This is a genomic window from Bacteroidota bacterium, assembly GCA_017303905.1.
GTDB lineage: Bacteria > Bacteroidota > Bacteroidia > B-17B0 > Aurantibacillaceae > JAHEYG01.
In genome coordinates this window covers 171339-229009 of sequence record JAFLBH010000004.1, presented here as the reverse complement: position 1 = coordinate 229009, position 57671 = coordinate 171339, and the positions used below count along the sequence as shown (strand labels likewise).

Here is a 57671-nt window from a genome sequence, read left to right as displayed (position 1 = left end):
GATTAGTAAGAAAGTTGCAGTTGTTATCCTTAATTATAATGGTAGGAAGTTTCTTGAGACGTTTCTCCCGTCTGTAACTACATTTTCTAAAGGCTTTCATGTTGTTTTAGCAGATAATAATTCTTCTGATGATTCAATAGACTTTGTAAAAAAATCGTATCCTGAAATTGAAATTGTCAAGAATGCAATTAACACCGGATTTGCTCAAGGCTACAACGATGCATTAAAGCATGTAAAGGCAGAGTATTATGTATTGTTGAATTCAGATGTAGAAGTAAGTGCAGGTTGGATCGAAAATATTATTTCACTGATGGATGCACGTCCTGAAATTGCAGCCTGCCAGCCCAAAATTTTAGATTATAACAATAAGCATAAGTTTGAATATGCCGGTGCTGCCGGAGGATTTATAGATAAATATGGTTATCCGTTTTGTCGCGGACGTGTGTTTAATCATCTGGAAGAAGATAAAGGCCAGTATAATGATGTAACAGAAGTGTTTTGGGCTACCGGCGCTTGTATGTTTGTTCGTGCCGATGCCTATTGGGAAGTTGGTGGTTTTGACGGTGATTATTTCGCACATATGGAGGAAATTGATTTATGCTGGCGATTAAAAAACATTGGTTATAAAATCTATGTTCATCCATTAAGCACAGTTTATCATGTTGGAGGAGGTACGCTGGAGGTTAGTCCGCATAAAACCTATTTAAATTTCCGTAATAACCTTACCACCTTAACTAAAAATTATCCGGGACCATTTTTGTTTTTCAAAGTTTTATTTCGATTAAAATTGGACGGAATAGCGGCGATAAAATTTTTAAGTGACGGACAGCCCGGACATTTATTAGCGGTATTAAAAGCGCATTTTTCGTATTATGCCTGGTTACCTAAAACATTATCCAAGCGTAAGAAAATGAAAACACATCCTAAGTTTCATTTTAACTTAAATCACATTTATACGCGTAATGTGGTGATGGAGTTCTTTGTAAGAAAAAAGAAAAACTATTCTGATTTAAGCCAGTCTTCGTTTTTGAACGAGCAGTAATAATGCAATTGTCACAAAAGCATTAATTAAAATCAACTCATTTCCTATTTGATAATCGCCTAACATTGATTTGTAGGTATTGCTTAATAAATAAGTGAGTATAGGAGCGAGAATACAAACAAAAGGCACAAAAACATCATTCAGTTTTACTTTACTGAATAATCCCAAAGCAAACAATCCTAATAATGGACCGTATGTATATCCTGCCACCATTAAAACAGTATCAATAATCGCTTTTTGATTGAGCGCGTCGAATAATAAAATAACAGCCCATAAAGTAACTGCAAATAAAATATGAATAATAGTGCGGTGTTTCGTTTTTTGTTTTTCACTCAGCTTTTCGTTTTTATCGTATTCTAAAATATCGATATAGAAAGAAGTGGTTAAGGTGGTTAAAACACTATCGGCACTCGAAAAAGTGGCTGCTGTTAATCCGATGATGAAAACCAATCCTGCAAAAATGCCTAAATGATTTAAAGCCAGATTAGGGAACACTTTATCACTTAATACTTTTCCTGTTTCAGCATTTATTGGAAGAGCTGTTCCTGTACTTTTGTAATAAATGTAAAGGAGCGCACCTAATGAAAGGAATATTACGGTAACAATCACCATAATAATACTAAACCAGAAAATATTTTTTTGAGCTTCTTTTAGAGACTTGCAGCTTAAGTTTTTCTGCATCATATTTTGATCAAGTCCCGTCATGGCCACCGCAATGAAAACACCGCCAAAAAATTCTTTAAAGAAGAAATTTGATTTTTTCCAATCCCAGAAGAAAGTTTCTGTGTATTCGGATGAAACAACTCTGCTAATAGCTTCTCCAAATGAAATATCTAAAGTGTTTACAATGGCCACTATTGAAAGAACAACTCCCAATACCAAAAAGAAAGACTGAAAGGAATCGGTCCAAACCAGCGTTTTAATTCCACCTTTATAAGTATACAAAAGCATTAAAGCTAAGATCACAGAAACACTCACCCAAAAAGGAATATGAACCGTTTCAAACCGATCGAAAACAAAGAGCTGAATAACACCGGCAGCTAAATAAAGTCGACCTGCCGCACCTAAGATTCTCGATAAAATGAAAAACAAAGCGCCGGTTTTTTGTGTGTATCTCCCGAAACGTTCTTTCAAATACTCATAGATGGAAGTGAGATTGAGTTTGTAATAAATCGGTAACAGAACGTGCGAAATAATAAAGTAACCTACAAAATAACCAATCACTAATTGCAAATAGGAGAAATGAGCGGTGCCAACTTTACCGGGTACAGAAATATAAGTAACTCCGCTAAGCGAATCGCCAATCATTCCAAATGCAACCACATACCAAGGGGAAGCTTTGTTGCCTAAAAAATAAGCATCGGCGGTACTTTTACGTGAGGTGTACCAGGCAATACCCATTAAAAACAGAAAGTAAAAAACAATAAAGGATATGATAAGGATTGGTGACATTCAAGTAATGAAGTTTTGAATTATAAAAATCCAAAAAATCCCTTATGAATTTCAGTGGTAAATAACAAGTTCTTCACAATTAAATTCTAATAATTCGCTTTTATTCCTTTATGAATTTGGTTCTGTAAACAGTGGTCTTGTTTTTTTCAATAGTAAGAAAATAAACAGCTTGGGGTAATGTCTTAATATTTATGATTTTATTAGAAAGTTCTATATTTTGTTCAGAAACTAATACCCCTGTGGTGTTATATACTTTTATAACCATGTCGGGTGTTAGGTTTTCAGATTCAATAGTTATTGTTTCCTTCGCCGGGTTAGGATATAACAAAATTGGCAAATTGTTAGATGACATCGACTCTATGCCGGTTGATACATTACCTGTTCCATTAGCTAACCACACGATGGCATTTCGTACTACTTGTCCAAATCGGGTGTTTAACATGAAATTCTCACGCCTTTCACCGGTTTGAAAAAAGGCAACACGACCTACCGATGCATCAGCTGTTGGATTAAATAATTTTACAAACCCTGAAGTATGGCATTGTGAGGCCGGTACTGCATCATTTGAAAAAATGGGATTAATTTGATTCACGCCACGTCCAAATGTTTGTCCACTTACAAAACTCATATTATTATAAATTTCATCATAAACACCAAAACGCTGTAAGTATGAAAATGTATTATTGGCAACCGGAAACAAGGTGTTAGTAGTCCATGCACTTGGCGCTAAAAGGGGCGTGTTGTAATCAATGCCGTAAGTCGAAATAAAATGTCCGTAATTGGTAGAAAATAAATTGTAATTCGCTAATGCACCCGACCATGTTGCCATAGCAGACTCAACTCCAAAAATCTGATTAACCAAAATGTTTTTGTTATTAGCGCCATTAATATGATTATATAATCCGTGATGTAATGCAAGTATTCCTCCACCATTATCAGCATATGTACGTAGTGCATTTTGCAATTCATTACTTATACCTGTGGACCAATGTTTATAAAAAACTACTACATCATATTGATTTAAGTAATTATAGATAGATACACTACTGGTTGGAGTGTATGGTAGTGTTCCAGTTAAATTAAGCTGATTCACTGTTAAAGAGTAATTATCGTAAGCTGAATTACCGTTAAATAAATTCTGAATAAAGGTATAATCAGCAGGAAAATTAGGTGTACTCCCGTAATTACATGGAATGTCATTAGCGAGATTACCAGGTGAGCAGTTTAATGAGTCTAATGCGCCACCATGCAGAATTAATACATTCAAATTCTGTTCGCGTTGCGTTTTGTTGGGATAGCTTTGTAATATATTTAGTAAGGTACGAGCTGCATGAGCAACTGTTTGAGGATACCAATCGCGGGAAGTGATGATTTTAAAATCACCATTACCATTATGTGGTAAAGATGTATGAGGGGTGGCAACCGTTACCTTGTCGTCGGGTCTGAGTATAACGCTTAAGGTGGCATAGGCAGGAGCGGTTGCTGCATCGGGATAACCCGCAGCTAGTGTGTTCTTTAAAATACTGAAACCTAAACTTTCGGCACCCGGTCCGGAAGTAGCCGGGACTCTCCAGAATACTGGTAAACTCGCGCCATGACATTGTCCTAATACAGGTTTTCCATTGATGAGTGCATTAACCGCTAAATCATTAAGTTTTTGAGCTGCCGCCTGCACAGTCGCGGAAGAAATTAATCTCGGACCCGCACCTTGCGAGTTATAAGTGCCATCTAATCTGTATTCAAGTATACCGGTTCCGCCGGCTACCACCAAAGCATCATAATTACTCATGTCAACAACATCTTGAATACGACCATTTGTACCAATGTAATTAGTTGGTGTTGGATCCCAGGAGGTATTCCACACGCTTCCGAATAAATTTTGAAACTGTGAGGTGAATTGCGAGTAACTGCTTCCGGGTAGTGTGTTGGCTGTAGCAACAATATCAGTTCCGCTAGGTAACATGTATGTTGAGAACGACATCGTAGATGCACTTCTCACATCAACCGTATAACCGGCGGCTTGTAAAGCTCTTAACATGACAATGTATTCAGAATAATAAGTGTCTTCATGAGAAACAAACATGAGGATATTGTTTGTTTGCCCATTAAGTATAAATGAGATGTTTATGAGTATTATTGTGCACCATTTCTTTAAACCAGATATTTTTGATATACGTTTCATAAAATCGTTTTTACTAATTTAAAAAAGCAGACCTACTTAGCCTAATCCTTCACTCAATCATTCTGCTATTTAACAAATTGAAAGCTTGTAATAAACAAAGGTTCTTCACATTAGAAGTCTCAAAATTGTTAATAGTTTCACGAAATCGGTTGGGCTTTAAATGTAAATTTGTAAGGTGCAATACAGCTCAAAAATTATAGAACAGGCCGTTGATGCTTTTACACAATTACCGGGTGTCGGAAAAAAGACCGCCCTTCGTTATGTGTTGCATTTGATTAAGCAAAATTCGGATGACGCCTCGCAGTTATCCAATATTATTCAATTATTAAAAACCGATTTGAAATTTTGTGTAAGTTGTCACAATATTTGTGAGGACGAAACCTGTGAAGTTTGTTCAAATAGCAGTCGCGACAAAAGTATCATTTGCGTGGTACAGGATTATCGTGATGTGATGGCGATTGAAAGTACAGGTTTATTTCGCGGACAATATCACGTATTAGGCGGATTAATTTCACCGATGGAGGGAATTGGTCCCGGACAGTTAAACATTGAAACGTTGGTAAACAGAGCAGGAGCAGGCGAGGTAAAAGAGGTTATTTTAGCTTTGAATGCCACCATGGAAGGCGAAACCACATCATTTTACATTTATAGAAAACTGGCACCATTAAACGTTGACTTATCCGCTATTGCCAGAGGTATTGCCGTGGGTGACGAACTCGAATATGCGGATGAAGCCACACTCGGAAAATCCATCACCAACCGAATGCCGTTTAGCACATTCTTTACAGTAAAATAGTATAATCATGAAAGTAACGAGACATAGCATCATCATAAATTTAGAAGGTGCTAATACGCTCGGTGATTTATGTATTCCGGATAACGCGAAAGGATTAGTTATATTCTCACACGGAAGTGGAAGCAGTCGCAAAAGTCCGCGTAACCAATTTGTGGCTGAAATACTCAATAAGAACGGATATGCAACTTTGTTGTTTGATTTGCTTACGCCGGAAGAGGATGAGGTATATGAAAATCGTTTCAATATTGAGTTATTAAGCGGACGATTAACGCATGTTGCAATCTGGGCGCTGAATGATGATGGTTTAAAACATTTACCTATTGGTTTTTTTGGTGCGAGCACAGGGGCCGCTTCCGCTTTATTTGCCTGTGCCGTTTTACAAAATAAAATTAAGGCAGTTGTTTCGAGGGGAGGAAGACCTGATTTAGCTTTACAGGTATTAGAAAAAATAAATACACCGGTATTGTTAATTGTTGGAGCTTACGATGACGAGGTTATTGAATTGAATAAATCGGCCTATAATAAATTGGGCGGTGTTAAAGAAATCAAGCTTATAGAAGGTGCGACACATCTTTTTGAGGAACCCGGAACATTAGAGAAAGCAGCACAGAGCGCAGTTCATTGGTTTAAATTACATTTAAAATAAGTATGGTGTTTGCTAATAGAAATGAAGCAGGCATGTTACTTGCCGATAAGTTGGCAAAGTACAATAATGCTGTAAATACAATTGTGTTAGGAGTTCCGCGCGGAGGTGTGCCGGTGGCTGACTGCGTTGCTCAGCAATTAAATCTGCCCCTGGATGTTATTCTTTCGAAAAAAATAGGGCATCCGTTTAATAAAGAATTCGCCATAGGTGCTGTTACCGAGAATTTGATTTTTGTGGAAAAGGGGGCAGATGTTGATGAAGATTATATCCAATCGGAAACACAGCGTATTCGAAAGCAATTAGCGGTTAGAAATCAATTATTCAGAAAACATAAACCACCTTTAATTTTTAAAAATAAAACCATCATCCTGGTTGATGATGGAATTGCTACCGGAAATACACTTTTGATTTTAGTACAAATGATGCGTCAAGCAGGTGTATCAAAAATTGTAATTGCCAGTCCGGTTGTTCCTTCGGATAGAGTAAATGTAATTGAGCGTTCATGTGATGAGTTCGTTTATTTGCACGCGCCAGAGTATTTTGAGGGAGTTGGCGCGTTTTATGATGATTTTACTCAGGTGGAGGACGAAGACGTGGTTCGTATTTTAGAAAAGGCGAAATAATTGCTTAACTTAGGATAAATAAATCATCATGTGTTTTTCGGCCACAGCCAGTTTTGCAGCTGGTACACTTTTGGGCGCTGTTGGTGTAGCCTCCATGAAAGAGGCAAAAGAGCATTCACAGCGCTTATTTGCTTCCATACCCCTTTGGTTTTCTATTCAACAATTTGTAGAGGGTTTTGTGTGGTTGGCATTATCTACTGCCGAACCACCAGGATGGAAGGACGGAATGATAGCTGGCTTTCTCTTATTTGCATTGGTTATTTGGCCAGTATGGGTGAGTGTTGCAATGCTTCCATTGGAGAAAGAGAAAACAAGAAAATACTTACTTTATTTTTGCTTATTATGCGGAATTGTATTCGCGTCTTTCGCCGGTTATTATATGACAGAATATCCAATGACAGCGCAAATAAGCAATTATCATATTTTGTATAAATTGGATTTTCCTTTCAGAGATAATTTTTTCGTTCCGATCCTATACATTATCGCTACAGTTTTACCACTATTAATTTCGAGCGTTAAGCGAGTTCCGGTTTTGGGTGGCATAATTTTTTTGTCGTACGTGTTGGCAAAGTTGTTTTTTTATAACTATGTTATTTCTGTCTGGTGTTTTTTTGCAGCAATCATCAGCGTAGTTATTTATATGATGGTGAGTAATAGAATTAAAGTGTTTGAAAATAAAGCCTCAGTTAAAACGAACACAAATGAAGAAACATGGGGATAAAATATAGAATTAAAATTTAAATTATTTGATTATGAAGAAAATTGTATTAGTTATTGGAGCAATTGTTTGTGCAAACATTATTATAGTTTCTTCGTGTAAGAAAAGTAAGAATATAAAATGTGACGGCACTAACTCAACATATAATGGGAATATTAAGCCTATTATCAGTGCCAATTGTACAGGTTCCGGATGTCATGGCACAGGTTCAGGGAATGGTGATTTTACAACTTATGCCGGATTAAAACCTTTTTTGGATAATGGTAAATTCAAAAGTGAAGTTTTAGATAAGCAATCCATGCCTAAAGGAGCAGCCAAGTTAAGTGATGATGAGTTAAGTAAAATTACTTGCTGGGCTGAAAATTCCTATCCGGAAAATTAAAGCTTACATATAACCACCCATTTGGGTCATTATTTTTTTCTTACGGCGACCGCCGCAATCTTTACGGGTTTTGCATTCGGTACATAAAATGGCCGAAAGAATAATCAAAACCACCGATAATTTAAAATAGCGTTTCATTTCTTAGTTAAAAATAATGAAATTAATGGAGCTTAGTTACAAAACTGCACTAAGTTTCTTAAATTTAGTACGTGATTAAACGAGTAGCAATTATATTAATACTTACAGCGTTGTTCGGAGGCAGATTGTTTGCGTCTTATATTCTCATTCCAATGGATGAGACACAAAAGAACCATTTGAAAGCGTATGGCATTGCTTATTGGGCGTTGAAAGGTGAGTTGGAGATTCAGTGGCTGCTCAATTACCGGGGAGGAAGTTTCATGATTCCGAATGCTAAACCGGTAAGTAACGAATGTTTAATCCGCGGTGTAAATTATGAAGTCATTTCCGACGCGCAATCGAATGCAATACTTGCCGAAATTGCGAATCCGGAAGTGAATATGGATGCCGTTAAGTTAGAAAAGGCACCACGTATTGCGGTGTATTCGCCAAAAACCAAACAGCCCTGGGATGATGCAGTTACTTTGGTGTTGACTTACGCCGAAATTCCTTATGATGTAGTCTATGACGAGGAATTGCTCAATGGCAAACTCAGCGAATACGATTGGCTGCATTTGCATCATGAAGATTTTACAGGACAATACGGACGTTTTTACGCGCAGTTTCATAATGCGGCCTGGTATCAGGCGGAAGTGAAGGAAAACGAAACCATAGCCCGTAAATATGGATTTACAAAAGTATCTCAGTTGAAGTTAGCAGTGGCTAAAAAAATTAATGAGTATGTTTTTGGCGGTGGGTTTTTATTTGCCATGTGTAGCGCTACCGACAGTTATGATATTGCACTTGCGGCGGAAGGTGTGGATATATGCGCCAGTATTTATGATTATGATTCGGCGGATCCGCTAATGAATGAAAAATTGGATTACAGTAAAGGGTATGCCTTCGAAAATTATAAGTTGAAACTCGATCCAAAAGAGTATGAATTTTCTACCATCGACACCTATTTCACGCGAAGTAATTATGGTATGACAAAAGCGACGGATCAATTTACCTTATTTGATTTCTCCGCTAAATGGGATCCGGTTCCAACAATGTTGTGTCAGAATCATACACAAACTATTCAGGGTTTTTGGGGACAAACAGTAGCTTACAATAAAAATTACGTAAAGAAAAATGTGTTGGTGATGGGCGAATCAAAAGCATTTAATGAAGTACGTTACATACATGGTGAGCATGGTAAAGGAACCTGGACATTCTACGGCGGACATGATCCGGAGGATTATCAGCATAGAGTAGAGGAGCCTCCAACCGATTTAAGTTTGCATCCGAATTCACCGGGATACCGCTTAATTCTGAATAATATTTTATTCCCCGCAGCGAAAAAGAAAAAGCAGAAGACCTAAAGGCTTCTGCTTTTTTTAAATCATCCAACTCTAAGGATTAACAACCCTGAGGCACTCCGAAAGTAAATTCAAAGTTTTGTTTTACGTGATTACCATTGGCATCTTTTGCCGGTATCCATTTAGGCATTTTGCTGATAGCGTTTAAAATCAAATCATCAATGCTTTTATTGCCACAACTTTTATAAACCTTTGTTGATGTTACTACACCTTCCTCATTTACAGTAAATCGAATTAAAGTTTCTTTGATTTCTTTTTTAGCCGCTTCAGGTATTTTATTAATGATGTTCTCTTTTACGTATTGCGCTGTTCTTCCATCACTCTCGTCATGTTTAGCATTTGTTTTCGTTTCGAACTGAGCTTCTACGTCAGGTGTAATTTGTGTTTCATAGTGCATGGTACTTATTTCGTTTTTACCATTCACGGCGTTTTTGGTTTTATATTTAATATTAATCGCAATATCATCGCCAATGGTCGCAGTTTTCAAAACACTTTTTTGTTCAGGCGTTAAAGTTTCATTCTTTCCAGTAAAAGTTTTAGAAACGCCATCTTTAATATAAACCAATTCAACTGATACATAATCGGACACCCAATCGGAAGGATAAAATGGAATTACGTCACTCATTTTATTGGCAGCATTCACTGTTTCTTTTTTAATAGAGTGCGATTTGGTTTTATGAATATTGAAGTGAAGATTTTGAGAAAATGCATTTAAAGTAAATGCTAAAACCGCCGCAGTAATAATTCCTTTTTTCATGAGATTGATTTTTAACGAAGGTAAATGAATACAGATTTGAAAAATGTTAATTAACACTTTGTAAAATGGCTTTTAACTTTTTTTGGAATCCTTCTGAATTAATTCGCGGCACTCGTTTCGGAAGCAGGTTGCTTCTTTTCTTTTTTAACGTAAGTGCCGAGGTTAGTGGTTACGCTGAAGATACTGGAGTTGCCTATTAAGTTATACTTCGTAAAAGCATAATTAATTTTAAATCGATACACCTGAAATCCAAAGCCTAAACTTAAGCCACTGGCAGTACGTTTGTCAGGCAACATCATTTCTTTATGCATGCGGTAATTGTAACCCACGCGTAAATTAAAGTTTTTAGTAATCAATACTTCCGTAGCAAAGATCATATGACGCCCGAGCTTATCACCAAAGCTTCGTGTTTTCTCAGAAAAGTTTTGCCATTTCGTTTTCTCTTTTACTTCCTCTTCGCCAAATAAATTGGTGTTTTCGGGTTCCGCAATCGGACTGGTATAAGTCAAATCCCAGGTACGCAAATTGTCATAAACAAGTATTAACCGGAATGGAGCTTTCTTTACTTTGTAACTAATACCAATTTGTGAGCCTACCGGTAATTGTAAGGTGTCGTTAAATTTGTCATACGGTTTCCAGATATACCCCACATTTTTTAAAAGCGCAGAAGCTGTAAAGCCGCTTTTATGCGCCCAGGTTACGCCAATATCCGCAGCGGAGCCTACAGAATAGTAAGTGTCGTAATGCGAATACAAGGTTTTTAAGGTAATCCCAAAGCTAAATGTAGTGTCTTTTAATCGTCGTGCCCAGCTTAGATTTAGAGAATAATCAGAGGCATTAAAGTTGCCATCCTTCACGTCAAACTCATCGCGGCGTTCAAACTTTCCGTAATCAAAAAACTGAATCCCTGCAGCAAAGGTTCCAATATTCTTTACATGATAAGCATAGGCCACATTCCCAAAATTCATATCGGCCACATAATTACAATAGTTAAGTGCCAATTGCTTTACACATCCCGCATTTAAAAGAGCAGGATTGCTATAATATAAATTAATATCATCTCCCCATATACTCATACTGGTTCCCCCTAAAGCGGCAGCACGTGCCGGCATCGGAATATCCAGGAAACGATAAGTGGTGGGTCCACCTACTTGTGCCGTAGCACCAATGGAAATAATAAGAGAAAATATGAGAAAAATGCGTTTCAACTGAGTAACTAACGAATAAAAAGCAAATATAGTATGTTATTGCTTAATTATTTTTTTAGTAAAGCTTCCCGATTTAACAATGTAAATCCCCTGACTTAATCCGGCCAAGCTAATACTTTCGTTGAGTTGATTTAATTCCTTGCTAATCACTAATTCACCTAAAGAATTATAGATGCCGATCGTTTCCGGTGTTGCAGTAGAACGATTAATATAAAGTGTTTCATTCGCCGGATTTGGGTACACTTTTAATACAGTGTTGGAAATAGCGTTGATACCCGTAGCTAATTTTTCAGCCGTTAAAATAACATTATCCACTAACCAAGAATCGGTTGAAGAGCTGGAACGCCCTGTCATTCGAATACTCACACTGGTAACGCTTCCCGGAAAAACGATTTCGCAATAGCTATAGCCTTCTGTAGTTTGTAATCCGCTATTTGTTGGAGCAAAAACTGCTTCAGTCTGTGGTTGATAGTATACATTTGCCTTACCTGTGGCGCTGAATGGCCAATAACTATTATTCGCTACAGCTCCACGAATTCTTAAACGGCTGTAATAAGTTCCTCCGTTTACACTTACTTCTGTTAAAACGTAATCTAAATTATCAGGCCCACCACCTGTAGAAATTAAATTCATGGCCGCTAAGCTAAAACGTGCACGGATGCTATCATAGCCCGCCGGAATGGCTACGGTACTAAAAGTTAAAACTAATCCGCCACTTTGTGTGGTTGATTCCCATGAGCGAGAATTACCAATACCGGTAGGACTATTAGCCGGAGCAGCACTAGCTCCAGATACACCCATTGTATTGTAAACCACAGGCCCCGTAAATGGCCAGTTAGGCGTATACGCAATGGAATCAAAGTTTTGCATGGCTAAGGTATCTATGATAATTTGTGAGAACCCCAGCTGTGTTAATAGTATTGAAAATACAAGTAAAATTTTTTTCATGTGATTTTAATTTAGTGAATTAAAGATACTAAACCTTCTTCAGAATAAAAAACCTATTTTAAAGCAGACCTTTTTCTTGGAGTAATTTTTTATAAAGATTTTCAACATCGCTGACAAGGCGCGTGTAAGAGAAACGCTTCAAAACTTCTGCACGATTATTCGCCACTTTGCTCTGTAACTTTTCAAAATCATTCACAGCCTCTAATAATTTTTCTTTGTATTCTTGAGGATTAGCTGGATTGGTTAAAAAACCACTGTCGGCACCAACCACATCGGCTGTTCCGCCCACTTTAGTAGCCACAATTAATTTTCCGGCTGCTTGCGCTTCAATTAAACTTACAGGGGTACCTTCATTTTTAGAAGTCAGCGCAACGATATCCAATCCTGATAAGGCCCAATCAACATTCTTAATCCACGAGGTAAAGCAGAATAGAGAAGGCGATTCTGCGAGTTTAGTAAATGGTAATTTTTTTGATTGTAAATAATTTTCCAATTGTTGCTGGGTTTCGCCACCACCAATAATGAAAGCGCGGATTTTTTTATTTGTTTTATTCTTGACAAACTCAATCGCGTCAATAAACAACTCGTGATTTTTGATTGGAGCGAGACGACCAATAATGCCTATGGCCAATTCATCGTCTACAAGTTTATATTTTTCTCTGAACTCTTTTCGTTTTTGTTCCGTGTTTTTCGTGAATCGCTCTAAATCGAAACCCAATGGTACGACATGTGTTTTTTTGGGATCAGTGATGTTAAATACTTCGGTAAGTTCCTTCTTTTGTATGTCGCTAATTGTAATAATAGCACTGGAACGCTGTGCTAAATATCGCTCCACACTCTTGAAAAAAAACGTTTTCCCTTTTCCAAAATAAGAATGAAAAACATGTCCGTGAAATGTATGCACTATAACAGGTACTTTGCAGTGAATAGCTGCTAATCGACCAACCGCACCGGCTTTAGAAGCATGCGTATGTACAATATCGGGCTTAAATTCGCGAATGATTTCTTTGATTCTCTTGTAGGCAGCCACATCACTTTTAAAACTAACAGCACGCTGCAATTCAGGAATGATTTGAGGTTTTAATCCCAGCTGTTCTGTAATGTGTAATGAACTTTCTTCACCTTTTTCTTCTGCACCACCAATCAAAAGCGTTTCAAAATCGGCAGACATATACCGACTCAAATACGAAACGTTATAGGTTATTCCACCTAAATTAAAACGATTGATAATACGGAGTACTTTTATCATTGATACGAATATACAAACGATTAAGGATTATGATTAATAAACCCCTTATAATTATCCAACCAACTGTTAAAAACAATAAGAGCCCAGATTTGTGCAGGCGCATCGCCGGGATTATTTGTTTGAAGTTTGTTTTTTAGTTGCTGAACGATTTCGTAATTGAATACACCCTGTTCTTTAATCTTTTGTTCGCTCAGCCAATTGTTATTCATTTCTGAGTTCAATTCTTTTTTTAACCATTTCCATAATGGTAATTCGAAGCCCTTTTTACTGCGTGTAAAAATTGTTTCCGGTAAAAGATGCTTAAAATTATTTCTTAAAATGACTTTCTGATGATTGCCATTTATCTTTTGATGCATAGGTAAATTCATTGCCATTTCAACGATTCGGTAATCCAAAAACGGATTTCGGATTTCAAGTCCGTGTTGCATACTCATCCGATCAGCCTTTACTAACATGTCATCGGCTAATACAATTTTTAAATCGGCATAATTCACCGGATTAAATCCTTGCTGCGAAAATGATTCATGGAATATCGAATCAAATTCTGATTTCCCTGATAGTTTTAAAAGCGCATCCACTTCACTTTGACTGCTGATGCAAGCCCAACTCATGAAACGTTCTTGCGGATTTAATTTAACAGCTTCTGCAAAACGTTTAAGCTGACGAATTTTATTTCCGAATTTAGAATTACGAGATCCCTGAACTAAATCATACACCGGAGAAAATGCGGGCACCAGATTTTTGTAAACGAATTTATTACTTAAATATTCGGCGCGGTGTTTATTGTACCCCATGAATAACTCATCGGCACCATCACCCGATAAAGCCACTTTCACATGTTGTTTGGTGTATTTACTGAGAATATAAACATTCAAGGCAGATGAATCAGCAAACGGTTCGTCAATACTGTTTAAAAATGGATGAATGTTATTTAGAAAATCAGTATTCTGTAATTTAAAGACGTGGTGATTACTGTTAATGTGTTTTGCCACCATTTCGGCATAGCGTGTTTCATCGAAATAAGGTTCATCGGCAAATCCAATACTAAAAGTATGAATGTTGGTATGATGCTGTTTAGCTATGGCTGAGATGATAGACGAATCAATGCCGCCACTTAAAAAACTACCAACCGGAACATCGGCATTCAAACGAATTTTAACCGCATCTGACAAAACATCCTGAATGGAACTTTCGGTTTTCTGTTGCGGAATGTTATACCAGCGACGAATGTTTATTTGTTTGTTTTTTACTTCAATGAGTTCGCCGGGAAGTAAACGAAAAACATTCTGGAAAATGGTTTCTTTTCCGCTAATATAATTTAATCGTAAATAAGTATTAAGCGCGTTATGGTTTAAGGCTTGCTTTCCGATTAAATGCAATAAAGGTTTTAGTTCGGAAGCAAAAGCAATTTTTTCCTCGTCTTTATAATAGTATAAAGGTTTTACGCCAAAGCGATCACGTACTACATGCAATTCGTCATTTATGGAATTGAAAAACGCGAAAGAAAAAAAACCATTTAAACGATTTAAACAATTTGTGTTTTCCTTATCAAACAAATTAAACAGTACTTCTGCATCTCCTGAAGTCTTTAATTCGTTTAAATTTTGTTTCAGGTCGCGGTAATTGAAAATTTCACCATTAAAAACTAAACCTTTTTGCTTTTGTTCGTTTAAAAAAGGTTGATTGCTCGCCGATGAAAGGTCGAGAATGCTTAATCGTGCATGAAACAAGGTGCATTTATCAAAGGAAAAGTGACTTTGGTAATCGGGCCCGCGGTGTTGCAGTGCAGATAAAGTTTTTTGAACTGTATCAGCTTTAACCGATTGGTTATCTTTTAAAAAATAGATGCCTGCTATGCCACACATGTTGGTGTAAAAATATACTATTTACTCATAAAAAATTAATTATCTTTAAAGTCTGTTTGATGCTCAAAAGGTTAGTTATATTCTTGTTGTTAGTATGCTGCGTAAAATTAAGCGCGCAATCCATCCGATTTAAACATATCACAAGCGAAGAGGGTCTTTCTACCAATTACGTTACTGCTATTATTCAAGATGATAAAGGCTTCATGTGGTTTGGAACTCAGGAAGGTTTGTGTCGTTATGACGGTTATCAAATCACAGTTTATAAAAGTGATGTGGGTCGGCCAAGTACACTTTCATCTTCTGATATTTCGACTATTTATCAGCACACCGACAAAAAAATATACATCGGTACGCTCGATGAGGGCTTGAGCATTTTCAATCCGTTTCTTAACACATTCGAAAGGGTTCCTGTAAAAGGCGCTGCTGATAAAATTCTATCCGATTCAAAGGTTAATGCCATTGTTGGCGCAGGTCAGGATAAATTATGGATCGGAACGGCTACCGGTTTGAATTTGTATGATATAAAAACAAAATCTATCAAACATGTGGCAATAGAAGAGGGAAAAGAGGTTGAAGTAAATTGTTTGTATTCGTATGATAAAGGTGTTTTGGTTGGAACCAAAGATGAAGGCTTGTGGTTAATCAATCAAAATGGACAGTTAAATCGCATTAATCCCGAAAACATTTCCAATGCAAAAATAAACAGTAAGCAGTTTAAAACCATTAAAGCCATTGCTGAGTATGCCGGAAATTTTTATGTGGCTACCTATGGAAACGGAGTAGCGGTTTTAGATGTTGAGACGTTTGAAATTGTAAAAGTAGTTAAGCCTTTTGATGAAGATCGTAATGCAAACTATATTGAAGATGTAGAGGTAAGAGATAATGTTTTATATGCAGTTACACGCGATGGTTTTGTTGTTTTTAATTTAATTAAGGATGTTACTCCTACTTTATTGAAAAAGGATGATAAAGATGATTACAGTATAAACGACAATTATATTAAAACCATTTTTATCGACGGACAAAAAAACATTTGGTTAGGAACATTTACAGGTGGGGTGAATGTGGCATTTTCGCAAACACAAAAATTCCCTAATTTAAAAGAAAGCATTTCCTCGCAATTAAAGAATGCGTTTTCCATTCATGAAGATACAGATGGTTCATTATGGGTAGGAGGAGAAGGCTATTTGCGCTTGTATAACCGTAACTCAGGACAAATTACCGATTACAGTTATCTTATTGAATCTTTGAATTATGTTTTGTCGCTAAAGGGTGATAATGAAAATATTTGGATTGGTACATGGGGAATGGGTTTGTTTAAATACAATAAAGCAACCCGCAAAAAAAGTCATTTATTAGATTCTGATTTGGGTGGAACCATCATGACGATGAATTTTGATAAGAAGGGACGATTATTTGCCGGATCGTATGGAGATGGTTTATTTGTAGTTGATAGAAACGAACAGATTAAACATTATACTTCTGAAAATGGATTAAGCAATGACAACATTACCTCCGTTTTATTCGATTCCAAAAATAACATGTGGTTGGGTACTGATGGAGGAGGCGTGTGTTTTATCAAAGGAGGAAATCTTGATGATCCTAAATCCATTAAAGTGTTTTTACATTATGATACTGCAAATAGCATTAGTTCTAACAGTGTTTTTTCATTGCTGGAAGACAAAGAAGGGATGATTTGGATGGCAACCAATTCCGGCTTATGCAGATATAATCAGCGCAGCGGTACATTCACCTCATACACAGAAAAAGATGGTTTATCCAATAATTTTATTTTTTCAGTTTTAACCGATAGTCTGGATAATTTATGGATGAGTACCAACAAAGGGATTTCTAAATTCAATCCGCAAGCAGCAAACATTAACGGTTCGGCTATTCGAAATTACGATCAGAAAGATGGATTATTGAATATTGAATTTACACAGGGAGCGTATGCCAAATTATCGAGTCGTGAAATGGTATTCGGTGGTGTAAATGGCATTAATATTTTCAATCCAAAAAAAATCACCGATAACTTTCACGTGCCACCGGTTTACATTGTAAGTTACAAGCGTTCAGGTGAGGATGTGACAACAGATACCTCGTTGGTTTACAAAAAATATTTAAAGTTGAGTTGGCGTGAAAATTATTTTCAGTTTGAGTTGGCGGCATTAGATTACAACTCACCTCTTAAAAACAAATACATGTACAAGTTGGAAGGTTACGATAAAGAATGGTCGGCACCTACCAATATTCGTTACATTTCTTATACCGAATTACCGGGTGGCGATTATGTTTTTAAGGTGAAGGCAGCAAACAATGATGGTGTTTGGAATGAAGAACCGTATTCAATTTACATCACAGTCGTTCCGCCATTCTGGAAGACAACCTGGTTCTACATATTAGTTTCGGTATTGGGATTAGCGGGTGTTATAGTCTTTACGCAATTAAGAACAAGAGCCATTAAAAAAGAGAATAAAATTCTCGAATCCAAGGTGGCGGAGCGTACCAAAGAGTTAGCAGAAAAAAATGCCGACATCACCGCGAGCATAGAGTATGCCAATCGAATTCAGGAAGCTATTCTTCCTTCTAAGAGTGATATTTTCGCGAAGTTTCCTGAAGCCTTTATTTTGTATAAACCAAAGGATATTGTGAGTGGAGATTTTTACTGGTTCGGTTATAAGAACAATTGTAAAATATTTGCAGTAGTGGATTGCACAGGGCATGGCGTGCCGGGTGCATTCATGAGTATGATAGGTCATAATATCTTGAATCAGGTGGTGATGGAAAAGGCCATTACAGATCCGGGCCAAATTCTAAATAAATTACATACGGGTGTTCAGGATGCTTTAAAGCAAGGACAGAATGAAATAGATACGGCTGACGGAATGGATTTATCTATACTTTCCGTAAATGAAACTAATGGCGAAATATTATGGGCATCCGCATTCAGGCCGGCAATAATTATTAGGAATAATGGTGAATTAGAGAAGTTAAGCGGAAATCGTTATTCGGTTGGTGGCGCGCAATTAGATGAAAACAGAGTATTCACTACACATACGGTTTCGATGGCCAAAGGAGATACAATTTATTTGTTTTCAGACGGTTATGCGGATCAGTTTGGCGGTGATCATGGAAAGAAGTTAATGTTAAAACGCTTCCAGGATGAGTTATGTTTGATTCATAAATTACCAATGAACGAACAAATGAGTGAATTGGATAGGATTTTTGAAACATGGAAGGGTAACAGAGAACAGATTGACGATGTTTTAGTGGCTGGTATTCGTTTTTAATTAATTATTTTATAAATTTGCTATACATGAAAATCAATACAACTACAAAGTTTTTATCGATTGCAAGTTTATGTCTGTCGTTATTTTTTTTAAACTCATGTAAGAAAAAGGATAATGAAGTAGATACGGAAACTCAATCGGTAGTGGATAATTCAATTTGCGAGCAGGAGTTCATGCAAATTCAACCTACCACAAACAATCTTTCAATTAATACAAAGGGTACAGGCGCAAAAAAAGTAACGGCTAATTCATCTTTATTAGCGTCATGCGATACCTTGGTTTATTTAAGTGGTGATACTACTTACACCAACTTGAGCAATCCTCCAAAATGGCAGTTCAGTTTTACTAGTTGTTCTGCGGCTAATCATGATGGTGTTGTTCGTACAGGTACCATTTTGGTTACCTTTTTAGGAAAACCTAAGAACACAGGTTCAAAATCCATCATCAAAATGCTCAACTATAAGGTAAATAACAATATTACTTATACATGTGATAGTATTGTTGTAACTACACAACCTGCAACTGCAAATACAAAAGGTTTCCAAGTGGAAATCATTAATGGTGTTTGTACAGGTAGCGGTGGTTGGACTATTAAATACAGCTCCAACAAAACCATTACCATGAATAATAATGGTACACCTCTTGTTTTTGCGGATGACTTTACGACAGTTGCCGGAACTTCTAATGGAACGAATCGCGAAGGCCGTAATTTCTCGGTAGCGATTAATGATATTGTTAAGCCTTTAAATTGTAAATACATTACATCCGGTTCATTGGATTTAACACCTGAAGGATTAAGTAAGAGAACTGTAAATTATGGTGAAGGTAATTGTGATGACGACGCAATTTATACAGTAAACGGACAAACAATCGCATTTAAATTGAAGTAAAGAATGTCAGTGGTTTCATCAGGCATAATGGTAGACGCGTTTAATATCTACGATAAGATGGAGAAGAATAATATTCTTCTGTCATTCAAAGGAGATATTACATCTGAACTACTTACCTCAATTCTCCTGATAATGGAGAATAAGATGGATAATATGCAGGAAGAGCCCAAAATGAAGAAAAAGGTGTATAATGTTTTGGTTGAATGCTTACAGAATCTATATCATCATATGGATGATGTGGCTGATACTGTTGGTGATATCAATCGTTCCGCCATTTTCATGATAGGTAAAACCAATAATTCTTACACCATCACCACCGGAAATTATATTCTAAACGAAAATATTCACGGACTAAAAAACCGTTTAGACGAGGTAAATGCCTTAAACAAAGAAGAATTAAAGGAATATTACAAAAAAGTACTCAATAATGGCGAAATGTCGCTTAAAGGCGGAGGGGGTCTGGGGATGATAGATATAGCCAGAAAAACAGGTGAAAAATTAGATTATAATTTTTTGGAAATTGACAATAAAGTTTCTTTCTTTACGCTAAATATTAAAGTCAGCCAAATTCAATTACAACAATAAGAATAACAAACAATAAATACTATGGAAAAATACTCAATTGACGGCACACCAAAAACCCCAACCATCAGCTTCGATTTAGGATCAGGTGTATTGGAAATTAAAGGACGTTCTATTCCTGAAAACTCAATCGAGTTTTATAAGCCTTTGGTAGATGCTTTAGATAAGTATGCAGGTTCTCCAAAACCGGCCACTAATGTGAATATTCAGTTAGAATATTTCAATACAAGTTCTTCTAAATGTATCTTAGACGTTTTCAAAAAATTAGAAAACATTAATAAAGGTGGAAGCGCTGTTACTATTAACTGGCATTATGAAGAAGATGATGAGGATATGTTGGAAGCAGGTGAAGATTACCAAGCCATCATCAATGTACCTTTCAAAATGGTACAGGTTAGCGAATAATTTTAATTCCCTTTAAATATTACCCCGAAAATCCAATTTTTCGGGGTTTTTTATTCATAAAACAACCTTATTAAGGGCAATTTTAGTAAATTTGCCCACTTAAAAAATTAAGCTATGTCAGTTAATATTAAAGAACTTTTAGGCGCACAAGCCGATACTTTATTAAACCATACCTGCAAAACTATCAGTAAAGAAGATATTCACCTTCCAGGTGCCGATTTTGTTGATCGTATCTTTCAACAAAGCAATCGTAATCCTCAGGTTTTAAGAAGCTTACAGCAGCTTTACGGAACCGGACGTTTAGGTAATACAGGTTACATGAGTATCCTGCCTGTTGACCAAGGAATTGAACATAGTGCCGGTGCTTCTTTTGCGCCAAATCCTATTTATTTCGATAGCGAAAACATTGTGAAATTAGCCATTGAAGGTGGTTGCAACGCTGTTGCTTCTACATATGGTGTTCTGGGTTCCGTTGCACGTAAGTATGCGCATAAAATCCCGTTTATAGTAAAAATTAATCATAACGAATTCATCTCTTACCCTAACAAATTTGACCAAATTATGTTTGGTACGGTAGAAGATGCCTGGAATATGGGAGCTGTAGCAGTTGGTGCTACTATTTACTTTGGTTCTGCTGAATCAGGACGCCAAATTATCGAAGTCGCTCAGGCTTTTGAACGCGCGCATCAATTAGGTATGGCTACCATTTTATGGTGCTATACACGTAACTCTGCATTTAAAAAAGATGGTGTAGATTATCATACCGCAGCTGATTTATCGTCTCAAGCTAATCACTTAGGCGTAACTATTCAGGCCGACATCATTAAACAAAAATTATCGGATAAAAACGGTGGTTACTTAGCAACCGGTCACGGTAAAACACATCCTAAAGTATATTCAGAATTAACAACCGATAACCCAATTGATTTATGCCGTTACCAAGTAGCTAATTGTTACATGGGACGTATGGGCTTAATCAATAGTGGTGGAGAAAGTAAAGGTGCTTCCGATTTAGCTGAAGCAGTAACAACAGCGGTTATTAATAAGCGCGCGGGTGGACAAGGCTTAATTTCAGGACGTAAAGCATTCCAAAAGCCAATGAAGGAAGGAGTAGCTTTATTGAACGCTATTCAGGATGTTTATTTAGATAAGACAATTACAATCGCTTAATAATTAAGATGAATAATTCTTTAATGAATTTGATTCTTAAATTAAAAAATTAAAACATGGGTTGGTTTAAACGATTAAAAGAAGGTATTACAACAAGCACCACGGATAAGAAAGAAACTCCGGAAGGCTTATGGTATAAATGTCCTTCTTGTAAAAAAATACATACGGCGCAAGATCACCATGCAAATAAACATGTGTGTTTAGATTGCAATTATCACGAGCGAATCGGAAGTAAAGAGTATTTCGAAATTATTTTTGATAATAACCAGTTTACTGAATTACACGAGAATTTGGTGAGTGGCGACCCTTTAGAATTTGAGGATACCAAAAAGTACACCTCACGTTTAACGGAGTCAATTAAAAAATCGGGATTGAAAGATGCTTTACGCAGCGCGTATGGTAAAGTGAACGATCAGGATTTAGTAGTGTGTTGTATGGATTTCGGATTCATCGGCGGATCCATGGGGTCTGTGGTTGGAGAAAAAATCGCACGTTCCATTGATTTTTGTATTAAAACAAAAACACCTTTATTGATTATTTCTAAGTCGGGTGGGGCACGTATGATGGAAGCAGCATTTTCATTAATGCAAATGGCGAAAACGTCGGCTAAGCTTTCTCAGTTGGCTCAAAATAAAATTCCTTATATCTCTTTATTAACCGATCCAACTACCGGTGGTGTAACCGCAAGTTATGCGATGCTTGGTGATATGAACATTGCTGAGCCGGGTTCATTAATCGGATTTGCCGGACCACGCGTTGTAAAAGAAACCATTGGTAAAGATTTACCAAAAGGATTTCAAACAGCAGAGTTCGTGTTGGAACATGGTTTCCTCGACAAAATTGTTCCGCGTACCGAATTAAAAGAAAAGTTAGGTACACTTTTAAAAATGCTAAAGAATTAATTTAGTTTATAAAAATAAAAAAGCCCGGTTAAACTAACGGGGCTTTTTGTTTTAGTTCATTTGATTATTCAATCACTAATTTCTTGGTACAGGTTTTCTCATTTTGTGTAATCTTCACTAAGTACACACCTGCTTTTAATGAAGTGGTATTAAAGGTGTAACTCTCTTTTTCCAACACAACTGGTAATTCAATATTTCTTCCTAACATATCTGTGATTTGTACTTTGCTTTCCTGTGTACTCAACATGCTTAACACAAATTGATTTCTCGCCGGATTCGGATATAATCTAACATTGTAATTCAAATCATTTTCTTTGATGCCAACATACGCGAATGGTTTTGTGCTGAAGCTATATTCAAATCCTTTTCCAAAATCAGTTTGGAAGGTTTTGATAATTGTTCCTTGCGCGTTTTTGAATCGTACATATCCTGCACCTTGTGCTGTGCTCGCCCACCATTGTAATCCGTCTTCGCCTGAATCTTCTACGACTAAACGGTAGCAACCATTTAATATATAGTTATCCGTAAACGTTGTATTTGGTGTATTTAAAGTGCTTGCACCCGGAACAACATTTCCGGCCGCGTCAATTAATTTATACGAATTCTCAAATGGATTATTGTTGGTTTTAAATTCAACGGTTAATGTATCTGTAATAACATCCGGTAAATTAAAATCAATGGCCATTTTATTGTTGTAAGAATAATTATCAGCGGCATTATTCGCTTTCTTTAATTCTACATTAAAATAATTTTTACCGCTGTTCATTTGCGCGTTTTGCCATAAAGCTCCAATCGGTAATGTAATGCTTGCAGTGTCCATGAAAGCTAAATTGCCATTCCAGGTAAATGTTTCTTTTGTTGGTGTATTATTAATCCAATATTCAATATCTAAAGAGGATATATTTACGGAGCCTGTATTTCTTACAATGATGACCGGATTCGCGCACATTGGATTCTCTCTTGAATACTCTACATAATTTCCGGGTTTACGTACATTAATCATGGCCGCATCTAAATTATGGTTCGGTCCGCTGTAGCTTATTAACTGATGCGCGGCAATATAACGGTAATCACCCCCCGACACCGGTGGATTAGAAGTATTATAATCTAAAGTAACTGTTGAGCCCGGCGTTACATAAGGAGTAATGTAATACTCTTTTAATAATGAATATTCACCCGGACACCAGCCTTGTCGGTCGTACACCCAAGTTCCTCCCTGAGGATAAACAGGATTACCCGCACACGGACGCGTAATTTGCCAGTTAAATTCATTGGCGCCACCATTAATGTTGAAGTAATGATTAATCAAACCGCCATTCTGATGAAATTCTCCCTCAGCACCATGACCTGTAATTGTAGAACGCATTTTAAATGAAGAAGCCGAATTATTCATGGTGAGCGTTTGTGTTTCAAAACGTGTATCGTTGGTGATGCTGCCAATCCCAACACCGCCTAAACGCGCACCGCCTTGCCATAATTGATGACAATCTAAAACAGTGCGAGGCGGAGTTCCGACAATAAAATAAAAATCGATATCCATTTGTTCTTGCCATTCACCACCCATAGTCATTAACAAGCGTTTTCTTCCTTTTAATAATGGTGCGTAATCACTCATGTCGAAGTACCAGGTTTTGCCCTGCATACCAAAATCGAGACCAATTCCGTAAGGTGTAACAAACGACATTAACTCAATGTAATAAGGATGACGAGTGAAATAATTTAAATTCGTAATGTTGATAGTTCCGGTAGGTGTAACCGCTATAGTTCCGGTTAAAGTCCCACTGTCGCCATCGTATACGTTTAATGGCGAAGCATTATACATATTATTATTTGTTGATACTAAAGTAACGCTGTCATGCTTCATAGGTGTAACTGAAGCATTAGAAGTAATGGAGTAGGACTGCACTACGTTAGGGTCACGGGCAATAGAATCTTTTACAGTAACGGTTGTTGTGCTAATCGAATAAGAACCGCGTAAGAATGTAATGTTAGGTTTAACATTCAATTCATTAAACATGCGGTTTAATTTATTACCACGATCAAAAGCCCAATTCACATTGGTGCCTGTTGAGGTGGCTAATGATTTAATATCATTAATCGTTAAGCCGCTTCCTTCCATCATAGGGTAATAGGCTTTTAAGTTAGAGTAGGATGGATGAGTCGCGGTGATGCTGGAATTCATAATAGCTTGAATTTCTGTTTGCGGTAATTCCTTATCCCAGAAAGAAAGTTGATTAATTTTTCCTTTGTAGTTATTGTTAAGTGTATTGTCTTTCCCTAAAATCATATTCATGATAGAGATTGGTTTTGATTTACCATTTCCTACTGCCCAAATAGCACCGTTTAAATAGATGCGCATCCAACCTGTAGCGGTGTTTTTTGTAAACGCCCAGTGATTCCATTGTCCGCCATTATTAGCCGCTGTAGAAATTTTGCTGATGCGATCATAACCTCCGGCACTGTAACCGCAATCAAAATAAATGTTGCTGTTGCTCCAAGGTAAGTGAATGTTAAGCTGACGCTCATTTGGATTGGCACTAGTTGCGTAAAGAATAGAAGTATTGGTTGGCATCATGCTGCTGTTACCATAAGCCCAAAAAGAAACTGTCATTTGATTATTGATAGAGCTTAAAGAAGTTGTATTCATGTTCACATGGCCTTGCGCGCTTAAGTTGAGCGCGTAATTGTTGTTAGCATAAATCGCTTCAACAGAGGAAGTATTTTTCCCTAAAAGCACAATAGGAGTAGAAGGGGATGCATTAGTAAAAGAGAAGTCGATTAAAAGATTATCTGTACCATTCCACACAAATGGTGTGTGAAATTGTATTCTGTTCGGTCCACCTATAAAAGTGAAATTAGAATTAAATACATTAGTGAATCCGCTTAAGTTTGGAGTAGCGGCACTTAATGAATTGGCTGTAGTGTGTTTAATATTCATATTAAAGAAATTGGCAGTACCTCCTGAACCAATTACATTCAATAATAATGCATCTATATTACCTGCTGTCATACCAATGCCGGAAAGTTCTGCGGCTGTATAAAGAATTTGCGTACGTCCTGATTTTTCATTTGTTTTTAAAACTTCAGGAATAGAAATCATTCCAGTAGGAATAACAAATGAAGTTTCTGAACTGATACTATTAAGTGTTACATTAATCTGATTGTATAAATAATAATCATACAAAGGAAAGTTAGTGTAGTAATAAGTGCTTCCCGAAAAATTAGAAATAATATGACTCGGATGTGTTTGCGCCGCGTTTTCGGTACGCGAAGAATCGGCAATGAAAGTATTACAAGAATAATCCCACTCACCACACCCCAAATTACGATTTGAAGAAGTCGACACCAATCCGTTTTTGCAACGCATATTGTACTTCATGATGATTTTTTCGTAAGTGAGACTGTTGTTCGGGAAATTAATCGCGGTGTCACGCGTTGCACTTCCGTATTTGAAAGCTTTCACCACAATTGTATCGCCAACAGATTGCGGGAAGGTTGCAAGTTCAGTTAAAAGCAAAAGAGTAATCAATAATTTTTTCATTCTTTTTTTATGATAATTATAGTTTATAAAATTGGGGATATTCAAATATAACTAAAACGTTTTAACAGAGGGGGTCTAAAAAGCCAAATTAGTGCACATTTCTTCAACATTTTGATATTAAAACAGGAATGCTAAGTATAGCTTTGTTCATACTCTTGTAACTTTTTCGTGTCGTAGAAATTATAAATTGAAATGCGAAACCTAACTTTCATATTCTTTCTTTTTACGATTATTGTTAATGCTCAGGGCCTTTTTAATGACGGAGATTATGAAAATGCAGATCCATGCGGTAACGAAAACAGTTCTCTATTAATCAATAAACGTGCCGTACCGCGACAATACCTTCGTGAGAGTGATGTTGCCTGGGAAAAACGTGTGTGGCGTGATTTGGATTTAAAAGAAAGACAAAATTTCTCTTTGTATTATCCAACCGAGTATTTGCCTTGTCGACTTTCTTTAATACAAATTGTGAGTAAACATGTGTTGAACGGTGAACTCATCGCTTTTGAAGATGAGAGTTTTTATAAACCACTCGAAATTTCTTCGGTGAGAAATAAAATTCGTGAGACGGGAGAAATAAGTGAAATCACCTACGATGAAGAAGGGAATCAACACGAAACAGCGCGCGCGGTGACGGATTCCGTTTCTTTTCTCAATCGTGTTACCAAAGTAAGAATATTGGAAGATTGGTACATGAATAAACAAAATTCAAATCTGGAAGTGCGCATTGTGGCCATGGGCTTTTATGAATTCCTTCCGGATAAAGACGCGTATAAGGAATTATTCTGGGTGTATTTTCCTGCCTTACGGAAGCAATTAAGTAAATATCGCGTGTTTAACGGCAAGAACAATGGCGATTATTCCTCTTTCGATGATTTATTCTTGCGCCGTGAATTTTCCAGCTTAATTGTGAAAGAAAATAATGTGTACGACCGTTCCATCAGCGAATACTGTAATGGCATTGACGCCTTATTGGAATCCGACCGCATCAAATATGAAATTTTTAAAATGGAACAGGATTGGTGGCAGTATTGATGGATGTTTGATGTTTAATGCCGCGAGGCTTTGCTCGCGGTGGCGAGTTTACCTCGCCATTTTGTGTTTGTTATTTAAATTGTTTTTGTCCTTGGTTTATTGTTTGTTACTACCAAATTCATAATCCATCACTTATAACTCATCACTTATAACTCATCACTCATAATTCATCACTCATAACTATTAAAACCTATTCCTTCACCAATTTAAAATAACTTCTTCTACCTTCAGCTTCTAATTCAACGAAGTAAATACCCGCGTTCATTTCCTGTAAGTTTATTTCAACTGTATTCGCGTCTGCATAAATTTTTTCGACAATCAATTTACCATAGGCATCGTATAATTTTAAATTGAAATTATTGATGGCTGTTTCAATGAAAAAGCTGGAATGCGCAGGATTCGGATAAATTCTAATCATTACTGGAATGGCTGTTTCATTAATAGACGTACATGCAGAAACACTTTGTGTAATTGTACTTACATTATTACAACCTGCAGAACTTGTTCCGCTAATTGTATATGTTGTTGTAAGGCTAGGTGAAACAGCAATGCTCGTACCTACGCCTCCAGGATTCCAGGTATAAGTGAAAGCGCCACTTGCGGTGAGGGTTGCTGTTTGTCCCGCACAGATTAAGGTATTACTTGTTGATGCATTAATTGCAGGTAAAGGATTCACTGTAACCGATGAACTTGCAGGGGCTGAAGAAATGCATCCGGATGCACTCGTACCAATAACCGAATAAGTGCTGCTTGATGTTGGAGACACTACAGCATTACCTCCTTGAATAGTATATGTTGCAGCACCGCTTGGAGATATGGTGAAGGACTGACCTATACAAATGGAACCACTGTTTACGCTAACTGTTGGTAAAGGATTAACAGTAACGGCTAATGTTTGTTGCGGACTTGCTCCACAGGCATTATTAGCAGTTACAGAAAAAACACCTGATGTTCCGGGAGTAGCGGAAATTGTATTGGTAGAACTTGTGCCGCTCCATCCGCCGGGTAAATTCCAGGAATATGATGTAGCACTTGATACGGTTGCTATGCTATAACTAGTTGCACCCGAACCTGCACACATTGAGTTTAAACCAGAAATAGAGCCTGGTTGAGAAGGAGCTGATGCGCAGGGAGCTAGTTTGTGTACAAAAATATCGAAGCCACCAGAAGATGCTAAATTGAATACACCTGCGCTAGAGTCAAAATCAACATTTCCTTGAAAGCTACCGGTTGTATAAACAAGCCCAGAACTAGTTGAAGCTAAGGAAAGGCCGTAATCATATCCGGAGTTCCCCATTGCTACTCCCCAAGCAAAATTACCAGTGGCATCAAGCTTTTGAATGAAAATTTCCGAAAAACCTAATGATGTTTGATTAGTAACCCCCGCACCCGGATCTAAGTCAACAGTATTATTAAAATATCCGGTGGTGTAAACATTTCCTGAACCATCAGTAGTAATACCCTGACCAACGTCTTGACCGGATCCTCCGATTGATTGAGACCATAAATAATTACCATTTGCGTCAAGCTTTAAAACGTAGATGTCGGTTGAACCGGAAGAGGAAAAATTAGATACTCCCGGACCTGGATTAAAATCAACGGTTCCTTGGAAATATCCAGTTGAATAAATGTTCCCTAATCCGTCTATTGTTATTGCATAACCTATATCATTAGAAGTATTGCCTACTGATTTTGCCCATATAAAATTACCATTTGCGTCAAGTTTCTGAATAAAAATATCAGAACCTCCGCCTGTAGCAGTTAAATTAAAAACACCTACACTCGGATCAAAATCAACAGTTCCAACATAATACCCGGTTGTGTAAACGTTTCCTAAACCATCTAATGTAGTACCATAGCCAACATCACTAGACGTACTCCCCATTGATTTTGCCCAAACAAAATTACCAGATGCGTCTAGTTTCTGTACGAAAATATCGCTACTTCCTGATGATGATGTTAGGTTTAAAACACCTGCGCCCGGGTCAAAATCAACAGTTCCCTGAAAGGAACCAGTCGAATAAACATTTCCTGAAATATCGGTTTTGATTGAAAAACCAAAATCGGTTGAGCCGCTTCCCATTAATTTAGCCCAAACAAAATTACCTGAAGCATCTAGTTTGTGTACAAAAATATCGAAACCTCCTCCTGATATAAGATTAAAAAATCCTGCACCAGGATCAAAATCTACAGTACCGCTAAAAGAACCTACTGTAACAATATTGCCGGAGGCATCTATTGTGATGCCACGACCTTCATCTCCGCCTGTGCCTCCCATCTTCTTCGCCCAAACAAAATTACCGGCAGCGTCCAATTTTTGAATAAAAATATCAGATAATCCTGAGGAGACTAAATTAAAAACGCCAGCGCCTGGATCAAAATCCACAGTTCCTTCAAAATAGCCTGTGGTATAAACATTTCCTGATGCGTCAAGAGCAATAGCATAACCGGATTCATTAGATAAGCCTCCCATCTTTTTTGCCCAATTAAAGGTTGGAGTTTGAGCCTTAATAAATGTAAGTAAACATAACGCGATTATGGTAAATAGTTTTTTCATGATTTTAATTTTAATATTGATATGCAGGACATGGTTCATGGGGTTTGTTTTTATTCCTTAATTATTTTTTTAATCTCTATTCCTATTTTTATAAAATAAATTCCGGAATTTTCTTTCCCTAAATCTATTTCAATCTTATCACTTTCTATTTCGGTTTTGTAAATCAAAGAACCGAGCGAGTTGAAAATTTGCACCGCTTGTTTTGTTCCATTTGTAACTATGATTATTTTATCGATGAATGGATTAGGGTAAACATTTATTTCAGTAACTGAATTTGAAAGTTGATTTATACCCGCACAAGTTGAAACGGATTGCGTAAATACTGATGAGTTATTGCAGCCTTGTGCGCTTGTACCTGTTATTGTGTAGTTGGAAGTTATAGTTGGTGAAACTACAATACTTGCGCCTGCACCTCCCGGATTCCAGGTATAAGTGAAAGCGCCACTTGCGGTGAGGGTTGCTGTTTGTCCCGTACAGATTAACGTATTACTTGTTAAAGCATTAATAATTGGTAAAGGATTTACTGTAACAGATGAATTTGCAGGGGACGAAGAAATACATCCGGCTGCACTTGTTCCAATAACTGAATAAGTGGTGCTTGATGTTGGAGACACAACAGCATTACCTCCTTGAATAGTATATGTTGCAGCACCACTTGGAGATAAGGTAAAGGACTGACCTATACAAATGGAACCACTGTTTATGCTAACTGTTGGTAATGGATTAACTGTAACGGCTAATGTTTGTTGCGGACTTGCACCACAGGCATTATTAGCAGTTACAGAAAAAATACCTGGTGTTCCGGGAGTAGCAGAAATTGTATTGGTTGAACTTGTGCCGCTCCATCCGCCGGGTAAATTCCAGGAATATGATGTAGCGCTTGACACGGTTGCTATGCTATAACTAGTAGCACCCGAGCCTGCACACATTGTACTTAAACCTGCTATTGCGCCCGGAAGTGCAGGAGCTGAAGAACAGTTGTTGTACTTAGAAATAAAGCCTCCGGTACTAATGTTATTAGTGGACGGAGAAAAGTTCATATCAAGGCTGCCCACATTGAAGCCGGTAAGAAATAAATTATCAAGCTTGGATGTGTAAATTTCCCATATGGTTGTAGCATTGGGCATTGTAGTTGACCAAATATGATTTCTGTTTACATCGTATTTTACTAAGTTTGTAATAACAGCGCTTGCAGTTAAGGTAGCAACACTTGCATTGAAATCGACATCAATAGAACCTGTAAAATCTCCGGTTAAGTAAATATTTCCGCTACCTTTAAAAATATCCATCGATTTTGGCGTTTCAGGTTGGTTACTGCCGAAAGTCCCCACCCACATGTAATTGCCGCTATTAGAATATTCCAGAAGAAACGCATCATAGGAATTAGTGTTAGAAGTAACTAATGTATTACTGGCTGACGCATCGAAATCCATAGTTCCACTGAAGCGGCCGTAAACATAAACATTGTTGCTAGGGTCGAGAGCAATATCTGCGGGTTGAATATTATTTGATGATCCGTTTGAAATGCTACGCGACCATACAACGGTTCCTGTAGGAGATGTTTTAATGATTTGTAAGGTCTGTGGCGTAGAACTGTACCATCCTGCCGTATAGTAATTGCCCAAATTATCAATATCAAGGTAAGGAGGCTGATTGCCATAATTAAGCGAAGATTCATTACCCGGTGCAATTCCCGCGCCATTGCTGGCACTGTATGTTAATACTGCTCCATAAGTAATAAATGATAGATTTCCGGGCACACTAAAAAAACATGGCGCATCGGTAGCGTATCGGATAGTATTACCACCGGAGGTTGTGGTGGTTTGCGATGAAACACGAACTTTATTATTTGTCTCATCAATTACTATATCGATCGCAATTTCAGTTGTGTTTGCTGCCGATGTGTTATAGATGGTTTGCGCCCATTGATAATTTCCATTCGCGTCGTATTTGGCAACAAAGGCATCCGAATTGGATAAGCCGGCGGTTGGACATGGTAAGTTGGCAGTACCTGCTCCAGGATCAAAATCTACACCACTTGTATATAAATCACCAACCACATAGATGTTGTTATTACTGTCTGTTTTTATTTTTCGGATCCAAACTTGTCCTGAAGTGTTGGAGTGAGAAATGGTTTTTACCCAAATAAAACTGCCTGTTGAACTAAACTTCGCAATATAGCCCCACTGACCAATGGAAGTTATGGTGGTTGTACCCGGTCCCGGATCAAAATCAATGGTGCCGGAAAACCTTCCAACCACATACACATTACCGTTTGAATCTTCTGCGCTTGACATCACATATTGAGACGTAAGGTTGTGAGCCCATTGATAATTGGGGAATTGCGCTTTTAGGTTATAAAGCAACGAAATCAAAATAAGTGTCATTAATTTTTTCATGGTGATTCTATTTAATTATCTGCATTAAGGTTATCAAAATTTAAATACGGTTTATAAACCGGAATTTGCTCTAGTTAAAAGTACCAAAGCTTTACCATTAAGGCTTACCATTCATAAAGTTTTAAGCACGACAATGATTTGCTCTTTTAAGTAATATAAAAACAGATTGACATAATCTAAAACAAAGAGGAAAATACTTTTAATTTCATAATCAATCTTGTTTATCCCCGTTAATATATTTTTCCGTTTCCTGAAGTTGACCGTTACTGAAATGTTTCCAGACGCCATCTTTTTTCCCATTTTTATATGTTCCCTGCCATTCAACTTTGCCATCAGAAAAAGTCACATACAATCCATCTTCAATACCATCAGTAAACACAATGATCTTTTCTAATTGATTATTTTCGTATTCACGCACTTCACCATGATAAACTCCTTCGCTTTTTTGATATCCATTGCGATACATGAATTTTTTATCTTCCGATTTCTCTTCAAAATAACCGGGCTTGGTTTTATCCAGTGGTTTAACGGCTACTGCTGATGTTGGGGCTACCGTTGTAATAATTGTTTTACCGATTGCAACGGCTGTTTTTGCAGAAGATTCGGCTTTAGCCGCAGGGTTGTTTGTTGTATTGGAATTGCTTGAAGTGTTTGAGGAACTTCCGCTTTTACCAAGGTTATTAAAATCTACTTTGGTGCCTTTAATGCTACAACTATTTCCCTCAACTTGATTTTCGCATTTTAAAGAATAAGTTTTTGTAATTTTCTCTGCAGAGTACACAGGAGTTTTTACGATTGCGTTTTTCGACTGCTCATAAGTCTCCTCGTAACCAGTAATCTTTGCTCCTTGTACAAAAGCATTCAATCCCCATTGTTCTATTTTTCCTTTTTTTTCTTTACGGGTTTCAGACAACCAGCTTTTTGTCACCTCACATCTATAATCTTTATCATATCCCTTATAATCTCTATCAAGAAAAGCCTTGTCGCCAGTTGCATTTGAGAAAACTGTAATAACAATATAATTGCCTTTGATTATTGTTGAAACAGCACTGCCTGGCACGGATTTTACTCCTGCATTAGTTCCAGCTGAAGCAATACCAGCAAACATACCTTCTTTCTTGTCCGATGCTTTTAGTACCCACACATTAACTAAGTCATATCCTTTCATTCCTTTATTGTATGGAAGAACCAAAGTTAATTTATCGAAATTGTAACAATTTATGGTTTCAACTTTTATACCATCAGCGTAAAACCCGCATTCGGGACAGTTTTCATCCTGCGCTTTGATGGTTAAAGTAAAATGGATTATAACAGTTAGAAAAAATAGTTTAAGGGGTTTCATATTGCTTATTTAAGGTTACTAAAATCTACTTTGGTGCCTGAATAAGTGCAAGGGTTAGAAAGATCCGTCTCTTTCCATCTTTCTTTGTTTCCTCCGGTAAGGCGATTCGTTAAAACAAGCATGTACTCATTCTTCAAATCAATAGGGTTGTATTTCTTATACTTCTGTAGGCAATTGCAGGATGGATTAAATTCTTCTATTTCTCCTTGAAATGTAAGTCCAGTAAGGTAGATGTTCAGCACGGCATTGTCGCTGGGTTTGCCTTTTTTCACAGCACCATCATATTGTAAATCGCCTTTGGTTGGTGAATTTGCTTGATCAGCTGGAAGTAAATACGGTTGATTTGGTTTTATGCACATATCAATGGGCGCTTTATCCTTTCCGTAAATTGAATACACTACGTAATTACCTTTTTTATAATTGATTATTGAACGAATGGGAATAGCTTTTTCAACAATTCTACCTAGCCCTTTTTTTACCGCTCTAGGATCTCCGACTTGAAGGCTAATTTTTAAATAATCATAGGTAGACCATTCATCATTCCAGAGAAACACAATTTTTAAATCCTGAAACTCATAACAATTTATTGTGTCCATTTTTACTCCATCAACGTAAAACCCAACATTCGGATCATCTTGTGCTTTGGATGAAGAATTAGTAAAAGACGTTATACAGAAGAATAATGCAAGGACAAATGAAGAAATAAGAGTTATTTTTTTAGCTTTCATGGAATTTCGACTTGTTATATGATACTAAGATAAGTGGGGTTGTATAACCAAGGGCTACCACTCACAAAGTTTTAAGCACCTAACTATTTCTTTAATCTATATTGATTATTTTTGATAGATGGATAATTGAATGAAATGATTCGATGCCTAATTGCATAAATGAAGAAACGCGCTTTTATAATATTACTTTCTCTTTGCTTTCTTTTATTTAATAGCAATGGTAATGCCATGAATGTTGCTGACACAACTTTGATAAAAGAGTATATAGCAATTGGACAGAAATTAAGAAAGAGCGGAAAACTCGATTCGGCATTAGTTTATCTGGAAAAAGCGAATGAGCAATCAAAAAAAGCGGATTTTTTAGAAGGAAGTGGAGAAGCACTTTATCATTTAGGATTAACTAACCGTGATATTGGAAATTACAAAGCTGCTCTCAACTATATTGACCTTGCAATAGACATTGCTCAAAAAATAGGTAATAAAAAGAAAATAGCACTGTATAATAATGGGAAAGGACAAATTTTCAGGAAACAAGGACTTTATACCGAAGCTTTATCTTGTCTTTATAATTCGTTAAAAATAAGAGAAAGTATTCATGACTCTATGGGTATAGCGAGTTCATTGACGAACATAGGCAGTGTTTATGACGAGCAACATAATTTCGAAAAAGCAATAGAAAAGCACCTTCAGGCAATCGCCATCCGAAAAGCAATTGGCGACGAAGAAGGCTTGGCGCCATGTTATGGAAATTTAGCGGGTGTTTATTTGGAACAAAAAAAATATAGCGAAGCTTTACATTATCAAAGCTTGGGATTGGAGATTGAAAAAAAATTCAATAATAAGCAAGATATGGCATCTTCCATTTCCAATATCGGACTTATTTATGCCACTCAATCCGATTATGATAATGCATTAAAATATCAATTGGAAGCATTAAAGTTAAAGGAAGAAATCGGCAACCAAAGCGCGATTTTAGCTTCATTAATAAACATTGGCGCATTGTATTTAAGCACTAACAATTTAAATCAATCTGAAACCTATCTAATGAATGCGTTTAATTTATCCGGTAAAATTGATGATTTGGATAGCAAAATGGAAGCGGCTAAAAACCTTCATGAATTATTTGAAAAGAAAAAGCAAGTTGAAAAAGCATTGTTTTACTATAAGGAATTCATTTCTGCTAAAGAAAAATTAATAAATATCGATAACATAAAAGAAACGGAGCGTATAGTTTTAAACTATGAGTTTGAGAAAAGAGAATTGCAGCAAAAGGCTCAACAAGAAAAAAGAGAAGCTGTTATTTTAGGTCAATTACAATTAAAGGAAATGCAAGTAAGTAGGAACAGAGTCATATTAGCTTCTCTTATTGCCCTATTCATTGTTACAATCATAATTGCGTATTTGTTGTTTAAGCAAAATAAAATTAAAGCAAAACAAAATTATCTGCAATTGGAGCAGCAGCTTTTACGTTCTCAAATGAATCCGCATTTTATATTTAATTCTATCAATAGCATTCAGCGGTATATTCTACAAAAGGATCAACAAACCGCTTACGATTATTTAGCTAAGTTTAGTAAACTAATCCGCTTGGTTTTAAATAATAGTCAAGAAAGAATATTGACGATAAAACAAGAATTGGATCTTATTCGGCTGTATGTTGAATTAGAGCAACTGCGTTTTGACAATAAATTTGAGTTTACAATCAAAATGCCTGATGATCTTGATGAAGAAACACTTCGTGTACCGTGTTTATTAATTCAGCCATATGTTGAAAATGCTATTTGGCATGGACTCATGAACCTTGATAAAAGTAAAAGGGGTAAATTAATTATCGAATTAAAGGCGAAAGATGAAAATTTATTGATTGCAATTGAGGATAATGGTATTGGGAGAAAACTAGCCCAAAGCTACAAAGCGGAGGATGGTGAAAAGTCAATGGGCATGAAGCTCAGTGAGCAACGTATTCAAATGATAAATAAAATGCAAAATTATGAGAACGCAAAAGTAAAAGTTATTGATTTGCACGATGAGAAGGGTATAGCCATAGGAACAAGAGTGGAAATAATATTACCTTTAAATATATTGGATTAAAAATAAAAATCACAAATGCCCAATTTAATTACTGCCATAGTAGTCGATGATGAGAGCAATAGCCGTTTCGTATTAAAAAATCTACTTGAGAAATTCACGGATGAAATTGAAGTTATTGGTGAAGCCGGTAATGTGGAGGATGCTTTTACCTTGGTTAAAGAGAAAAAGCCACATCTTGTTTTTCTGGATATACAAATGCCTAAAGCCAATGGATTTGCTCTCTTAAAGAAATTCGATATTTTACCGTTTGAAGTAATTTTTGTAACCAGTTATGATAAATACGCGTTAAATGCCATTAAGTTTAGCGCGCTCGATTATTTATTAAAACCAATTGAAACCGAAGATTTGACAAGAGCCATTGGTAAAGCAGTGAAAAGAATCACAGATAAAAGCAATAACGGTACTCAAGTAATTAATTTGCTCCACAATTTAAATGCCGGCAACAACGATCATAAAGTTGCGGTGCATAACGGTGATTTGGTAAAGTTTATTAACGAGAAGGATATTCTGTACATGGAAGCCGATGGCAGTTATTCTATCATAACTACCGAACAAAAAGAAAGGTTTGTAACAGCACGCAATCTGAAAGACTTTGAAGAGTATTTTGGCGACAGCTCAAGTTTTGTAAGATTGAGCAGAAGTTGTTTAATAAATGCCAATCACGTAAAGCAGTATAGCAAAGGCGAACCCTGCATTATAGAAATGCTAGACGGTAAGAGTTTTGAAATTCCTCGTCGTAAAAAGGCCGAAATATTGGAAAGACTGAAAGCTTATTAAAAGTATAGTGGTTATCTAATTTAATTTAATCAGTAAGTATTTTATAGGGTTATTGTTGTTTATTAAGTGAAATGATAGTACTTTAATATTTGTTATCATAACTTCTTAATAATAAAAGCCGGATTAATCCGGCTTTTATTATTAAGGTGTGTAATTAATTTGTGGACTTACTACTTTGACCTTTTAGAAGATCTTCAAATGTTTTACCATAACTTACACGTGCCGCACCGCCACTAATTGGTATTTTTTTCCATACGCAAGTGCCATCACCGATATAGCAACTGCAGATAGAATTTTGAACTATACATACCGAGCAGTTTCCCGTATCTAATAAACATTGTAGAATATATTTTGGTGCCGCCGCAATGATAAGGTCGTTTTTCTCTGTTTTTTCTAGTGAGAAAACCAATTTACCTGTTGCCTTTTGAGTAGTTTTGTCTTTTATCAAGGCCCAGAGATAATATTCTCCTTCTTCAAAGAAAACAACTGTACTATCGATTTCTAAAAATTGATTCTCTAAAATATGACTAAGTGCCATATGTAATTTATCTTTATCGTACGTAATAATGTTTTTGCCATTTTTTACTTCACCTAGCTTTACACTAGGAGCTTCAGTCGCTCTTGAAATTGCTGTAATTCCAAATACAATTAATAAAAGAAATAATGTTTTTTTCATTGTTATAAATTTTTAAATTGACCTACTCTTTTAAAAGCTTTTCGGTTTCCGCTTATAAGCAAAAGTACGGCAGTGGCTTTTTTTGTAAACTACCATTCACAAAGGATTTGGCAAATTAAATCGAATAAATGATAATTAATTGTATGCTATATTTATAAAACAAAAAACTCCCTACCAAACCGACAGAGAGTTTTTATTTTTAATCTTCTTAAAACCTATTCCTTCACCAGTTTAAAATAACTTCTTCCACCTTCAGCTTCTAATTCAACGAAGTAAATACCCGCGTTCATTTCTTGTAAGTCTATTTCAACTGTATTCGCGTCTGCATACACTTTTTCTACAATCAATTTACCATAGGCATCGTATAACTTTAAATTGAAATTTTTGATGGCTGTTTCAATGAAAAAGCTGGAATGCGCAGGATTCGGATAAAGACGGGCTTCTACTGTTTTATTAAGACTGTTAACCGATGCCGCCGCACAAGCTATGCTTCCAAGTTTTTTTAATCCAGAACGCAAAGATGAATTGGTATTCACCGAATCCATGAAGCGTTGTCCCGCCGCGCAATCGTTTTTTAATTGGTTATCTAAAAAGTTTTGTACATAATTCATATAACGCGGAAATGCTAAAGCGTTTGATACAACATTACCGCAGCCTGTTGTACTCTGACCAAAAGTGCAATTAAAATTAGTACCGTTTCCAAAATCGCAATGGGTAATTTGTTTTAAAATCACATGAAACTTTTTTGTGGATGCTAAAGCGGCATAATGACTGTTCTGCACCGTGGTATCAGCCACACAATCTATCGCGCCCGAAATCACTAAAGCCGGTACATTAATTAAAGAAGCCGATGCAATCGAAGACGGATTGGTTGTTGCTGCCGCGAAATTAAATAAACAGGTCACCGATGTATTGCTCGCCGAAGCTAAGAATGAACTGCCGCCTCCCATCGAATGTCCGCCAATGGCTGCTTTAGGCGATACTTTTCCGTTAAACGTAACTAATGCACTTGGTGTGCTAATGGTATTTAAACTCTGCGCGGCATTCACCAAAAATTTTAAATCATTTCCAAAGTCGCCGTGCGAAGGCGAAAAACTTCCTTCGGTTCTTGGTAATAAAACGATATACCCTGTTGAAGCTAATTTATTATAAATATTATCGTACGAACTCCAGTCCATCACAAAACCATGGCCAATAACCACCACCGGAAAAACACCGTTGGCTACAGGTTGATTGTTACCAGCCACTGTTGCCGGATAATAGACTTCGGCTCCCACATCTCTTCCCGAACCTGTTATATTAATGCCGCCGGAAATAGCATACCCTCCGGTTCTTGACGCATCTTTAAAATTGATGCTCATATGACCAATCGGAAATGTTTGCGCTTTTAAAAGGCCAACAAATAAAAGGGCGAGCGACAAAAAGAAAAACTGCGCTGCTTTTTTAGAGTGTGATATCATGGTGTTAGTTTTCATGGTTTAAAAATTATGCCGACAAGATAGACCACGATAAAATAAATTTATGGTAGAAAACAGCTAATCTAATCGGCGCAAAATTTCTAAAGCGTTACAGATGTTAAACAAGCCAAACCTTTAAAAGTTTAAACGGCGTTTTTTAACAGATGTTTGAATAAATTATTTGTTGAGCAATCGTTTGGGTGTTTCCCCAAAAAAGGATTTGAAGGACTTAATAAAATGCGAAAGGTCGGTGAAGTTGGTAATATCAATTAAGGCGTTTAATTTAAACTCACTCTTAAAATAACGCTCAAAAATAGTTTTTAAGCGCAGCCATAATACATAGCGACTCACATTCACGCCGGTTTGTTCTTTAAAGAAATGGTAAAATCGACTTTCACTCAAATGAATGTGTTCGGCCAGCTCACGATTGGTGAATTTTTCGCGGATGTTTTTACGAATGTATTCATCTACCTGTGTAATGCGATTATCAAATTCATGTGAGATGTTTTTTCTTTCTAGGTTGAAGAGCGTTTGAAACACCGTATCTAAAAAAGCATCACTCTCCGCTTCATTTAGTTTTGAAAATGTTTTTTGAAGTATGGTATTGTCGCCGCGCCACTCTAGTTTTAAAATGTTGGAAGCGCTGTAAGTAGAGTGCAGGAAATAATGTTCAGGACTCACCGCGTCAAAAAATAAAATCACATAACCTTTGCAGGTGAGCGGCATGACTTTATAGGTAATATCCGACGCAATAAAAAAACAATTTCCTTCCTCGCTTTTTCCCTTCTCGCTATTGATGTAAAACGTACCACTCAAACCAAAGATAAGACAGCTCACCGGCAGAGAAACAGCCGCATCGGTGGGTAAATCACCCATAATAGAACTGATAACACTTTGCTTTCGTATTTGATAAAGATTCCCCATCCGGAAAATGTTGTTTGCCTTGAACGAATTTAGGGAAATAATATAGCTTATGGTTTAAATTGAATAATTTGCACAGCTAGTTTCAATGTTTTGTTGTTTTACAATTTTCGAAATTATTTCATTCTTATTAATTTGAGAATGGCGATGTTTTACCTATTATAAAGGGAATTATTTAGACTTTAGTCTAAATAATTTAGCTGAAAATACGATAAATTTTGAATTCACTAAAATATTTAGTACTTTTACTATAAAATATAATAAAATGGCAAATAACAACGATTTAGAAGCCCTAACTCAGATTCTTACTGCACTGAAAGGTTTAGATGAAGATAGGCAGAAAAGAACTTTACAAGCAGTAGCCACCTTTCTAGGTATATCAATCGTAGAAGAGGGAAAGAACTCTCATGTTAAGCAACATAGCAATCATTCAAACTCTAAAAGTGAGATTTCCTTTTCTGAAAATCGATCAATTACTCCAAAGGATTTTTTAAGGGATAAGGCACCAAAGACAGACATTGAAAGAATTGCTTGTCTTGCATATTATTTAACACATTATAGAGATACGCCTCATTTTAAGACAGTCGATTTGAGTACACTTAATACTGAGGCTGCTCAACCAAAATTATCTAATCCAACTGTTGCAGTTGACAATGCAACCAAATCAGGGCTGTTAGTTCAGGCAGTTAAAGGAAGTAAACAAATCAGTGCTGCCGGAGAGCTTTTTGTCCAAGCATTACCTGATAGGGATGCAGCAAAAGCTAGTATTGCTAATTTGAAAATAAAACGGAAAACCAGACGTAACAGCCAAAAAAATTCAAACAACAATAATGGAACTGATAACACATGAAGCAAAACAATCAAATGAATAAACGCCATACAGCAAAAAGAATTACTTTGTATAATCATAAAGGTGGTGTTGGAAAAACCACGTTGCTTGTAAATATTGCAGCAGCCTTAGCTTCCCTTGGTAAACGTGTTTTATTAGTTGATGCTGATCCTCAATGTAACTTAACATCATATTTAGTTGATTCTGATGTAGTAGATGGATGGCTAGACGATTCGGATTCTGATAAAGGTAATACAATTTGGTCTGCATTGAAGCCTTTTGTAGAAAGTTATGGCGAGGTAAAATACATCAAGCCTCAAGAACGTCAAGAAGGAGTATTTTTATTACCTGGTGACATAAAATTATCTGAGTTTGAGCAGGAGCTAAATCAAATATGGGTTGATTGTTTGCAAAGGAAAGTTAGAGGATTTAAAGGTGCTTCTGCAATTAGTGAAATTGTTAATGAAATTGCCAAAAAAGAAAAAATCGATTATGTGTTTTATGACGTTGGTCCAAATATAGGACCGCTTAATAGAGTTATACTTTTAGATTGTGATTATTTTATTGTCCCAGCAGCTTGTGATTTATTTTCCGTTCGAGCATTAAAAACACTTGGCAAATCTTTGCATGATTGGATTAAAGAATGGAATGTTATTTCGCAGTTAGCGCCAGATAATATGTTGCTATTACCAGGTAAGCCAACTTATTTAGGATATATACTACAAAGGTTTAGAATGTATGGTGATGCAATCGCTAGCCAGTTTGCAGCTTATGCAAGTAAACTAGAAAAAAGTTCTTATAGTGATGTCACAGAAGTTCTTCGTAGAATAGATAAAAATTTAGCAAAGGGTTCGTTAAGTCAAAATAAGTTAGGGCAAGTAAAAGATTTTGCTAGTCTCGTCCCATATTCACAATCGCAAGGACTTGCTTTTTTCGATGTCGAAGGTGGCGCTCCTAATTTGAAAGAAGAAGCGAAAAGAGAATTTGTATCTATTGCAAATAAAGTAATTTCTTTAACAGTTTAAAAAGGGTTGCATGAAAGCAAAAATTGGTAAAAGAGAATTGAAAATGATTAATGAACTAGTAAGTCATTTTGAAAATCAAACTCATTTGTTTTCTGTTGTTTTAGATAGTATGAATAGTAATATAGAACATTCTCCAGTTTTAAAAAAGCTAATTCACTCCAAAAAATCAAGAATAAAAGATCCATCTCATTTAAGAGATAAATTAGAAAGAAAATTATTTGATTCTAAATTAAAAAGGAAACCATTTGATATTAATAAAGAAAATCTATTTTTGAAGATTAACGATCTTGCAGGTTTCAGAATTATTCATTTACATACAAAACAGTTTGAGAAAATTGATAAAGAATTGAAAAGGATATTTATTGAGCAGCAATGGAAAATTATTGAAGGCCCAAATGCTAGAACATGGGATGATGAGTCGAGAAGCTATTTTCGGAGTATTAATGTCGAAACTTCAGATAATCCGAATATGTATACAAGCGTGCATTATATTATTAAGCCGAATAATAATTCTAATATAACTTGTGAGTTGCAGGTTAGAACTTTAATGGAGGAGGTATGGGGAGAAGTTGATCATTCAATTAATTACCCTCATAAATCTGAAAGTATTTCATGTAGAGAACAGATCAAGGCACTAGCAAGGGTAACATCTAGCTGTAGTAGACTTGTAGATTCTATTTTTACAACGCATGAACACGAAGTTTCTTCTAAAATGAATTCAATTTCGAAAAGGAAAAGAAAATAGTATTCTATTTCGTCCCCCTCATCTGCAAATACATTTCATTAAAACGTTTTCTAACGGTTTCAATGAAGTCGGGGTTAATGATGGCTTTTACACCTTCTAAGCTTTTTATATCCGCGCTATCAAATTTAAAAGCCTGCTCCATGGGGCCGGCTTCAAATTTCACAATAAACTTATCGTTCATTTGAAAGATGCTAATGGTAATGCTGGGGTGCGGGATGGTATCGATGATTCTCATTACTTTTTCTTTTTGTCTTCAGGGTCTTTCTCAAAGGCCTTTTTAAAGTTCAACATGTTTTGCATCACACCCCACGGGCTCACGTTTCTGTCGCCGTCTTCGCGTATGCGTCCTTGTATGGCGTGCGCTAATTGCACAAAATGTTTTTTGTTGTATTTCAATAAAGCTTGTTCGGCTTTTTCATCACCGTTAATGATATTGGCACAAGCGGCCCAATCAAAATATTTATTGTCTATTAAAAATTTAAAGGCTTTGCTGTCTTCCCAAATAGTATTCACAAAAGCGGCGAGTTCAAAAAATTTGCCGTCAATCAAATATTTAAAGGCATGCTTATCGTCGCGCACCGCGTCTAAGGTAGCAATGAGTTCTTTGTAATTGTTTTCAATGAGCCAATTGCTGGCAGCAGTATCATTCAATACATGCTTTGTAAACTGATTAATAACAAAAGGGCTGTACTCTTTCATGTTTTAAAGTTACGAAAAAGCAGGGCTATTGTCAATCTTTAAAATCTCACCTGTAATTTCACATTGAGCATGCGGTTGGTGAGGTAATTCGGCACAGCATACTGGCGCGCAGTGACGTCTTTCACCCAGGTATAAGAAACAGTGTTGTTCACACCAAGTAAGTTCAATACTTCTACATTCAACCACATGGATTTTACGTGGTTCATAAAGTTTTTGGTTTTAAACTCTCTGTCTTCTTTTAAAATGTTGTAAGCAAAACCTACGTCTACACGTCGGTAAGGCGGCATTCTGAAAATTTGCTGGTAACGTAAATGGTTAGGCGGACCAAAAGGTAAACCACTGCCGAAAATTAAATTCAAATTCATTTTTAATGCGGGATACTTTGGTAAATAATCCTGGAAGAATAAACTGAAGGTGGCTAATTGGTCTGTCGGGCGTGGAATAAATCCCGGATCAATTTTAGTACTGTCAACTGCCACCTGATCGAAGCTGTAGCCTTTTACAATTTCTTCTCCCTCTTTGTTGTAATACTTGTAATGAATATTGTCTTTGGAGTATTCATAGGTTCTTAAAAATCCTAAGGAAGCCCAGCTTTCTACGCCTTTTACAAATTCACCGTTCACACGGAAGTCGATACCTGTTGCGTAACCTCTGGTGTTGTTATTGGCGAAATAACGCACGCGCACATTGTCGATTTCATACGTTACTAAATTCCTCAAATCTTTAAAATACGCCGCTACCATGAATTTAAACGGACGACGCCACGCCGAGAAATTGTAATCGCTGCTTAACACCACGTGAATGGATTGCTGAGCTTTTAAATTGGTATTGAGTGTTCCGTCGAGTCCGCGCAGCTCACGGTAAAACGGCGGCTGATAATAATAACCTCCCGATAACTTGAAAATGAAATCACGTTTCCAATTTGGTTTGTAAGCTAAGGTTACGCGAGGCGAAACCACAAATTGATTATTAAGTGTCCAGTAATTTCCGCGCACACCGCCGGTGAAGGTGAGGGTAGAGGAATCGCGGAATGTTTTATTGTGAATGTACTCGATGTATTCCATCACACGGCTGCTGTTGATGTTGATTTTGCTTTTGTATACATCCGTTAAATTAATTTCGGTTGGACTATACGGATTCACATAATCTGCCGAGTCAATCATTTTCCATTCGCTGAGTTTATCTTGAATGAATTCCTGCTGATAACGTACGCCCCACAAAAATTCGTTGTTCTTTTTTAAATATTTGGTGCCTTTGTGTTCGATGGTGTACACTTGCGCTTCCAGTGTATTACGACCGTTATTAATAAATGTTCCAATCCCGCGGTTAAAAGCTACCTGCCCGAAATCATCCTGCCCGAAATCCGCTTCCAATTGATCAATGTAATATTGTCCTTGCACCGTGTACAATTCTTCTTCTTTGGTTCTGTAACCCGAAGCAATGAGTTTTAATTTGAGGGTTTTGTTGGGAAGATAAGTAGTAGAAACACCGGTCATATAGGTGTTGTATTGCATCACTTCACGTCCGTCGAAATACACTTTAAAGCTTACGGCGTTGTTCACGGTTCCAAAAGTGGTTTCGCGGTTAGCAGGTATCACTAAGTATTGATTGTTGGCGACATTGGTAAGCCACTCGACCGTTAGTTTGGGATTGATGTTAAAAGTGAAGAAGGATTGTATATCGTAAAAACGCGGACGGTATTCACCTTTGGTGTCGATGCTTTTTAGAATGTAAGCATTGCTGCGGTAACGCGAGCCAATCGACCAAGCCACTAATCTGTTTTTGGAAATTCCTTCGAGGTGTAAACCTCCACCCAATAAACTTCCGGAAGCTGAGCCACCGAATTTCGTAGGTTTGCGGTACGTTATATCCAGCACCGATGACATCTTATCACCGTACTTCGCTTCAAATCCACCTGCCGAGAAATTAATATTGCTCACCATATCCGGATTCGCGAAACTCAATCCTTCCTGTTGTCCGCTGCGCACCAAAAACGGACGGTATACTTCAATATCATTAACGTAAACCAGGTTCTCGTCGAAATTTCCGCCGCGCACCGAATAGCTGCTGCTTAATTCGTTATTGCTGCTTACACCCATTTGGGTTTTAATTAAATCTTCGATGCTACCGCCGGCAGTAGGTAATTGGTAAAATAATTTCGGGTCGATGCGCGTAATTTCCTGCACACGGTTTTCTCCAACTACAGTTACGGTGGTCATTTCGTTTTTAAATTGTAGTGTAGGGGAGTAAGTGAGATTTTCGCCGGGCTTTACATTAATCTTATGGTTGATTTGTTTGAAATTGATGTTATAGAAAGCGATGGTTAAATCGGTATTGCTTGCTACCTCCAGTTTATAAAAACCCTTGGCATCAGAGATGGTGGTGTTTTTACCGTCTTCTAAAATGGCGATGGTGATGCCTTCAATAGGTTCGCCATCGTTCGTTTTAACGATACCGCTTACCGTTCCGGTTTGTGCTTTCAAAAAGCCTATGAGGCTAATCAGAAACAGACAGAAAAGGGCTTTATTTATGCGGAGCAATATCACAGTTTTTGGAATTAACGAAAATAAGGAGATATTATTATTTAAACCATTGTTTTTTATGCAAAATTCCTGCTATTAACTCTTATGGTAGATAAACCCCTCTGTCACTGCGTGACATCTCCCCTTAGCAGGGGAGAAATCAGTCGCGGTATGAATGCGCATTGTTAGTAATTAAAAGCAGCTATTCTTATAAGGGGGAGAGTTTTTTCGTGGTATGATTAAGCATCTTTAGCAACGGACAGTTTCTCCCCCTGCGAAGGGGGAGTGCCCGCAGGGCGAGAGGGTTATAACTTGAATATTTTTTTTAATTAAACTACTCATTCAAATAACCCCTCTGTCCTTCGGACATCTCCCCTTAGCAGGGGAGAAATCAGTCGTGGTATGAATGTGCATTGTTAGTAATTAAAAGCAGCTATTCTTATAAGGGGAGAATTTTTTCGTGGTATGATTAAGCATCTTTAGCGACGGACAGCTTCTCCCCCTGCGAAGGGGGAGTCCGCGTAGCGGGAGGGGGTTATATAACAAGCAGAATTTAATTTAGGATTTAAACCCCTCTGTCACTGCGTGACATCTCCCCTTAGCAGGGGAGAAATCAGTCGTGGTATGTTTGCATTTTTAGCAACGGATAGCTTCTCTCCCTGCGAAGGGGGAGTGCCCGCAGGGCGAGGGGGTTCGGGCGAGGAGGGTTATTTATCAAACTACATCTGCCAAAAATTAAATTCTTAGCTTTGTTACATCGAAGATTTAAGAGCAAATATTCACACCTTATTAAAAAAATACTGGGGCTTCGACGCTTTTCGTCCCTTACAGGAAGAAATTGTAAGCTCGGTAGTTAAAAAGCAAAACACATTGGCTTTATTGCCAACCGGTGGAGGAAAATCGTTGTGCTATCAGTTACCCGGTTTAGTTATGGGCGGCACAACATTAGTGATTTCGCCGCTCATTGCTTTAATGAATGATCAGGTGAGAGGCTTGAAGAAGAAAGGCATCTCCGCTGTGGCGATTAGTTCAGCCATGAATTACAAGGAAATTGAAATTGCTTTAACCAACGCTGCATTAGGACATGTACAGTTTTTGTATGTATCACCGGAGCGCCTGGAGAATGAAGATTTCCGCATGAAGCTTTCGTATTTACCCATCACTTTAATCGCGGTAGATGAAGCGCATTGTATTTCTCAATGGGGTTATGATTTCCGTCCGAGTTACATGCAGATTGCCAAAGTAAAAGATTATTTCAGGGATATAAATATCATAGCGGTAACAGCGAGTGCTACGAAAGAAGTGCAGGAAGATATTTTGCAGAAGTTGGAAATTCCTAATGCAAAAGTGTTTCGTCAATCGTTTGCGCGACCTAATTTGCGTTACATTGTGCAGTTGGAAGAAAATAAAACAGAGCGTCTCTTAAAAATTATACATAATGTGGGTGGCAGTGGCATTGTGTATGTAAAAAACAGAAAACGTACCGAGCAAATAGCCGCCGTATTAAATAAATTTAATGTTAAAGCCGATTTCTATCACGCGGGAATTAAAAATTCGGTTCGCTCCGAAAAGCAGGAAGCATGGATTAATAATAAATTTCAGGTAATGGTTGCTACGAATGCATTCGGAATGGGTATTGATAAACCGGATGTGCGTTTTGTGGTGAACTTAGATTTAACGGATAGTTTGGAATCGTATTTTCAGGAAGCAGGAAGAGGTGGACGTGACGGAAAAACGGCTTATGCTGTATTGTTGTACACGAAGCGCGATGAAGAACAATTAAAAGAACACATGGAATTGTCGTTTCCAGAGCAGGAAATGATTCGTAATTGTTACAATGCGGTTTGTAATTATTATCAGATTGCCGTTGGAACGGGCTCCGGTTTGAGTGTGGATTTTAATATTGATGAAATTTGTAAACTCTATAATTTAAATGCGGTTACTTTATATAACAGTTTAAAATTTTTAGAGAAGGAAAATTATGTTTCTTTAATCGACGCGGGTTACGAACCGGGAAAAGTACACATCACTGCAGGTAAAGAAGATTTGTATAATTATCAGGTAAAATTCCCGAAGTATGAGCCGGTGCTCAAAGCCTTGATGCGCGGGTATGGCGGAATTTTAGAGCAGTATACCTACATCAACGAAAAGGACATTGCGTACAGAATCAAAAACACCATTCAATTTGTTACAGAGCAGCTCGAATTTTTGCATAGTCAGGAAATACTCTCCTACATCAAGCAAAGTGAATTACCGAAATTAATTTTCCTTCAAAACCGGATTAATGCTAAGCATGTTGAATTTAATTTAAGTCATTACACGTTTTTAAAAGAGCGATTCCGTGAGAAAATGAATAAAGTCATTGAGTACGCGAATCAAAAAGAAATTTGTCGCCAAACTTTTTTGCTTAATTATTTTAATGAGTTAAGCGGAGATGCTTGCGGTTATTGTGATGTGTGTATAGCGCAAAAGAAAAATCCGCCATCTAAAGCCATTGAAACAGAAATCCTGCATCATTTATCGGACCAAACTTTACATATCGATCAGCTCAAAGAAAAATTAATGAAATACAATGATGAAGTGTGGGTAATGGCACTCAATAAGTTGTTGGAAGACGGGAAAGTAAAAATGAATGAGCAACGCCACCTGCGTTTAGCTTAATTTTAACATTTGATTTATTTAGCACTAATTTTCTATCTTTGAAAACAATCAATTCATTTAATTGTTATAAACAAAACCTAAAAAATAAATTATGCTATTCAACAAATTCAAAACATTAACAGGAGCATTGGCCATCGCGGTAATGACTACAACATCAGTAAACGCGCAATTAAAAACACCGGCTCCAAGTCCTTTACAAACATTAAAACAAGCTTTTGCGTTATCGGATATTACGATTGAGTATTCTCGTCCGAGTGCGAAAGGTCGTGTGGTTTACGGTGATGTAGTGCCTTTCGGAAAAGTATGGCGCACCGGTGCTAATTCATCTACAAAAATTACATTTGGTGAAGATGTAAAAGTAGAAGGTATGGATTTAAAAGCCGGAACTTACGCGTTGTATTCTGTTCCTAACAAAGACAGCTGGGATTTAATGTTCTATAAAGATTTAACCTTAGGTGGTGATGTAGCGAATTACAAAAAAGAAAATGAAGTTTTAAAAATCACAGTGAAGCCAAGTGCTTTAACTGAAAAAGTAGAAACTTTCGCTATCAATGTAGCGGAAATGACTGCAAATACTGCTGTTATCGAATTAGTGTGGGAAAAAACACGCGTAGCATTTAAAGTAACCGCTGAAATCGACAGCAAAATCATGAAGACGATTGAGAACACGATCATTAAAGATAATCGTCCGTACTTTGCCGCTGCATCTTATTACTATGAAAACGATAAGGATTTAAAATTAGCAGGGGAGTGGGTTGATAAAGCGATTGCTAACAATCCTAAGGCCTATTGGGTAGTTTTATTAAAAGCAAAAATTCAGTACAAAGCAAAAGATTTAAAAGGTGCAGCGGTAACTGCAGAGCAAGCTAAAACATTAGCAGCTGCTGATCAGGATGACGCTTATGTAAAGCAAGCCGAAAAAATCATTGCAGATTGTAAAAAATAATCTCAAACAATTAAAAAAGAATCCCGCCTTTAAGCGGGATTTTTTATTTGCGTACGTTTATTGAGAATGATCTGAAGAATAAAAGCAATGCCCATCACCAAGGCACAACCTATTACATTGAGCCATAAGAAAGCGGTTAAATCCATAAGCCAGGCATAAATGATAAATGCTTCGGCCAGCAGCGCGGCATAAAACACCGCAATACCCTGAATGTTTTTCATGTAAAATGCTACAAGAAAAATACCAAGTATGGTGCCGTAAAACAAGGATCCTAAAATATTCACGGCTTCAATTAAATTTCCCAGTTTACTGGCGTAAATCGCAACAATCACGCAAAATACGCCCCATAAAATTGTGGCGATGCGTGAGGCGGATAAATACAACTGTTCACTGCCTTCTTTTTTATAGAGACGTTTGTAAAAATCAACCACGGTGGTGGAAGCGAGTGAATTTAAGCCGCTGGCAGTTGATCCCATGGAGGCTAAAAAAATAATGGCGATGAGTAAACCTACAATACCTACTGGTAACTGCTGCGTTACAAAGGTGAGAAAGATGTAATTGGTATCGTTGGTATCGGCTTTCGGATTGTTTTTTTCCATCAGCTTGGTGACTTCATTCCGAATGGCAATTGTTTTTTGATCGGCTTCTTTTACTTTTAGTCCCGCTGCATTTATGGCGTTTTCATCTTTGCTGTGAATGGCTTCAACCAATACATGTAACTCTTTTTGTTTTTCCTGATGCGCGTTGGCATATTGTTGCGTAAGTTCATGGTATTCGTTTTTGTATTCGCTGTTTTCAATGCGGTTGGCTTCCACTTTATTGAAGAAAACCGGCGCGTCATTAAATTGATAGAAAGCAAATACTAATACACCAATAAGCAAAATAAAAAACTGCATCGGAATTTTAATCAGGCCGTTCATCACTAATCCCAAACGACTTTGTGTAATGGAACTTCCGGTTAAATAGCGACCTACTTGCGATTGATCGGTGCCGAAATAAGAGAGTTGCAAAAAGAATCCACCAATAATTCCCGACCAAATATTATAACGGTTGTTTAAATCAAATGTGGTATCAATGGCGTTTAACTTTCCCATTTTTCCGCTAATCGTTAAGGCATCGCCAAAACTTACGTTATCCGGTAATAAATGCACCACCATGAATGCGGCTAAAAACAATCCCGCAAAAATGATGCTCATTTGCAAAAACTGTGTGTAGGAAACCGCTTTTGTTCCGCCATAAACGGTATAGGTGATTACTAAAAATCCATTGGCGATAATGGTGTAAGTAATATCGATGTTTAAAATGGTCGATAAAATAATGGCCGGTGCGTAAATGGTAATTCCCGTTGATAATCCGCGCTGCAACAAAAATAAAAAGGCGGTGAGTGTGCGTGTTTTATTATCGAAACGTTTTTCTAAATATTCGTAAGCCGTAAAAACATTGAGTTTATGAAAAATGGGAATAAACGTAATGCATAACACCACCATGGCTAAAGGCAAACCAAAATAAAATTGCACAAATCGTAAGCCATCACTGTATCCTTGACCGGGTGCCGATAAAAATGTAATGGCGCTGGCTTGCGTGGCCATTACCGATAAACCCACATGGTACCAGGGAAGTTGTCTGTCTGCCAGTAAATACCCATCGATGTTTTTTGCCCCACGACTTTTCCATACACCATAAATTATGATGGATAAAAGTGTGATGCTTAAAACTAACCAATCGATTAAACTCATTTATAAGATTGTGTAAAGAGGTAGAGTAAAAAAATAATTAGTACTAACGAACCAATCACCAATGCATAAACATTGGTCCAGGTTTTTAAAATAGGTGGTTTCTCTTCTTGCTCGCTCATGTTATTTGTTTTGAGGTAAGCTCAATAAATTCACAAACAATCGGTAAGCGCCCGGTATGCCCGCAGGTAATTCACGGAAGAAAGCCAAGCCTGTATACACAAAATTTCCTTTGCCGTGTTTTGCAATGATTAAACTGCCGTCGCTTGGTTTTTCATTAGCATCGTTCATGGCAAAAATTGTTTCATACTGCTTATCAAGTTCGGTTGCGAAATAAATGCCGCGTTCCTGAATCCAGTTTTCAAAATCCTTCGCAGTTATTTTATTGGGTGTGTTTAAAACACTGTGCTTTTCATTGATGAATTTTACTTCAGCTTTTTCATCCGTTACACGGTCGCGGGAAATGGTAAAGGGGTAGGGACCAATTTTCGCTTTAACAGGTCCGATTCGGTTATTGGTGTTGTATTGTACAATCAGATTTCCGCCATTCTTCACGTAATCCATAAGTTTGTTGTAATGAACCTGTAATCGCTCACTTGTGTTATACGCTCTTACGCCCGTTACAATCGCGCTGTACTTCGAAAGATTTTCATTCGTTAAAAGTTCGTCGGACAACACTGTTACATTATACCCAATTTGTTTTAAGCAAGCGGTTACATCATCTCCCGCACCCGGAATGTAAGCAATGTTAGCATCTGTCTTTTTTAAATCAATATAAATTAATCCGGCTTTGGCATTGCTCAAAATGAACTGATAAGGAATGTGATCGTATTCGATACGTTTGATGCTTTTTGAATAGCTTTGGTTATTCACCATTAAAGCCGCTGTTAAGTAACCGTTAGTTACATTCTTTGTTGCCGAAACGGTAGCTTCAACAATGGCTTCATCGCCTTTATTGACTAATTTGAATTCCGGATTAGCAATAGAAATACTCCATCCTTCCGAACCTTTTAATTCCAGTTTACCATTTACATTTGCAGTATTGGCTTTGATGGTCAGAGAAATGGTTTTTGGCTTTGTATCAGTAAACACAAAAACTTTCTCTTGAATGTTTACGGTAACGGGTGGTAATATTTCAAAGGGACGGTAAATTTCTCCTTTTACAGGATCGGTGTATTTGTGAACTAAATTTCTTTCTATTGTTAACGATAAATCTTCAATCGTAATGCCAAAAGTTATTTTGGTTGAGGATTCGTTTTCCGGCTTACCGATTAAATTTTCGTTTTTTACCGTATAAAATCCAATGCTGTGTTCTTCATTCAGCCAATATGGATTAGAGTAGGGAAGTGATTCAGGAAGTTTTTCTTTTCGTTTGAATGTATAGAGGTCGTTTGTTTTTAAAGTTAACTGACAGGTTGTATCGCTTTGGTTTAAATAAGAAATTTTAGTGAGCTTCACATTGCTTTTATTTCGGTTGAGCACTTGAACTGTGAGATTTACCTCTTGTCCCGGAATTCCGATATACTCCGGTGAAAAAGCTTCCAACCATAAACCTGAGCACGCCAATAAGAGCGTTTCAGTTTCCTTTAGTTTTTGTTTTTTCCAATACGAAATTTCGGTATTGCTTTCCGGTAAGGATGAAATTTGTTTATAAATAGCAATAAGCGCATTAAGGCTGTTCTCCGGATTTTGCGGATTAAACTTCGTGATGCAATCATTGATAAGTGATTCAATTTTTTCGAGGCCTTTAAATCGGCCCCAGCTTAAGGATAAGCCTTCCAGTACATCCGACTTCACACTGTCACCTTTTAATAATTTAAAATATTCTATATTAGTGCCGCGTTGTTTAGCAGAGCCAAATCCCTGACTTTTGTGACAAGAGCGACTTTCGGCAGATATTTCACCGTAACTTTTTCCCAGAAGAGGATTAAACAATCCAACATCCACTTTTAATTGATCGGGGGAAGTCGTGTTAGTGCTTCCGAAATTAAATGTATTCCAGAAAATACGTTTTGCTTGCCAGGTTTGTACTTGCGTTAATTGTTCGGGAAAACGTTTTGGGTCGGCTGCCGCATCAAATGCTTCCAATGCGAGTATAGCAGAAGCGGTATGGTGACCGTGACCGCCTTCACCTGTGGTAGGAAAACGACAAATGATAACATCCGGTTTAAACCGGCGAATGGTTAACACCACATCTGCGAGGATGCTGTCTTTACTCCAGAAAGAAAATGTTTCTTCCGGTGTTTTTGAATAGCCGAAATCATTAGCGCGCGTGAAAAATTGTTCGGCGCCATCTACTCTTCGTGCCGCGAGTAATTCCTGTGTTCGTATTAAACCTAATAATTCGCCTTGTTCTTTCCCGATTAAATTTTGACCGCCATCACCGCGTGTAAGCGATAAATAACCTGTTCTTACTTTTTTTTCGTTTGCCAGATAACCTAATAAACGTGTGTTCTCATCATCGGGATGCGCGGCAATGTACAATACACTGCCAATGGTATTTAATTTTTTTAAACCTTGAATGATTTCAGAAGAGTTTAACGTGTTGTTTTGCGAGAGAATGGGTTGAATTCTAAAAACAAGCAGGTGCAGAACAAGTATAATGGAGTTTAACTTCATAGTTTTAACAAGATTTTTGAAATGGATAAAAGCGGATGCCAAGCTCATGTGAAACGGTTTATACCTTTATTTTTAATTGTTTAACAAGGTTTCAAATGAATTGTTTGCTTATTAACGACATTGCTAAAAGTAAAAATAAACAATATAGTGAAATCCTACAATCCCGAAAAATTTAGCCAGGTTTTCATTTCACATAGATTGTTAATTATTGGGGTATTATTTCGGTAACTTTATATTACCTTTGCATTATTGTAAGTATGAAAAAACTACTCACCTTATCACTGTTAATTTTTGTCGGCTCGCTAGTGGCACAAACCACCGATGCGCAAGGCCGTAAACAAGGCTATTGGAAAAAAATGGATGAGAAAACGCAGAAGTTGATTTATGAAGGGATGTTTAAGGATGATAAGCCGCAAGGAGTTTTTAAATACTATTACCCTTTAATGGACAGCGTTCGCGCCTTGGTGGATTATAAGAAAGATGGTAAATACGCGTATGCTAAATTATTTCACCCTAACGGAAAATTAATGGCCAAGGGAAAATATTTAGGCGAAAGCATTAAAGATTCCGTTTGGACATATTATGATGATTTGGGTGTCATGATGTCGAAAGAGAATTATAAGAATGGAAAGAAGGAGGGAAAGCAATTTGTCTATTTACCTAACGGAAAAACAGCAGAGGAAAGAAATTTTAAGGATGGAGTGGAGCATGGCGCTTTTAAGCAATATTACGATGGTGTAAAATTAAAAGCCGACGGTAATTTTATAAATGGAAAGCAAGAAGGAAAGATGACGTATTTCTATCCTAACGGCATAGCGGCAGCTACCGGGTTTTATAAGAACGGTATGCGTAATGGTCCGTGGATTTATAAGGACAAAGAAGGAAAAGTGACAGAGAAAGAATTGTATGAATATGGTCAGATAGCGGATAAGAAAACTACAGACGCGTTTTTTGATAAGAACAAAGTAAAGGATACTCCAGCTCCTAAATCTGGCGAACAAAAACCGGCAAACAAGAAGAAATAATTTTATTTCTTAAAAATTAATCATGAGCAAACACGGAAAAGTATTGGTAGCGATGAGCGGTGGAATTGATAGTTCCGTTGCGGCCATGATGTTGCATGAACAAGGTTATGAAGTGGTAGGTATTACCATGAAAACCTGGGATTATGAAACATCGGGAGGCAGTAAGCGTGAAACCGGTTGTTGTAGTTTAGATAGCATCAACGACGCGCGTGCTATTGCCGTGAATTTCGGTTTTCCGCATTATATTTTAGATATCAGAGGAGAATTTGGTGATCACATCATCAATAATTTTGTGGAGGAATACTTAGCGGGACGAACACCTAATCCTTGTGTATTATGTAACACCCATATTAAGTGGGAAGCATTACTCAAGCGTGCCGATATGTTAGATTGTGAATTTATCGCTACCGGACATTACGCGCAATTACGTGATGAAAATGAACGTCGCGTTATTTATAAAGGCGTGGATGAAAACAAAGATCAAACCTATGTGTTGTGGGGATTGTCACAAGAGAGTTTAAAACGTACTTTTTTCCCATTGGGAGGGTACAAAAAACCGGAGATAAAACAAATGGCAAAAGACGCGGGTTTTATCGACTTAGCGAATAAAAGCGAGAGCTACGATATTTGTTTTGTACCGAATAACGATTACCGTTCTTTCTTAAAACATCGTTTGCCGGATTTAGAGGCCAAAGTGGAAGGTGGTAACTATGTGTACAAGGGGAAGACCGTTGGAAAGCACAGAGGTTATCCTTTTTATACCATTGGTCAACGTAAAGGCTTAGACATTGCTTTGGGTGATCCTGTTTTTGTGAAGGAAATTATTCCGGAAACAAACACGATTGTGTTAGGCGATAAAAATGATTTGGAAGAAATGCAGCTAATGGTGCGTGACTTTAATCTTATTAAGTACGCTTCCTTGCCGGATGATTTTGTGGGATTAACAAAGATCCGTTATAAAGACGCGGGCACATTAGCTACCATTAATACAAGTGGCGATAAATTAGATGTGGTGTTTCATGCGCCGGTTACAGGTGTAGCACCCGGACAAAGCGCGGTGATTTACGAAGGAAATGATTTAGTGGGTGGTGGATTTATAGATAGGAAGAAATACATTTAAATAAAAAGCCCCGGTAATCCGGGGCTTTTTGTTTACTAACTTAGTTGCTTCTTAGTTCTAAATAATATCTGTTTGTTTGATATAGCGTTAAAATTAGTTTTCTGTTAGAAAACCTTTGTATCTTCCATTTAGCTTTGATACCTTCTGGTAAAAAAACATTTCTTTGACAGTTTTGTGTATTAAGGCTCACGCAAGAGTCCTTCGTTGAGTTTTTGTTATACTTTAAAGACGTGGTTTCTACAACCTCAAAATTTTCATCGTTGTCAGTAAAATTAGCTTGTAAGGAATAAAATCGATTTGTACAATGTGGCATTCCGGAATACTTACTTGGATGCATAGCCAAAAAGAAATTTTCCTTAAATTCTGAATAATTACCAAAGTTTATTAGTTCTGTTGAATCTATATCATTAACTTCATATTTAATTAATCGCCAATGTCGATTATTGTTTGATAATTTTTCGTCTATATTTCTAAAGATACCACCTTTGTTACAAGAAAATAAAAGAATTGAAACAGTAAAATATAAGGATATCTTCATGTTAAAACTACTTTATCACAATTACTTTCTCTCTGAAAGTTCTTCCGCTTAAGAAATAAATTCCGTTTTCCAATCCGCTAATTTCAACTCGGTAATCATTACTCTTATCCAGTTGTATGACGCGTACTTGTTGTCCGATGTCATTGTATAAAAACAATGTTTCCTCTTTCTCTCCGAAAATAATGAAATGCCCGTTACTTGGATTTGGAAAATATTTTACCGTGCCTTTGGTTGGTGTTAATTCATCTACACCACTCGTTGTGCACCATGTAATATTTACAGAAACCACACCTGCATTTAAATCAATATAAGGCGAAGAGGAAGGAGGCGTTAAATCACAGAATTTAAAGTTGCCTTTCATGTGGCCGCTGTTAGCTGATGTATCGCTTACGGTAAATGTTCCGGTGTTAGTGCCTTTAATAGTATCAGTATTGTACCAGCTGTCTAAAACCACCACATTTCCTCTGTTATCAAATCTAGCTGTGTTACCGGGCGTATAATTGTGAAAGTTTTTCGTTAAACGTACTTGTGCTCCAATTTGATTGGTAAATAAAACTTTATTCCACATGCTGCCTGTCATCACTAAAGAATCAACATTTGAATACGTTCCGTCATTAGTAAATGCATATCCACCATGGTAATTGTTATTGTTAAATGTTCCGCGGTTGGTGCTCCAGGTTACATTAATTCTTCCGCTATTGGATAAGGTTGCTCCCGGACCGTTAGTTAAACTATCGCCAATAATTTTTCCGTTAGCTGTATTTAAAAAATTAGCTGCCATATACATGCTGTCCATTGTAATCGTTCCATTATTGGTATAGGTTACTGAATTAGTCATGGCACTTACCGTAAAGCTTCCGTTATTGGAGTTTGTTCCTCCGGTTAATAATAAATATCTGAAATTTGCTTTGCCGTTATTTACAAAAGAACCTCCACTGAACCATAAATCGCGATTAGCACTGGCGTCTTGCATTAAGGCGCCGCTGTTATTGATGGTAACGCCTCCCGCCGTAAAACTCATACTGGTGTTTAAAGTTACCGTGTGATTAATAGTAACCGCATGTCCCATTAATGGTACACAGGTACAATTCCATGTTAAT

At 37.0% G+C, this 57671-nt stretch carries 45 protein-coding genes (2 of these 45 cut by a window edge); 23 read left to right on the top strand and 22 right to left on the bottom strand.

What is annotated here, in order from left to right; all coding sequences use genetic code 11:
• On the top strand, positions 1–1042 hold the 3' portion of the coding sequence (locus J0L69_14365) for a glycosyltransferase family 2 protein (protein MBN8694375.1). It extends 2 nt beyond the left edge of the window; the window shows 1042 of its 1044 coding nt (coding positions 3–1044); only part of the start codon is in view: it crosses the left edge, with 1 base visible at position 1; its stop codon occupies positions 1040–1042.
• On the opposite strand, the gene J0L69_14360 is transcribed toward J0L69_14365, so the two are convergent.
• Positions 1010–2494, bottom strand: coding sequence for a sodium:solute symporter (locus tag J0L69_14360; protein ID MBN8694374.1), 1485 nt, complete (start codon positions 2492–2494; stop codon positions 1010–1012). The two genes, J0L69_14365 and J0L69_14360, sit on opposite strands and share 33 nt — an antisense overlap.
• A 100-nt stretch (positions 2495–2594) precedes the next feature.
• Positions 2595–4676: a T9SS type A sorting domain-containing protein gene (locus J0L69_14355; GenBank protein ID MBN8694373.1), complete on the bottom strand. Its 2082-nt coding sequence runs from the start codon at positions 4674–4676 to the stop codon at positions 2595–2597.
• Between the two features lie 175 nt (positions 4677–4851).
• Between J0L69_14355 and recR the strand changes: the two genes are divergently transcribed.
• The 6 genes from recR to J0L69_14325 all read left to right on the top strand — a co-directional run bounded on the left by recR (position 4852) and on the right by J0L69_14325 (position 9322).
• Positions 4852–5472 (top strand): recombination protein RecR, encoded by a 621-nt coding sequence (gene recR, locus J0L69_14350; GenBank protein ID MBN8694372.1) that lies wholly within the window; start codon positions 4852–4854, stop codon positions 5470–5472.
• Between the two features lie 7 nt (positions 5473–5479).
• Complete coding sequence (locus tag J0L69_14345; GenBank protein ID MBN8694371.1) at positions 5480–6118, top strand: dienelactone hydrolase family protein; 639 nt, start codon at positions 5480–5482, stop codon at positions 6116–6118.
• Positions 6119–6120: 2 nt separating this feature from the next.
• Positions 6121–6741, top strand: a complete 621-nt coding sequence (locus tag J0L69_14340; protein MBN8694370.1) for a phosphoribosyltransferase — start codon at positions 6121–6123, stop codon at positions 6739–6741.
• A gap of 28 nt (positions 6742–6769) precedes the next feature.
• Positions 6770–7462, top strand: coding sequence for a hypothetical protein (locus J0L69_14335; GenBank protein ID MBN8694369.1), 693 nt, complete (start codon positions 6770–6772; stop codon positions 7460–7462).
• A 31-nt stretch (positions 7463–7493) separates the two neighbouring features.
• Positions 7494–7841 carry a cytochrome c gene (locus J0L69_14330; protein ID MBN8694368.1) on the top strand — a complete coding sequence of 116 codons (348 nt, stop codon included), beginning with the start codon at positions 7494–7496 and terminating at the stop codon, positions 7839–7841.
• 209 nt (positions 7842–8050) lie between these two features.
• Complete coding sequence (locus tag J0L69_14325; GenBank protein MBN8694367.1) at positions 8051–9322, top strand: asparagine synthetase B; 1272 nt, start codon at positions 8051–8053, stop codon at positions 9320–9322.
• A 37-nt stretch (positions 9323–9359) separates the two neighbouring features.
• Here the strand turns inward: J0L69_14325 and J0L69_14320 are convergent, their stop codons facing one another.
• From J0L69_14320 to asnB, 5 genes are all read right to left on the bottom strand, one after another.
• Entirely contained in the window at positions 9360–10076 is a 717-nt protein-coding gene (locus J0L69_14320) for an energy transducer TonB (protein MBN8694366.1), read from the bottom strand.
• 98 nt (positions 10077–10174) lie between these two features.
• Positions 10175–11284, bottom strand: a complete 1110-nt coding sequence (gene porQ / locus J0L69_14315) for a type IX secretion system protein PorQ (GenBank protein ID MBN8694365.1) — start codon at positions 11282–11284, stop codon at positions 10175–10177.
• Positions 11285–11320: 36 nt separating this feature from the next.
• A complete protein-coding gene (locus J0L69_14310) occupies positions 11321–12232 on the bottom strand; it encodes a T9SS type A sorting domain-containing protein (protein ID MBN8694364.1) in 912 nt (303 codons plus the stop codon).
• Between the two features lie 58 nt (positions 12233–12290).
• Complete coding sequence (locus J0L69_14305; protein ID MBN8694363.1) at positions 12291–13481, bottom strand: glycosyltransferase; 1191 nt, start codon at positions 13479–13481, stop codon at positions 12291–12293.
• Positions 13482–13501: 20 nt separating this feature from the next.
• Positions 13502–15346 (bottom strand): asparagine synthase (glutamine-hydrolyzing), encoded by a 1845-nt coding sequence (gene asnB, locus J0L69_14300; GenBank protein ID MBN8694362.1) that lies wholly within the window; start codon positions 15344–15346, stop codon positions 13502–13504.
• A 59-nt stretch (positions 15347–15405) separates the two neighbouring features.
• Between asnB and J0L69_14295 the strand changes: the two genes are divergently transcribed.
• The 6 genes from J0L69_14295 to J0L69_14270 all read left to right on the top strand — a co-directional run bounded on the left by J0L69_14295 (position 15406) and on the right by J0L69_14270 (position 22585).
• Positions 15406–18636, top strand: coding sequence for a SpoIIE family protein phosphatase (locus J0L69_14295; GenBank protein ID MBN8694361.1), 3231 nt, complete (start codon positions 15406–15408; stop codon positions 18634–18636).
• 26 nt (positions 18637–18662) lie between these two features.
• Positions 18663–19526, top strand: a complete 864-nt coding sequence (locus tag J0L69_14290) for a hypothetical protein (protein MBN8694360.1) — start codon at positions 18663–18665, stop codon at positions 19524–19526.
• 3 nt (positions 19527–19529) lie between these two features.
• On the top strand, positions 19530–20111 hold the full coding sequence (locus J0L69_14285) for a SiaB family protein kinase (GenBank protein ID MBN8694359.1): 582 nt from the start codon (positions 19530–19532) through the stop codon (positions 20109–20111).
• Positions 20112–20132: 21 nt separating this feature from the next.
• Positions 20133–20513 (top strand): DUF1987 domain-containing protein, encoded by a 381-nt coding sequence (locus J0L69_14280; GenBank protein ID MBN8694358.1) that lies wholly within the window; start codon positions 20133–20135, stop codon positions 20511–20513.
• Positions 20514–20627: 114 nt separating this feature from the next.
• Positions 20628–21683 carry a class I fructose-bisphosphate aldolase gene (locus tag J0L69_14275; GenBank protein ID MBN8694357.1) on the top strand — a complete coding sequence of 352 codons (1056 nt, stop codon included), beginning with the start codon at positions 20628–20630 and terminating at the stop codon, positions 21681–21683.
• 56 nt (positions 21684–21739) lie between these two features.
• On the top strand, positions 21740–22585 hold the full coding sequence (locus tag J0L69_14270; GenBank protein ID MBN8694356.1) for an acetyl-CoA carboxylase carboxyltransferase subunit beta: 846 nt from the start codon (positions 21740–21742) through the stop codon (positions 22583–22585).
• A gap of 64 nt (positions 22586–22649) precedes the next feature.
• On the opposite strand, the gene J0L69_14265 is transcribed toward J0L69_14270, so the two are convergent.
• Positions 22650–26126, bottom strand: a complete 3477-nt coding sequence (locus tag J0L69_14265; GenBank protein MBN8694355.1) for a T9SS type A sorting domain-containing protein — start codon at positions 26124–26126, stop codon at positions 22650–22652.
• Between the two features lie 192 nt (positions 26127–26318).
• Here J0L69_14265 and gldN point away from each other — a divergent pair, with 192 nt between their 5' ends.
• Positions 26319–27161: a gliding motility protein GldN gene (gldN, locus tag J0L69_14260; GenBank protein MBN8694354.1), complete on the top strand. Its 843-nt coding sequence runs from the start codon at positions 26319–26321 to the stop codon at positions 27159–27161.
• Positions 27162–27351: 190 nt separating this feature from the next.
• Here gldN and J0L69_14255 read toward each other — a convergent pair whose 3' ends face one another.
• The 4 genes from J0L69_14255 to J0L69_14240 form a co-directional block, all read right to left on the bottom strand.
• Positions 27352–29718: an SBBP repeat-containing protein gene (locus J0L69_14255; protein MBN8694353.1), complete on the bottom strand. Its 2367-nt coding sequence runs from the start codon at positions 29716–29718 to the stop codon at positions 27352–27354.
• 50 nt (positions 29719–29768) lie between these two features.
• A complete protein-coding gene (locus J0L69_14250) occupies positions 29769–32117 on the bottom strand; it encodes a T9SS type A sorting domain-containing protein (GenBank protein MBN8694352.1) in 2349 nt (782 codons plus the stop codon).
• A gap of 211 nt (positions 32118–32328) precedes the next feature.
• Complete coding sequence (locus tag J0L69_14245; GenBank protein ID MBN8694351.1) at positions 32329–33459, bottom strand: hypothetical protein; 1131 nt, start codon at positions 33457–33459, stop codon at positions 32329–32331.
• Between the two features lie 5 nt (positions 33460–33464).
• The gene (locus J0L69_14240) at positions 33465–34187 is read right to left on the bottom strand and encodes a hypothetical protein (protein ID MBN8694350.1); all 723 of its coding nucleotides are present in this window, start codon (positions 34185–34187) and stop codon (positions 33465–33467) included.
• Positions 34188–34346: 159 nt separating this feature from the next.
• Between J0L69_14240 and J0L69_14235 the strand changes: the two genes are divergently transcribed.
• Together J0L69_14235 and J0L69_14230 are read left to right on the top strand one after the other, a co-directional pair.
• A complete protein-coding gene (locus tag J0L69_14235; protein ID MBN8694349.1) occupies positions 34347–36278 on the top strand; it encodes a tetratricopeptide repeat protein in 1932 nt (643 codons plus the stop codon).
• A gap of 15 nt (positions 36279–36293) precedes the next feature.
• Entirely contained in the window at positions 36294–37055 is a 762-nt protein-coding gene (locus tag J0L69_14230) for a response regulator transcription factor (protein MBN8694348.1), read from the top strand.
• 154 nt (positions 37056–37209) lie between these two features.
• Here J0L69_14230 and J0L69_14225 read toward each other — a convergent pair whose 3' ends face one another.
• The 3 genes from J0L69_14225 to J0L69_14215 form a co-directional block, all read right to left on the bottom strand.
• Entirely contained in the window at positions 37210–37731 is a 522-nt protein-coding gene (locus J0L69_14225) for a hypothetical protein (GenBank protein MBN8694347.1), read from the bottom strand.
• A gap of 215 nt (positions 37732–37946) precedes the next feature.
• Positions 37947–39206, bottom strand: a complete 1260-nt coding sequence (locus tag J0L69_14220) for a T9SS type A sorting domain-containing protein (protein MBN8694346.1) — start codon at positions 39204–39206, stop codon at positions 37947–37949.
• A gap of 159 nt (positions 39207–39365) precedes the next feature.
• Positions 39366–40112 (bottom strand): helix-turn-helix transcriptional regulator, encoded by a 747-nt coding sequence (locus J0L69_14215; protein ID MBN8694345.1) that lies wholly within the window; start codon positions 40110–40112, stop codon positions 39366–39368.
• Between the two features lie 262 nt (positions 40113–40374).
• On the opposite strand from J0L69_14215, the gene J0L69_14210 reads away from it, so the two are divergent.
• From J0L69_14210 to J0L69_14200, 3 genes are read left to right on the top strand one after another with little or no spacing between them, the layout of a single operon-like run.
• Positions 40375–40959 carry a hypothetical protein gene (locus tag J0L69_14210; GenBank protein ID MBN8694344.1) on the top strand — a complete coding sequence of 195 codons (585 nt, stop codon included), beginning with the start codon at positions 40375–40377 and terminating at the stop codon, positions 40957–40959.
• A 14-nt stretch (positions 40960–40973) separates the two neighbouring features.
• On the top strand, positions 40974–41963 hold the full coding sequence (locus J0L69_14205) for an AAA family ATPase (protein ID MBN8694343.1): 990 nt from the start codon (positions 40974–40976) through the stop codon (positions 41961–41963).
• Between the two features lie 10 nt (positions 41964–41973).
• Positions 41974–42708 (top strand): RelA/SpoT domain-containing protein, encoded by a 735-nt coding sequence (locus tag J0L69_14200; GenBank protein ID MBN8694342.1) that lies wholly within the window; start codon positions 41974–41976, stop codon positions 42706–42708.
• Positions 42709–42712: 4 nt separating this feature from the next.
• Here the strand turns inward: J0L69_14200 and J0L69_14195 are convergent, their stop codons facing one another.
• The 3 genes from J0L69_14195 to J0L69_14185 are packed head-to-tail and all read right to left on the bottom strand — an operon-like array spanning position 42713 to position 45890.
• Positions 42713–42943, bottom strand: coding sequence for a hypothetical protein (locus J0L69_14195; protein ID MBN8694341.1), 231 nt, complete (start codon positions 42941–42943; stop codon positions 42713–42715).
• Positions 42943–43407 carry a hypothetical protein gene (locus tag J0L69_14190; GenBank protein MBN8694340.1) on the bottom strand — a complete coding sequence of 155 codons (465 nt, stop codon included), beginning with the start codon at positions 43405–43407 and terminating at the stop codon, positions 42943–42945. The genes J0L69_14195 and J0L69_14190 overlap by 1 nt, the downstream gene beginning before the upstream one ends.
• A gap of 38 nt (positions 43408–43445) precedes the next feature.
• Complete coding sequence (locus J0L69_14185; protein ID MBN8694339.1) at positions 43446–45890, bottom strand: carboxypeptidase-like regulatory domain-containing protein; 2445 nt, start codon at positions 45888–45890, stop codon at positions 43446–43448.
• A 909-nt stretch (positions 45891–46799) separates the two neighbouring features.
• Here J0L69_14185 and J0L69_14180 point away from each other — a divergent pair.
• The gene (locus J0L69_14180) at positions 46800–48590 is read left to right on the top strand and encodes a RecQ family ATP-dependent DNA helicase (GenBank protein ID MBN8694338.1); all 1791 of its coding nucleotides are present in this window, start codon (positions 46800–46802) and stop codon (positions 48588–48590) included.
• A 91-nt stretch (positions 48591–48681) separates the two neighbouring features.
• The gene (locus tag J0L69_14175) at positions 48682–49536 is read left to right on the top strand and encodes a DUF2911 domain-containing protein (GenBank protein MBN8694337.1); all 855 of its coding nucleotides are present in this window, start codon (positions 48682–48684) and stop codon (positions 49534–49536) included.
• A 29-nt stretch (positions 49537–49565) separates the two neighbouring features.
• Here the strand turns inward: J0L69_14175 and J0L69_14170 are convergent, their stop codons facing one another.
• Both J0L69_14170 and J0L69_14165 read right to left on the bottom strand, forming a co-directional pair.
• The gene (locus J0L69_14170; GenBank protein ID MBN8694336.1) at positions 49566–51272 is read right to left on the bottom strand and encodes a sodium:solute symporter; all 1707 of its coding nucleotides are present in this window, start codon (positions 51270–51272) and stop codon (positions 49566–49568) included.
• Between the two features lie 120 nt (positions 51273–51392).
• The gene (locus J0L69_14165) at positions 51393–53888 is read right to left on the bottom strand and encodes a PIG-L family deacetylase (protein ID MBN8694335.1); all 2496 of its coding nucleotides are present in this window, start codon (positions 53886–53888) and stop codon (positions 51393–51395) included.
• Between the two features lie 257 nt (positions 53889–54145).
• On the opposite strand from J0L69_14165, the gene J0L69_14160 reads away from it, so the two are divergent.
• Positions 54146–54913: a toxin-antitoxin system YwqK family antitoxin gene (locus tag J0L69_14160; GenBank protein MBN8694334.1), complete on the top strand. Its 768-nt coding sequence runs from the start codon at positions 54146–54148 to the stop codon at positions 54911–54913.
• 22 nt (positions 54914–54935) lie between these two features.
• A complete protein-coding gene (gene mnmA / locus J0L69_14155; GenBank protein MBN8694333.1) occupies positions 54936–56033 on the top strand; it encodes a tRNA 2-thiouridine(34) synthase MnmA in 1098 nt (365 codons plus the stop codon).
• Positions 56034–56073: 40 nt separating this feature from the next.
• Here mnmA and J0L69_14150 read toward each other — a convergent pair whose 3' ends face one another.
• A complete protein-coding gene (locus tag J0L69_14150; GenBank protein ID MBN8694332.1) occupies positions 56074–56571 on the bottom strand; it encodes a hypothetical protein in 498 nt (165 codons plus the stop codon).
• Between the two features lie 7 nt (positions 56572–56578).
• Positions 56579–57671 carry the 3' portion of a T9SS type A sorting domain-containing protein gene (locus J0L69_14145; GenBank protein MBN8694331.1) on the bottom strand. 104 nt of this gene lie beyond the right edge of the window, so only the last 1093 of its 1197 coding nucleotides appear in the window; the start codon falls outside the window, past its right edge; it ends in the stop codon at positions 56579–56581.

Excerpts from the sequence above, each read along its gene's own strand:
- J0L69_14360 (MBN8694374.1), bottom strand. The coding sequence starts at position 2,494 with ATGTCACCAATCCTTATCATATCCTTTATTGTTTTTTACTTTCTGTTT.
- J0L69_14355 (MBN8694373.1), bottom strand. The coding sequence starts at position 4,676 with ATGAAACGTATATCAAAAATATCTGGTTTAAAGAAATGGTGCACAATA.
- J0L69_14345 (MBN8694371.1), top strand. The coding sequence starts at position 5,480 with ATGAAAGTAACGAGACATAGCATCATCATAAATTTAGAAGGTGCTAAT.
- J0L69_14340 (MBN8694370.1), top strand. The coding sequence starts at position 6,121 with ATGGTGTTTGCTAATAGAAATGAAGCAGGCATGTTACTTGCCGATAAG.
- J0L69_14335 (MBN8694369.1), top strand. The coding sequence starts at position 6,770 with ATGTGTTTTTCGGCCACAGCCAGTTTTGCAGCTGGTACACTTTTGGGC.
- J0L69_14330 (MBN8694368.1), top strand. The coding sequence starts at position 7,494 with ATGAAGAAAATTGTATTAGTTATTGGAGCAATTGTTTGTGCAAACATT.
- J0L69_14320 (MBN8694366.1), bottom strand. The coding sequence starts at position 10,076 with ATGAAAAAAGGAATTATTACTGCGGCGGTTTTAGCATTTACTTTAAAT.
- J0L69_14310 (MBN8694364.1), bottom strand. The coding sequence starts at position 12,232 with ATGAAAAAAATTTTACTTGTATTTTCAATACTATTAACACAGCTGGGG.
- J0L69_14305 (MBN8694363.1), bottom strand. The coding sequence starts at position 13,481 with ATGATAAAAGTACTCCGTATTATCAATCGTTTTAATTTAGGTGGAATA.
- asnB (MBN8694362.1), bottom strand. The coding sequence starts at position 15,346 with ATGTGTGGCATAGCAGGCATCTATTTTTTAAAAGATAACCAATCGGTT.
- J0L69_14295 (MBN8694361.1), top strand. The coding sequence starts at position 15,406 with ATGCTCAAAAGGTTAGTTATATTCTTGTTGTTAGTATGCTGCGTAAAA.
- J0L69_14290 (MBN8694360.1), top strand. The coding sequence starts at position 18,663 with ATGAAAATCAATACAACTACAAAGTTTTTATCGATTGCAAGTTTATGT.
- J0L69_14285 (MBN8694359.1), top strand. The coding sequence starts at position 19,530 with ATGTCAGTGGTTTCATCAGGCATAATGGTAGACGCGTTTAATATCTAC.
- J0L69_14280 (MBN8694358.1), top strand. The coding sequence starts at position 20,133 with ATGGAAAAATACTCAATTGACGGCACACCAAAAACCCCAACCATCAGC.
- J0L69_14275 (MBN8694357.1), top strand. The coding sequence starts at position 20,628 with ATGTCAGTTAATATTAAAGAACTTTTAGGCGCACAAGCCGATACTTTA.
- J0L69_14270 (MBN8694356.1), top strand. The coding sequence starts at position 21,740 with ATGGGTTGGTTTAAACGATTAAAAGAAGGTATTACAACAAGCACCACG.
- J0L69_14265 (MBN8694355.1), bottom strand. The coding sequence starts at position 26,126 with ATGAAAAAATTATTGATTACTCTTTTGCTTTTAACTGAACTTGCAACC.
- gldN (MBN8694354.1), top strand. The coding sequence starts at position 26,319 with ATGCGAAACCTAACTTTCATATTCTTTCTTTTTACGATTATTGTTAAT.
- J0L69_14255 (MBN8694353.1), bottom strand. The coding sequence starts at position 29,718 with ATGAAAAAACTATTTACCATAATCGCGTTATGTTTACTTACATTTATT.
- J0L69_14250 (MBN8694352.1), bottom strand. The coding sequence starts at position 32,117 with ATGAAAAAATTAATGACACTTATTTTGATTTCGTTGCTTTATAACCTA.
- J0L69_14245 (MBN8694351.1), bottom strand. The coding sequence starts at position 33,459 with ATGAAACCCCTTAAACTATTTTTTCTAACTGTTATAATCCATTTTACT.
- J0L69_14240 (MBN8694350.1), bottom strand. The coding sequence starts at position 34,187 with ATGAAAGCTAAAAAAATAACTCTTATTTCTTCATTTGTCCTTGCATTA.
- J0L69_14235 (MBN8694349.1), top strand. The coding sequence starts at position 34,347 with ATGAAGAAACGCGCTTTTATAATATTACTTTCTCTTTGCTTTCTTTTA.
- J0L69_14230 (MBN8694348.1), top strand. The coding sequence starts at position 36,294 with ATGCCCAATTTAATTACTGCCATAGTAGTCGATGATGAGAGCAATAGC.
- J0L69_14225 (MBN8694347.1), bottom strand. The coding sequence starts at position 37,731 with ATGAAAAAAACATTATTTCTTTTATTAATTGTATTTGGAATTACAGCA.
- J0L69_14220 (MBN8694346.1), bottom strand. The coding sequence starts at position 39,206 with ATGAAAACTAACACCATGATATCACACTCTAAAAAAGCAGCGCAGTTT.
- J0L69_14215 (MBN8694345.1), bottom strand. The coding sequence starts at position 40,112 with ATGGGGAATCTTTATCAAATACGAAAGCAAAGTGTTATCAGTTCTATT.
- J0L69_14210 (MBN8694344.1), top strand. The coding sequence starts at position 40,375 with ATGGCAAATAACAACGATTTAGAAGCCCTAACTCAGATTCTTACTGCA.
- J0L69_14205 (MBN8694343.1), top strand. The coding sequence starts at position 40,974 with ATGAATAAACGCCATACAGCAAAAAGAATTACTTTGTATAATCATAAA.
- J0L69_14200 (MBN8694342.1), top strand. The coding sequence starts at position 41,974 with ATGAAAGCAAAAATTGGTAAAAGAGAATTGAAAATGATTAATGAACTA.
- J0L69_14195 (MBN8694341.1), bottom strand. The coding sequence starts at position 42,943 with ATGAGAATCATCGATACCATCCCGCACCCCAGCATTACCATTAGCATC.
- J0L69_14190 (MBN8694340.1), bottom strand. The coding sequence starts at position 43,407 with ATGAAAGAGTACAGCCCTTTTGTTATTAATCAGTTTACAAAGCATGTA.
- J0L69_14175 (MBN8694337.1), top strand. The coding sequence starts at position 48,682 with ATGCTATTCAACAAATTCAAAACATTAACAGGAGCATTGGCCATCGCG.
- J0L69_14170 (MBN8694336.1), bottom strand. The coding sequence starts at position 51,272 with ATGAGTTTAATCGATTGGTTAGTTTTAAGCATCACACTTTTATCCATC.
- J0L69_14165 (MBN8694335.1), bottom strand. The coding sequence starts at position 53,888 with ATGAAGTTAAACTCCATTATACTTGTTCTGCACCTGCTTGTTTTTAGA.
- J0L69_14160 (MBN8694334.1), top strand. The coding sequence starts at position 54,146 with ATGAAAAAACTACTCACCTTATCACTGTTAATTTTTGTCGGCTCGCTA.
- mnmA (MBN8694333.1), top strand. The coding sequence starts at position 54,936 with ATGAGCAAACACGGAAAAGTATTGGTAGCGATGAGCGGTGGAATTGAT.
- J0L69_14150 (MBN8694332.1), bottom strand. The coding sequence starts at position 56,571 with ATGAAGATATCCTTATATTTTACTGTTTCAATTCTTTTATTTTCTTGT.